Origin of the sequence: Pseudomonas canadensis, assembly GCF_000503215.1 — a bacterium.
GTDB classification, from domain to species: Bacteria; Pseudomonadota; Gammaproteobacteria; order Pseudomonadales; family Pseudomonadaceae; genus Aquipseudomonas; species Aquipseudomonas canadensis.
On record NZ_AYTD01000001.1, the window covers coordinates 1 to 57,671 of the forward strand.

The window sequence follows — 57,671 nt, forward strand, 5'->3', positions numbered from 1 at the left end:
TGAGAAATTCGAATTTTCGGCGAATGTCGTCTTCACAGTATAACCAGATTGCTTGGGGTTATATGGTCAAGTGAAGAAGCGCATACGGTGGATGCCTTGGCAGTCAGAGGCGATGAAAGACGTGGTAGCCTGCGAAAAGCTTCGGGGAGTCGGCAAACAGACTTTGATCCGGAGATGTCTGAATGGGGGAACCCAGCCATCATAAGATGGTTATCTTGTACTGAATACATAGGTGCAAGAGGCGAACCAGGGGAACTGAAACATCTAAGTACCCTGAGGAAAAGAAATCAACCGAGATTCCCTTAGTAGTGGCGAGCGAACGGGGACTAGCCCTTAAGTGGCTTTGAGATTAGCGGAACGCTCTGGAAAGTGCGGCCATAGTGGGTGATAGCCCTGTACGCGAAAATCTCTTAGTCATGAAATCGAGTAGGACGGAGCACGAGAAACTTTGTCTGAATATGGGGGGACCATCCTCCAAGGCTAAATACTACTGACTGACCGATAGTGAACTAGTACCGTGAGGGAAAGGCGAAAAGAACCCCGGAGAGGGGAGTGAAATAGATCCTGAAACCGTATGCGTACAAGCAGTGGGAGCCCACTTTGTTGGGTGACTGCGTACCTTTTGTATAATGGGTCAGCGACTTATTTTCAGTGGCGAGCTTAACCGAATAGGGGAGGCGTAGCGAAAGCGAGTCTTAATAGGGCGTCTAGTCGCTGGGAATAGACCCGAAACCGGGCGATCTATCCATGGGCAGGTTGAAGGTTGGGTAACACTAACTGGAGGACCGAACCGACTACCGTTGAAAAGTTAGCGGATGACCTGTGGATCGGAGTGAAAGGCTAATCAAGCTCGGAGATAGCTGGTTCTCCTCGAAAGCTATTTAGGTAGCGCCTCATGTATCACTGTAGGGGGTAGAGCACTGTTTCGGCTAGGGGGTCATCCCGACTTACCAAACCGATGCAAACTCCGAATACCTACAAGTGCCGAGCATGGGAGACACACGGCGGGTGCTAACGTCCGTCGTGAAAAGGGAAACAACCCAGACCGTCAGCTAAGGTCCCAAAGTTATGGTTAAGTGGGAAACGATGTGGGAAGGCTTAGACAGCTAGGAGGTTGGCTTAGAAGCAGCCACCCTTTAAAGAAAGCGTAATAGCTCACTAGTCGAGTCGGCCTGCGCGGAAGATGTAACGGGGCTCAAACCATACACCGAAGCTACGGGTATCACGTAAGTGATGCGGTAGAGGAGCGTTCTGTAAGCCTGTGAAGGTGAGTTGAGAAGCTTGCTGGAGGTATCAGAAGTGCGAATGCTGACATGAGTAACGACAATGGGTGTGAAAAACACCCACGCCGAAAGACCAAGGTTTCCTGCGCAACGTTAATCGACGCAGGGTTAGTCGGTCCCTAAGGCGAGGCTGAAAAGCGTAGTCGATGGAAAACAGGTTAATATTCCTGTACTTCTGGTTATTGCGATGGAGGGACGGAGAAGGCTAGGCCAGCTTGGCGTTGGTTGTCCAAGTTTAAGGTGGTAGGCTGGAATCTTAGGTAAATCCGGGATTCTAAGGCCGAGAGCTGATGACGAGTTAACTTTTAGTTAACGAAGTGGTTGATGCCATGCTTCCAAGAAAAGCTTCTAAGCTTCAGGTAACCAGGAACCGTACCCCAAACCGACACAGGTGGTTGGGTAGAGAATACCAAGGCGCTTGAGAGAACTCGGGTGAAGGAACTAGGCAAAATGGCACCGTAACTTCGGGAGAAGGTGCGCCGGTGAGGGTGAAGGACTTGCTCCGTAAGCTCATGCCGGTCGAAGATACCAGGCCGCTGCGACTGTTTATTAAAAACACAGCACTCTGCAAACACGAAAGTGGACGTATAGGGTGTGACGCCTGCCCGGTGCCGGAAGGTTAATTGATGGGGTTAGCTAACGCGAAGCTCTTGATCGAAGCCCCGGTAAACGGCGGCCGTAACTATAACGGTCCTAAGGTAGCGAAATTCCTTGTCGGGTAAGTTCCGACCTGCACGAATGGCGTAACGATGGCGGCGCTGTCTCCACCCGAGACTCAGTGAAATTGAAATCGCTGTGAAGATGCAGTGTATCCGCGGCTAGACGGAAAGACCCCGTGAACCTTTACTATAGCTTTGCACTGGACTTTGAATTTGCTTGTGTAGGATAGGTGGGAGGCTTTGAAGCGTGGACGCCAGTCTGCGTGGAGCCAACCTTGAAATACCACCCTGGCAACTTTGAGGTTCTAACTCAGGTCCGTTATCCGGATCGAGGACAGTGTATGGTGGGTAGTTTGACTGGGGCGGTCTCCTCCTAAAGAGTAACGGAGGAGTACGAAGGTGCGCTCAGACCGGTCGGAAATCGGTCGTAGAGTATAAAGGCAAAAGCGCGCTTGACTGCGAGACAGACACGTCGAGCAGGTACGAAAGTAGGTCTTAGTGATCCGGTGGTTCTGTATGGAAGGGCCATCGCTCAACGGATAAAAGGTACTCCGGGGATAACAGGCTGATACCGCCCAAGAGTTCATATCGACGGCGGTGTTTGGCACCTCGATGTCGGCTCATCACATCCTGGGGCTGAAGCCGGTCCCAAGGGTATGGCTGTTCGCCATTTAAAGTGGTACGCGAGCTGGGTTTAGAACGTCGTGAGACAGTTCGGTCCCTATCTGCCGTGGACGTTTGAGATTTGAGAGGGGCTGCTCCTAGTACGAGAGGACCGGAGTGGACGAACCTCTGGTGTTCCGGTTGTCACGCCAGTGGCATTGCCGGGTAGCTATGTTCGGAATAGATAACCGCTGAAAGCATCTAAGCGGGAAACTAGCCTCAAGATGAGATCTCACTGGAACCTTGAGTTCCCTGAAGGGCCGTCGAAGACTACGACGTTGATAGGTTGGGTGTGTAAGCGCTGTGAGGCGTTGAGCTAACCAATACTAATTGCCCGTGAGGCTTGACCATATAACACCCAAGCAATTTGACTACTCTAACGAGCATCAGATTGCGGTGTGTGAAGACGAAAATGAACCGAAAGTTCGACGCTCACAAAACACCGAAAGCTGTCACATACCCAATTTGCTGAAGCGAGGCATAAGCCACGACTCAGTACCCGAATTTCTTGACGACCATAGAGCATTGGAACCACCTGATCCCATCCCGAACTCAGTAGTGAAACGATGCATCGCCGATGGTAGTGTGGGGTTTCCCCATGTGAGAGTAGGTCATCGTCAAGATTAAATTCCAAAACCCCTGTTTGCTAACGCAAACAGGGGTTTTGTTTATGTAGAAGTCCATGAATTTCATCGGCACGTCGCTAGCGCAACGGTCCGATACACAGAATTTCTTGACGACCATAGAGCATTGGAACCACCTGATCCCATCCCGAACTCAGCAGTGAAACGATGCATCGCCGATGGTAGTGTGGGGTTTCCCCATGTGAGAGTAGGTCATCGTCAAGATTGAATTCCGAAACCCCTGTTTGCTAACGCAGACAGGGGTTTTGTCGTTTAGGACTATTAAGTCACTGCGCTTCGTAATCTCCTCGCAAATGCCTACCGCTGGTCGGTTTCCTACATAAAAAAAGGAAACACCTCATAAATTCCTAAGATTTGCCAAGCCTTGGCCGAAAGCCTGACGAGCCATGCGTGCACCGAAATAGAGCGGCCCGAGAGTCCGCCTATACCGCTACATGGAATGTTCCACTCGGCACGCTCACCCCCCTTTGGCAAAAGAAGTCGATGAAATGAATCTCAAGTTCAGTCATAAAATTCTGTTGGCCGCGTCAGGCGTCGTGGTTCTGGCCTTCGCGTTATTCACCCTCTACAACGACTACCTGCAACGCAGCACCATCAAGCAGAACCTGGAGTCGTCCATTCAGCAATCCGGTGAGCTCACTGCTAGCAGCGTGCAAAACTGGCTTAGTGGGCGAATACTGGTACTCGAAAGTCTGGCGCAAAACGTAGCCCATCAGGGCAATGGCGCAGACCTTCCGGGATTGGTCGATCAACCCGCCTTCACTGCCAACTTCCAGTTCACCTATGTCGGTCAAACCAACGGCGTATTCACGCAGCGCCCCGACGCGAAGATGCCCGATGGCTACGACCCACGCCAGCGCCCCTGGTACAAACAAGCTGTGGCTGCTGACAAAACTATGCTGACTCCGCCTTACATGGCGGCGGTAGGCGGGCAGATCGTGACTATCGCTTTGCCGGTGAAAAAGAATGGTGAGCTACTGGGTGTCGTTGGTGGTGACCTGAGCCTGCAAACCCTGGTGAAGATCATCAACTCGGTGGACTTCGGTGGTATCGGTCATGCGTTCCTGGTCAGCGGCGATGGTCAGGTCATCGTCAGTCCCGACCAAGATCAGGTGATGAAGAACCTCAAGGACATCTACCCTGGCACTCAGGTGCGTATCGAGAAGGTCAGTCAGGAAGTGATCCTTAATGGCCAGGAACGTATCTTGTCGTTCACGCCTGTGAGCGGCCTGCCAGGTGCGGATTGGTATATCGGTCTTTCGATCGATAAAGGCAAGGCCTACGCACCGTTGGGTAAATTTCGTACCTCAGCGCTGATAGCCATGTTGATTGCCGTGGTGGCGATTGCAGTACTCTTGAGCCTGCTGATCCAAGTTTTGCTGCGTCCTCTGACCACCATGGGCGTTGCCATGCAGGATATTGCCCAGGGCGAAGGCGACCTGACCCGTCGTTTGGATGTCACCAGTAAAGACGAGTTTGGTGAGGTAGGGAGCGCGTTCAACCAGTTCGTAGAGCGTATCCACGCCTCCATCTCCGAGGTGTCTTCTGCAACACGCCAAGTGCATGATTTGTCCCAGCGTGTCATGGCATCTTCCAACGCCTCGATCATCGGCTCCGACGAACAGAGCGCGCGCACCAACAGTGTGGCTGCCGCGATCAACGAATTGGGTGCCGCTACTCAGGAAATCGCACGTAACGCTGCCGACGCTTCGCAGCATGCCAGCGGTGCCAGCGAACAGGCTGATGATGGACGCAAAGTGGTAGAGCAAACCATCCTGGCAATGTCGGAACTGTCGCAAAAGATCAGCCTGTCTTGCACCCAGATCGAGACCCTGAACGCTAGCACCGACAACATTGGTCATATCCTTGATGTGATCAAAGGCATCTCCCAGCAGACCAACCTGCTCGCGCTCAACGCTGCGATCGAGGCTGCCCGTGCCGGAGAAGCGGGTCGTGGGTTTGCCGTGGTCGCTGATGAAGTGCGCAACCTGGCACACCGTACGCAGGAGTCCGCCGAGGAGATCCACAAGATGATCACCTCACTGCAGGTGGGGTCGCGTGAAGCGGTTACCACCATGAACGCCAGCCAGGCCTCCAGCGAAGAAAGTGTCGAGGTGGCCAACCAGGCCGGTGAGCGGCTTATCAGCGTGACGCAGCGGATCGTTGAAATCGATGGCATGAACCAATCCGTCGCTGCCGCCACCGAAGAGCAGACGGCTGTGGTGGAAACACTCAATGTCGACATCAACCAGATCAACCTGCTGAACCAGCAAGGCGTGACCAATCTCAACGAAACGTTGAAGGATTGTGACGCGTTGTCTCAACAGGCCAGCCGTTTGAAACAACTGGTCGACAGCTTCAAAATCTGAGTCTGAATGAACAGGAGCGAATGTCTCGCTCCTGTTCTTCAACCAAGCATCTGGCGCACATTCCCCAGTGCGCTTTCGGCGAACTCTCGCACAAACTGCTCAAACCCCGCCTGCGCCATTTCTATCGGCTCGCCGATCAGTGTCCATGTTGCCCTGGAGCGGCTTGAGCCAAGTGCTTCAACGTGCATCGCTGCCCACAAACGCGCCAGGCCCAACGTGTTGTAAATCGTGGTCCAGGTCATACACATGGCCTGTTCGTCCCGACTGTTGAGTTGTTCCACGACACAATGACCATTGTGGAAGAATTTGGTGCGTAAAGCGCCCACGCCCTCACCTGTCATTTCGATGTGGGATAGGGCGGGAATGAAGGCATCAAAGCCTGCAAAGTGACCCACCACGCTCCACAGTCGGGTGGCCTCGCAGTCGACCACGACAGAGGTCACCACAGGCGTTCCACGTGGGTTGTGAATCAATGTATCGGGTTGCAGCGGTTTCATGGGGATGTCCTGAAGCGGTTCAAAGAAAGCCTATGGTTTTGAGGTGGTCGCAGCCCTTGCGTAGCAGCGACGGGGTCTTTTCGGGGTAGTGGGCACCCATTTCTTCCACGACCTTACGCGCGTTGGCGCAATGGATCATTGAAGTGTCGCCAATGTCTTCACCTAGCTCATCCAGATAAAAGCCCAATACACCAAACAGTGCGTTTTCGCGGCTGACGGTGCGTAAGGCCTGCTGCCAGTGCGCGACACTGACCCGGTCGAATACGTAGCCCGCCTGGTTGAACGCATCAAGATACTGAGCCCAGCTCAAAGGCTGCGGGTTATGCAGGTTGAATACGTATCGCGCAGCTTCAAAACGGCCGCAGTGGAACGCAACGAAGCCAGCAAAAAAATCCACAGGCATCAGGTCGAAATTCACCTCGAAACAAGGCACCACACCCAATTGCAGCGAGCCCTTGAGCATCAGCATCAGACGATTTTGCTGTGGCTGGCAAACACCGCTTCGGGTGTTGAAGCTGATGTTTCCCGGGCGGTGAATGTTCACCCAGGAACCTTGTGTTACCGCGTGCCCCAGCCAGCGCTCGGCGACCCATTTGGACAAGTTGTAGCCATTTTTGATGTAAATGGGAGGGGTCGACGCGGCAGGCGTTTCGAGGACGTGGCCATCCGCGTCGATGTTGCTGCATGCCGACAAGGTCGACACGTAATTGAGCACTTTTTTGCAGTGGGTCTCACACAGGCGCAGACACTCCAGCACGGGGTCTACGTTGTCTTTTACCAACGAGGCATAATCCATCACGTGATTGACCTGCGCTGCGTTGTGCACAACCACACCGTAGTTGCGTGCAAGGTGTTCATACGTATCGTCAGCCAAACCCAGGCGTGGCTGGCTGATATCCGCGGCATAGACCTGCACCCGGCTCAAGTCCAAGTGTTCAAGACGGTGCTCGCGCAATGCCTCGGTGAATCGCGCAGCTGCCGGTTGGTCTGGATGCTCTCGCACCAGACATGCAACGTGCTTGGCACCCTTTGCCAGCAGCGCTTCGACAATATGCACACCAATAAAGCTGTTGGCGCCTGTCACGATGACTCTGCCGCGATCACCGGCGCTTTGCTCAGGCAATACCTGAATAACGTTTTCACGCTGTGCATCCCGTACCGCAAGACCGGAAGACGTGTCGGGCAGCGCACCATTCTCAATCAACAGCGCGAGGGTACGGATCGTCGGTGTTTCAAAAAATCGGTTCAAAGGCAGGCTGCGGCCAAATTGCTTTCGAATGCGCAGCAACAGCGTCGACAGCAATATGGAGTGGCCGCCAAGATTGAAGAAGCTGTCATCAATCGACAGCGCTTCCATGGGCAACCGCAGCAACTCACGCCATAACGCCACCAGTTGCATTTGAAGGGGCGTTTGCGCAGTCTGCCCAGCGCCCGTCAACGTCGGTTGGGCCGGTAATGCGAGTAAGACCGCGCGATCGATTTTGCCGTTACTTGAGCAAGGCAGGCTGGGTAGTTCGGTCCACACGCCAGGCTGCAAATAGTCTGGCAGCCACTGTTGTGCATGCTGCTTCAGGTCGCTCAGAGTGGCACCAGGTTCTGGTTGGGCGACGACACTGCGAATCCTGTATTTATCATCAATCACCACCGCCAGTTGGCGATACAGTCGACTGGCGCGCAGACACTGTTCGATTTCCTGAGGCTCGACCCGAATTCCGCGAATTTTCACCTGCGAGTCCCGCCGTCCGCCCAACTCGATACCTTCGGCAGTCCATTTCGCGAGGTCGCCACTACGATAGGCGCGCACGGTCTGGCCACCCGGCAGGGCTAGCTTTATGAAGGGGGAGACGGGCAACTGCACGGCATTCAAATACCCCAGGCTTACTCCCGGGCCGACGATGTAGAGTTCGCCTATTACCTGTTCATCCACGGGTTGCAGCTCATCGTCGAGGATCAACACCTGGCTGTTGGCGATGGGGCGGCCCACGTTGCGATTGCTGTCCCCGACCTGCAGCGTTCGATGGGTGACCAGTACCGTCGCCTCGGTGGGGCCGTAGAGATTGTGAAGGTGGCATTGACCCGCCAAACGCTCGATCACGTAGGGCTCGCAGGCGTCGCCACCGGTGAACAGATGCATCAAACCCAGGGGTTGATCCAGCGGCAGGATGCTGAGCAGCGCCGGAGGTAGGAACGCGTGGCTGATGTGTTGTTGGCGGATCAACTCGACCAATTGCAGCGGATCGCGCCGTTGCGTTTCGCTGGGGACGATCAATTGTGCGCCGGCGATCAGGGTGGGAAAAATATCCATCAGTGATGCATCGAAATTCACTGAGGCAAACTGCAACACGCGACTCTGTTCGCTCAGCGCCATTTGGCTACCAAACCAGGCGGTGAAGTGGGCGAGGTTGGCCTGGCTGAGCAGCACACCCTTGGGCCGTCCCGTGGAGCCCGAAGTGAAGAGCGCCATGCACGGTGATTCAAGCTCCGTGGCATGCTGCGAGGGGCTTGCTGTGTGTGGTATGCCAAAAGTGCTCACATCCAGTGAAACGAAATGCTCACGCAACGGGTGGGCGCCGCCATCCAGCAAAACGCGGGCCCCTGCGCTGTCCAGCATGGCCTGCTGGCGCTGTGGCGGGTCACTCGGTGCCAATGGCAGGTACACTGCGCCGCAGCCGAGCACTGCGAGAATGCTGGCGTACAATTCGACGGACTTCTCCAGGCAAACACCGACCACGGCTGGGCGCTCAATGCCCTCCAGTAACGGTTCCAGCTGTTGCTGGATGGCCAGGGTCTGAGCCTGCAGTTGCCGGTAAGTTGTCACGTTGCCCGCAATGTACAGTGCGGGTCGCTCGGCGAAGGCAAGAAGGCTGGCCTGCAATCGTTCGATCATGGGTACTTGAGCCGCCTGCAACAGCGCTGGGTCTGCCGTACGATTGAACCGATGCTCAAACGCCAGCACGTCCAGCCGCAGGAGGTCTTGCTCAGGCCAGGCATTGGCATGTGCCTCTGGCGGCAAATACTCAGGGTCACGTGCGAAGCTGCTGACCTGCAACGCTACCCATTCCGCCAGCACCTGCGTTGCTTGCAAACGCAATCGCTGGCCATTTCCGCTGGGCTCTGCTGCCAGCTCCAGTACAGCTAGCAGGTGTCGGTTGCGGTCATACCCGCGCAATTGCAGTGCAGGCAGCCCGTGTTCGGTCAGAGGGCCGATGCCCAGGCGCAGGCTGATATGGGCGACTTCTGCCAAGTGCTTTGGCAATGACTGGCTCCCGTCTTCGACCACCAAGTCGACGGCTTCTTCACCGGACCTATGGCCGTATTGCTCCAGGGCTTGCTTTACGCGGTCCAGGGCTTGGCTGACACCGACCCATCCAATGGTCAGGCATCTCATGCTGCTCTCCCGGCCAGTTGTAAATAGTCGCTCAGGGCGTGTGCCACGCTTGGCGTCTGCAACAAACCGCTATGGTGCAGAAAACTCGTGATGTTGCCGATCATCGGGTGTTGTCGGGTGATGGGGAAATCCAGTGCGTCTATTTCTTCCCTTAGTGCCTGGCGGAGGCTGGCGCTGACGTTCAGGTGTTCGATCAGTTGCAGGTCAAAGGATTTCTGCAGGTCGTTGGTCAGGTAGTGGGCCAGAAATGTTGGCAGGACGTGGGCGATGATGTCGCGATCTTCCGGGCTCGCCGCCTCCCAGTACAGGCGAACCAGGCGTGTCCAGAATTGGGCATGACGTCCTTCGTCAAAGAGATGATCGGCCATCATGCCGCGGATCGACGACTTGACGCTGTCGTCCTTGGCGAAAGCTGCCACGTCATGAGTCACGGTGTTCTCGGCGATGGCCACACCAATCAACCCGACGGCATCACGCAGGTGCGAAGGCGCCAGCGCCTGGGCTGCGGGCAGGGCACGGCTGAGTTCGATTTGCGCGGGCAGGTCGAGTGGTTGTATGCCGGTCATTGCCACGGCCTGTTGCAGAAAGTCCAGCGCGACCAGAGCGTGATAATCCTCGTCCACCACGATGGTCATTGCATCGTAGCGACAGGCGAGGGGGAAGGGCACGGCGAAGCGGTTCTTGGCGATGCGGCGGGCGACGTCATCGACGATTTCGGTTTCGAAAATCACCACGTCATTGATGAATTTGTAGAAGCTTTGTACCAGTACAAAATCGCGCCATTGCGAACAGTGATCGAGAAACGTCGCGCCCAATACCAGGGGTTGACGGCTCAGTGGATAGATCAGGTTTTCGTCGTTCTCCAATACGCGCCGAGGCCGTGTACGAATGGTTGCACGGCGCTCCCAGTCGTCTGCGATGGAGCGGTAGTCAGCGCTATTCATGAGTGCACCGCCTGCAACGAGGCCCGTACGGTGTCCCAGAACGCTATGCGGTTTTCCACGGCATCGAGAGCCGCTTCATTGGCTTGTTCCTTGTGGTTCACGTCGTTGCCGATCAGGTGTTGGAGCAACTGTTGCGCCCCGGGCTCATGGCCCTGGGTGTCCAGTTCGATGTGACGGTTCATATAATGGACCAGGACGGGAGCCTGTCGATTGATGACTTCGCTACCCTGCAACAAGCGTTCAAACATTGCTGGGATGACGCTTTCACGGCCATGTAGGAACGCCGCTGCTACAGAATGGGTAGGGGCGTTCAAGGCGATGAGCAGGGTGCTTTCGACAAAGCGGGACACGCCCGGTGGCACATCGATCTGCTGCAACGCTGCCCGAGCCTCGAGGCCTCGACGTTGTAGCGTGATAAAGGTGTCGATGGCGGCGGTGCTGGCGCCCACTTCGATCATCGCCTCCCGGTACAGCTCGAAATGGCTGCAATAACCTCCCTCGGGACGCTCATCCGACTCTTCGCCCAGCACGATCTCGTTGATAAGGCGTGTGGCATGTGGGTCAGTCGGCGGAAGCCAGGGTAGTCGCGTGCAAGTCAGATCTTGTTGCAGGCGTTTGGTAAGGGTCATGAAGTCCCATACTGCAAATACGTGGCTTTCCATAAAAAGTTGTAACTTGCTAAGTGAAGTTATTTCTTCAAATAACAGGTGGTTGCATAATTGTTGTTTCTTTTGTTGAAGCAAAGTTGGGTGCATGGTTGATGCCTATAAGTTGTTGCAACTGCTCGTGGAGCAGTGATGGCTCTTGCAGCCGGAAGAAGACAGCTAACGTTTAACCAGGCACAAGACGGGGGGCGCCATACACTTGAGCTGGCAAGGTCAATTTAAGTATTTGACTATCAGTGAGCGATAATAAGCTGATTAAGTGATGGGGTGAGGTTATAAGTGTATGAGATGTTTTTTCGAAAAGTTACATGTGGTGGGCGAATTGTTTTATAACGGTGGGAAGTTTCCGGAGTGGAAGTAGACTTAATCTAATAAGGCTTATAAGTTGGAAGTGTCAGCGCGGAGCTCACCCCGGATGGGAGAAACCCCGCAATGTCTGTGGGTCAAAGCGAAGTGCTGGGAAAACTATCTGTCGGGCGCGCCGAGGCCATTGAGATAAGTGGCGATGACCTCCATGCCACGCGTCAGGTGATTGCGCAGTGTCAGGATGCTTTCTTCGATCTTTTTCTGCGCCACCAGGTTCAGCAATTCGCGGTGATCTTCCTGGGAGGTCTCGCCCAGTCCCATTGCCTCAAGGTTGAAGCGTAAAAAACGTTCCTCTTCATTCAATCCGTGCTCGACCAGCTTGAGCAATCGCTGATTGGGTGCCTTGCCATACAGGACCATGTGAAACAGGCGGTTCAGGCGGCCAATCTCGGTATAGTCCTTTTCCTGTTCCAGGGCAGTTATATAGGCCTCTGCCTCGGCAATATCGGCGGCGGTTAGCAATGGGGTCGACAAGCGCAGCGCTTCGGACTCCAGCAGCATGCGCAGGGCGTAGGTCTCAGCCGAATTGTCTTCGATCAATGGCGCAACCACTGCACCCTTGTGCGTCACCACATGCAGCAATGACTGTGCTTCAAGCTGTCGCAAGGCCTCGCGCACCGGCATGCGGCTGACCCCAAACAGGCTGGCCAACTCTTGCTGGCGCATGGCAGTCCCACACGGCAATCGACCATCGAGAATGGCGTTACGCAAGGTTTCTTCAATCACGGAACGAGCAAGATGGGCGGGAATAGGACCGCTGATCTTGATGCTGTTCAAAGGGTTCGGCTTCTGCGTCACGGCTACGCTATCCTACTACTTGAATGGGCATGGCTAATTGGATCCAATGAACACTAGAGACTGCCTACCAGCTTGTCAAACGGGCAAGGTTTTCGGCTTGTAAGCGGCTAAACATGGGGCTCTTGGTGCTCACACAGTATTTTTGCAACGTCTTACAGTCATGCTCTGAACTGAACGCTTCGCGTTGCGGATTTATTTCAGAGTGAGTGCCGGCAATGGGCATTCACCGGCACATTCCAGTCTATAGATATTCACTAACGGTATTTAAAGTGCTGGTCTTATATCTATAAAGTCACGCTCCTGTCTGACCGGGAGTGAATTCATGTCCGCCGCCTCTACTGTTTCAACAGCGACCCTTACCGCCCAAGCCTTCGAGATTCGCCCGCTTCCCGGCAGCGTGGGGGCCGAGATCATAGGCCTGGATCTGACCCGACCGATCGATGACCATGACTTTGCGCGGATTCATCGCGCGCACCTCGATCATCATGTCGTGGTCTTTCGTGACCAACGTATCACTCCCGAGCAACAAATTGCCTTTAGCCGTCGCTTCGGCGTGCTGCAGATCCATGTACTCAAACAATTCCTGTTGGCTAACCATCCGGAAATCCTGATCGTCTCCAATATCATCGAAAACGGCCAATCCATCGGCCTGGGGGATGCGGGAAAATTCTGGCATTCGGACCTGTCCTATAAAGAACTACCAAGCCTGGGTTCAATGCTGCATGCCCAGGAGCTGCCCTCTGAGGGCGGCGACACCTTATTCGCCGACATGCATAAAGCCTGGGACCAGTTGCCGGAACATCTGCGCAACGCTGTTGAAGGCCGCAGGGCGGCGCACTCCTACACCGCGCGCTACAGCGAAACCAAATTCGAAGGCAACTGGCGCCCCACGTTGACCCCTGAGCAGCTCGCCCAGGTTGCGGAAGTCGTACACCCGGTCGTGCGCACCCACCCGGAAAACGGCCGCAAAGCGCTGTTCGTCAGTGAGGGTTTCACCACACGTATCCTCGGTCTGCCCGAAGACGAAAGCCGTGATCTGCTCGGCCAGCTTTATGCACACAGCGTACTGCCGCAAAACATCTATCGTCACCAATGGCAGCCCCACGACCTGGTGTTCTGGGATAACCGCTCGCTGATTCACCTGGCCGCCGGCTGCCCCAGCCATCTGCGCCGCAAGCTGTACCGCACCACCATCCAGGGCGACGCGCCTTTTTGAAAGGGCTTGCACTCCTTCCCCCAATCGCACGAGAGTTGAAATGAACGCGCGCTTGCCAGGCCACGCGGCCAGCAACTTGAACGCTGTCGAACCGCTGCTGGCGGTAGACCATGTAAGCCTTGAATACCGCACCCCCGAACGCGTGGTGCGGGCCACTCACCAAGTGAGTTTCGAGATCGACCCTGCCGACCGCTTCGTGTTGCTCGGCCCCTCGGGCTGCGGCAAATCCACCTTGCTCAAGTCCATCGCCGGGTTTATCAAGCCCTGCGAAGGCGAGATCCGCCTGTTGGGGCAAAAGGTCGAACAACCGGGCCCGGACCGCATCGTGGTGTTTCAGGAATTCGACCAGTTGCCACCGTGGAAAACCGTCAAACAGAACGTGATGTTCCCATTGCTGGCTTCGAAAACCTTGAAGCGCGCCGAGGCCGAAGAGCGCGCGCTGCACTACCTCGACAAAGTCGGCCTCACGGCGTTTGCCGATGCCTATCCCCACACGCTTTCCGGCGGGATGAAGGCCCGTGTCGCCATCGCCCGTGCGTTGGCCATGCAGCCGAAAATCCTGTTGATGGACGAACCCTTCGCTGCCCTCGATGCCCTGACCCGACGCAAAATGCAGGAAGAACTGTTGCTGCTTTGGGAGGAGGTGCGCTTCACCCTGTTGTTCGTCACCCACTCCATCGAAGAAGCGCTGGTGGTGGGCAATCGCATCCTGTTGCTCTCGCCTCATCCAGGGCGCGTGCGTGCCGAAATCCACAGCCATCAATACGACCTGCACAGCCTCGGGGGTGTGGAATTCCAGGCGTCGGCGCGGCGGATTCATCGCTTGCTGTTCGATGAAGCGCCCGAGGCCGAACGTGAGTTGGGTTTCGCTGATATCCGCATCGCGTATTAAGGGGAACATCCATGCGCCAGGAATATGAAATTACCCTAGAACCGCTGCTCAGCGTCCCTGTCGAGCGCGAACTGCCCCTGCGCCAACGGCTGTGGCAACAAGGCTGGCTGCGCAAAGGCCTGATCCTGATCGTGCTCGCGATCCTCTGGGAAGCCGTCGCGCGCTACCAGAACAACGACCTGTTGTTGCCGAGCTTCCTGCAAACCTTTCACGCGCTGTACGACGGCCTGCTCAGCGGCGAATTGCTGAGCAAGGTGAGCATTTCACTGGTGGTGCTGATCAAGGGTTACCTGATCGGCATCGTGCTGGCGTTTGCCCTGACCACCTTGGCGGTGTCGACCCAATTGGGCCGCGATCTGCTGAGCACCTTGACCTCGATGTTCAACCCGCTGCCGGCCATCGCGTTGTTGCCGCTGGCGCTGCTGTGGTTTGGCCTGGGGCAGAACAGCCTGATCTTTGTACTGGTGCATTCAGTGTTGTGGGCGCTGGCGCTCAACACGTATTCCGGGTTCCTCGGCGTGTCCGAAACCCTGCGCATGGCCGGGCGTAATTATGGCCTCAAGGGCATGCGTTTTGTGCTGTTTATCTTGATCCCGGCGGCACTGCCGTCGATCCTCGCAGGCCTCAAGATCGGGTGGGCATTTGCCTGGCGCACGCTGATTGCCGCCGAGTTGGTGTTCGGTGCCACCAGTGGCAAGGGCGGCCTGGGTTGGTACATCTTCCAGAACCGTAACGAGTTGTACACAGACAAGGTGTTTGCCGGACTGGCGGTGGTGATCCTGATCGGACTGCTCGTGGAAAACCTGGTATTTGACACCTTTGAGCGCCTGACCGTGAAGCGTTGGGGTATGCAGCGCTAAACAGGAATGATTGCTCTTTGTCCGCCGTGAACCCGATAATGCTGACGGAATCTGACGCCCCCTTGGCGTCAGGCGTACCCGGTAAAAGGATTTACGACGATGCGGTTTTTTGTTTTGGCAGCGGCCTTGTTACTGTCGACCTCGGTCTTCGCGGAGTTTGTGCCCGAGGTGGTCAGCATGCCCAAGCCGCTTTATCCCAGTCACCTGACCTTCACCCAAGGGCATGCGCGCATCAGCTTGAATATTCACAACGACGGTACGGTCAGTGATGTCAAAGCGCTCAGCGCCACCAAGCCGGCGTTTGGTGAGGCTGCCGTGGCTGCGGCTACACTCTGGCGCTTCAAGCCGTGGACGGTCAGTGCCGATCGGCCGGCGGTGCTCGACGCGCAGAACGATATGATTTTCACGCCCGAACCGCCTAAGAAGGAAGCGACTCAGCTTACCTTCACCCAAACCACTTACCAATCCTGCAGTGCACTGACGGAAGAAGTCAGCCAGTTCCGTCGTGAGCATCCCAGCCGGCCGTTGATTGCGATGAAGAGTTTTGCCATTACCCGGGTGGCGGTGATGTTCCCGGCGTTGAGCGGCAAAAGCGATTACAACGAAGGCCTGACGCGCGCCGACGAACTGGAAAACTCCCTGCCGGACATCGTGCGCAAATGCCAGGCTCATCCCAAGGCCGCCTACGCGGATTACCTGCCGCGCAATTTGAAGCGTTACCTGTAAAGCCTGCTACGATTGCGCCCAGTTCACTCTCGATGGGTCACGAGTGCTTGGCATGCAACTACCGGATATGAACCTGCTGGTCGCCCTCGACGCCTTGCTCGACGAGGGGAGTGTAGTGGGCGCCGCACGCCGCATGAACCTCAGCCCGGCGGCCATGAGTCGCACCCTCACGCGTATCCGCGAAGCCGTCGGCGACCCGATCCTGGTGCGCGCCGGTCGCGGCCTGGTGCCAACGCCTAAAGCCCTGCAGTTGCAAGGCCAGGTGCGCAACGTGGTGGAGCAGGCGGCGCTGCTGTTCCGTTCGGCGGACCAAGTGGATTTGAGTACATTGCGCCGTCGCTTCAGCGTGCGCGCCAATGACTTTTTCATCGGCGTGTATGGCGGTCGCCTGTTCGACACCATGGAGCGCATGGCGCCATTGTGCGAGCTGTGCTTCGTGCCCGAAGGCGACACCGATGACGAAGCCCTGCGTGAAGGCCGGTTGGATTTACGCGTGAGCAACACCCTGCCGGTCACCCCCGAAGTGAAGGTGCAGAACCTGTTCTCCACCACTTTTGTCGGCTTGGCGCGGGAAGATCATCCGTTGTTCGACGAAGAAATCACCGCTGCACGTTTTGCCAGCTATTCCCACATCAGCATCTCGCGGCGCGGCATTGCCCGTGGGCCTATCGACACCGCGTTGAACGCCCAGGGCCTGGAGCGCCGTGTCGCGATGATCGCCCCCGGTTTTCACGGCGCGATGTTCATGCTGCCCGATTCCGACCTGCTGCTGCCGGTGCCCAAGGAAGCGCTGTTGAGCGCCAATCGCCTGAAGCTGCCCCTGCGGTCGTTCGCCCTGCCAATCTCGTTGCCAACACTGGTTCTCGCCCAATCCTGGCACCCGCGCTTCGATAAAGACCCCGCTCACAAATGGCTGCGCGAAACCATGCGCGAGAGTTGCCACGCCACCTGGCTCGAAGCGCAGCCCACCTGACACCCCAAGACCTCTGTAGCAGCCGGCAAGCCGGCTCCTACACGCGTTAAGGATTGCGTCTGGCGCAGTTATATCCTGCCAATAAGTAACTTTTTGTCATGTGTGTGCCTGATTAAACTGCTCGGGTATTTAACATTCCGAGTTACCTGTTCATGACCTCCCTCGCTGCCCCCACCCTTGCGGCCGCAGCCAAACCTACTGCCATGACCCCACCCGTATTCGGCCCGCGCATCATCATCGGGCTGGTCGGCGTGTTGCTGGCGGTGCTGGTCTCCGGCCTCAACGAGATGGTCACCAAAGTGGCCCTCGCGGATATCCGTGGTGCGCTGTACATCGGTTTTGACGAAGGCACCTGGCTGGTCGCGGCTTACACCGCGACTTCCGTGGCGGCCATGGCGTTTGCGCCCTGGTGTTCGGTGACCTTTTCGCTACGTCGCTTCACGCTGTGCGCCATCGGCCTGTTCACTGTGCTGGGCATCTTGTGCCCGTTTGCGCCGAGCTACGAAAGCCTGCTGGTGCTGCGCACCGTACAAGGCCTGGCCGGCGGCGCGCTGCCGCCGATGCTGATGACCGTGGCCCTGCGTTTCCTGCCGGCCAACGTCAAGCTGTACGGCTTGGCCGGCTATGCGCTCACGGCCACCTTCGGCCCGAGCCTGGGCACGCCGCTGGCGGCGCTGTGGACCGAGTATGTCGGCTGGCAGTGGGCATTCTGGCAGATCGTCGCGCCGTGCCTGCTGGCCATGGTCGCCGTGGCCTACGGGCTGCCACAGGATCCATTACGCCTAGAGCGCTTCAAGCAGTTCAACTGGCGCGGCCTGTTGCTGGGCTTCCCGGCGATCTGCATGCTAGTTATCGGCATTCTGCAAGGCAACCGGCTGGACTGGTTCGAGTCGGGCCTGATCACCTTCCTGCTGTGTGGCGGCAGCCTATTGCTGGTGCTGTTCATGGTGAATGAATGGTCGCAGCCGATACCGTTCTTTAAATTGCAGATGCTTGGCCTGCGCAACCTGTCGTTCGCGTTGATTGTGCTGGCGGGCGTGCTGATGGTGCTGACCTCGGTGATCATCATCCCCTCAAGTTTCCTCGCCCAGGTCCAGGGTTACCGCCCGCTGCAAACCGCGCCGGTGATGCTGCTGATGGCGATCCCTCAGTTGATCGCGCTGCCGCTGGTGGCAACGCTGTGCAACCTGCGCTGGGTCGATTGCCGCTGGGTGCTGGGGATCGGCCTGGGCATGCTGGTGCTGTGTTGCGTGGGCAGTGCGCACCTGACATCGGAGTGGATCCGCGACGATTTCTACGGCCTGTACCTGCTGCAGATCTTCGGGCAACCGATGGCCGTGTTGCCGCTGCTGATGCTTTCCACCGGCAGCATCCAGCCCATGGACGGGCCGTTCGCGTCCGCCTGGTTCAACACCATCAAAGGCCTGGCCGCCGTGATAGCTACCGGCGTAATCGACACCTTGACCACCCAACGCCTGCACTTTCACTCGACCATGTTGGTCGACCGCCTGGGCAATTCGCCCCTGGCCGACGGTGAAGCGCCGGGCCTGGCGCACCGCCTGCACGAGCAGGCCGTGGTGCTGACTTCTTCGGATCTGTACTACGTCATGGCTGCGGTCGCGGTGGCGTTGATCCTGCTGATTTTCTGGATGCCCACGCGGATCTTTCCGCCTCGCGCACCGACTTGATAGAAAGGACTGTTCATGAAACGCAAAGACAAAATCGCCGTCTCCATCATCGCCGTATTTGCCGTCGGCGTGTTGGTGTACCTGGTCGCGCCGGGCGTGCTGGGCAACAAGCACCAGACCACCAACGACGCCTTCGTCGCTGCTGACTTCACCCTGGTGGCGCCGCGCGTGGCCGGCTTTATCAAAGAGGTGCTGGTGGAAGACAACCAGCGCGTCAAGGCCGGGCAACTGCTGGCACTGATCGACGACCGCGACTTCCGCGCCGCCGCGCAGGCGGCCGACGCCGATACCTTGGTGGCCCAGGCCCAACTGAAAAACGCCACGGCGACCCTGGAGCGGCAAAGTTCGGTCATCGCCCAGGCCCAGGCCACCGTCGCGGCAGATCGCGCCGAAATGGCCTTCGCCGAGCACGAGTTGAACCGCTACAACCACCTCGCCGGAGTCGGCGCCGGCACCGTGCAGAACGCTCAGCAAGCCAAGACCCGCATCGACCAGGCCACCGCGCGCCTGGCGAATGCCACAGCCGTGCTGGCGGCGGAACGCAAGCAAGTGGAAATCCTCACCGCCCAGCGCGATGCCGCCGAGGGTGGGCTCAAACGCGCCCAAGCCGCGTTGGAACTGGCCAGTTTTCAACTGTCGTACACGCGCATCGTCGCGCCGGTGGATGGCATGGTCGGTGAGCGTGCAGTGCGGGTGGGCGCCTATGTGACGCCGGGCAGCAAGATCCTCGCGGTCGTGCCGTTGGAGGAGGCCTACGTGGTGGCCAACTTCCAGGAAACCCAGCTCTCCCATATGCACGCCGGCCAAGCCGTGCAGGTGCGCGTCGACAGCCTCGACGGTGAGTTGCTCAACGGTCATCTGGAGAGCCTCGCGCCCGCGACGGGCGTGACATTTGCCTCGGTCAAACCCGACAACGCCACTGGCAACTTCACCAAGGTGGTGCAGCGCATTCCGGTGAAAATCGTCCTCGAACCCAACCAGGCGCACACCGAGCGCCTGCGGGTCGGCATGTCGGTGGAAGCCAGCGTCGACACCTCGCCGGCCGCGCAGCAGCGTGAGGTGGCCCAGCAATGAAGCGAGTTGCCTGGCTCACCTTGAGTCTCATCAGCCTGAGCGCCTGCACGGTCGGCCCGGACTTCCACACGCCCCAGAGCCCGCAAGTGACCCAATGGAGCGAACCCCAGGGCCGCCTGGCCGCCAGCCGTGCGGTCAACGACCCATTGCAGGAACGCTGGTGGGACGTGTTCCACGATGCGCAACTCTCGGCGCTTACACGCCGCGCGCTCACCGATAACCTCGACCTGAAACTCGCCAGCAGCCGCCTGCAACAAAGCCGCGCCGTGCGCCAGGTGACCACCGCCGAGCGCTATCCGAACGTCAATGCCAACGGTGATTACCTGCGCCAACGCAACAGCGGCAAAGGCTTGAGCGACCCGTCCGGCAACAATGGCCGTTCGGCGTTCAACCAGTGGGACATGGGCTTCTCGGCGTCCTGGGAGCTGGACTTCTGGGGCCGCGTCAAACGCGAAACCGAAGCCGCCGACGCCACCCTGCAAGTCGCCGAAAACGACCGCCGTGCCGTGCTGTTATCGGTACTCGCCGAGACCGCCCAGGACTATATCCAACTGCGCGGCGTACAGAACACCCGCGCCGTCACCGAGCAGAACCTCGACGTCGCCCGCCGCAGCCTCAAGCTGTCACAGTTGCGCCTGGCTGACGGTGTGGCCACGGACCTGGACGTAGCGGAAGCCGCCGCTCAAGTCGCTGCCATCGAGGCACGGTTGCCAGATTTGCAACAGCGCCAAGACCAACTCATCAACGCCCTCAGCCTGTTGATGGGCGAGCCGCCGCAAGCCTTGCACGCGCAGTTGTCCAAAGACGCCGCCGTGCCGCAAACCCAACGCCAAGTTGCGATTGGCCTGCCTTCGGAGCTGGCTGAGCGCCGTCCGGATATCCGCCAGGCCGAGGCGCGCTTGCACGCCGCTACCGCGAGCATCGGTGTCGCCAAGGGCGACTTCTACCCGCGCATTACCTTGTCCGGCAGCCTCGGCTCCCAGGCCATGCAGCTCTCGGATTTCGGTTCCTGGGGATCCCGCGCCTTTGCTTTCGGCCCGCAATTCAGCTTGCCGCTGTTCAACGGCGGACGGTTGCAAGGCATGTTGAATCTGCGTGAAGCCCAGCAACAGGAAGCAGCGCTGGCGTACCAGCAAACCGTGCTGCGTGCCTGGCATGAGATCGATGACCAACTGACCCGCTATAACGCCAGCCAACTGCGCCGCGACAGCCTTGCCGAAGCCGTGCGCCAGAACCAGATTGCCCTGCGCACCGCGCAACAGCAGTATGTTGAAGGCGTGGTGGATTTCGTCAACGTGCTCACCGTGCAAAGCGCGCTACTGGCCACGCAGGAGCAGTGGGTGGAAAGCTCGACGGGCGTGTCGCTGGCGATGGTTGGGTTGTACAAGGCGTTGGGCGGAGGCTGGGAATCGGTGTATCCGCTGCAAACCGCCGGGCGCTAAGTACAAAGAGTTTTTGTCAGTCGCTAAATAAACTGTAATGATAATTGCTCTCAATAGTGTATCTGAGCTTTTTCATGGACAGCGCGACTGACGGCCAGCAACAGCTTCACCTCCTGTACCGCGACCATCACGGCTGGCTGCAAGGCTGGCTGCGCAAACGCCTGGGCGATCGCGAGCACGCGGCTGACGTGGCGCAGGACACCTTCCTGCGTCTGTTGGTGTCCGGGCGCTTCCCCGGCGACAAGGAAAGCCGCAGCTACTTGGCGCAGATTGCCCGCAACCTGGTGATCGACCAGTGGCGGCGCCTGCGCATCGAGCGCGCTTACCTGGAAAGCATCGCCCACCTGCCCGAGCCGGAGTCGCCGTCCCTGGAAACCCGTGCACTGATCCTTGAAACCCTGATGCAGATCGACGCCATGCTCGACCGCATGCCCGATAACGTGCGCCAGGCGTTTTTGCTGTCGCAGTTCGAAGGCCTGAGTTATGTACAGGTCGCGGAGCGCTTGAGCGTTTCCGTCAGCTCGGTGCAGAAGTACATGACCCGCGCCATCGTCGCCTGCTACCAAGTGGCCTACGCCGAATGAGACAGGACGCACCCATCGCCCCGGCGATTGTCGAGCAGGCCAGCGAATGGCTGATGCTGCAATGGGGCGGCGACCTGCAAGGCGAACAACGCCAGGCCTTTGCCCGCTGGCAGGCCGCCGACCCGGAGCATCGCCGTGCCTGGCAGCGTTTGCAGCAGCTGCAGCAAACCCTCGGCAGCGTGCCCGCCGACAGCGCCCGCGCGGTGTTGCGCGACACACCGGACACGCAGCGCCGCGCTGCGCTCAAGCTGCTCGGCGTGCTGTTGGTGGCCGGTGGCAGCGGCTACTTGGTGCAACGCAGCGAACCTTGGCACGCCGCTTTCGCCGAATACCGCACCCGCACCGGCGAGATTCGCCACGTTACCCTCAGCGATGGCACGCGCCTGGACCTCAACAGCGACAGCGCAGTCGACCTGCGTTTCAGCGCCAACGAGCGGCGTATCCGCCTCATCCGAGGCGAAATCCTTTTGACCAGCGGCCACGACCCCGTCCGCCCATTGATCGTTGAAACCCCAGTTGGCGACGTGCAGGCGCTGGGCACCCGTTTTGCGGTGCGCGAACTGCCCGATGGCAGCCGTGTCGACCTGTACGAAGGCCGCGTTCGCGTGACGCCGTTACAGGGCGCAGCCGTGCAGATGAACGCCGGTGACAGCCTGTGGTTCAACCAACGCCAAAGCTCGGCGTTGGCAGCGGTGAGCGCCAATGCCAGCAGTTGGACCGAGCACCGTCTGATCGCCGAGCGCCAGCCGTTGGGCGAGTTCGTGGCGCAACTGAGTCGTTACCGTCCGGGGCTGCTGCGGTGTGATCAAGCGGTGGCGGGGCTGCTGTTGACGGGCGTGTTTCCGCTCAACGATACCGACGCCATCCTCGCCGCGCTGGAGCGCTCGTTGCCGGTACAGGTGCAAGCGGTCACGCGCTACTGGGTGACGATCAAGGCACGGGCCTGAAAATTTTTTCACCTGCGCTTGTCGGTTTTTGCGTCCCGTTCGGGATACCTCTTGAAAGCCAATCAAGAAGCGATCTCACGGGGAGTCCTGCAATGCCGCACCACCCAATCCAACCCTTGGCCCGCGCCCTGCGCCGTGGCTTGTTTGTCAGCCTGTTGGCGACGGTGCCGATGGTGCCGATGGTGCCGACGCTGGTCCATGCCGAAGAAAGTACCGAGGCGCTGCGCAGCTACAACATCCCGGCCGGTAGCCTCGACCAGGCACTGAACCGCTTTGCCAGCGCGTCGGGCATTTTGCTGTCGGTTGACGCGACGCTGACCGAAGGCAAGCGCAGTGCGGGCCTGCAAGGGCGCTATGGGGTCGGATCGGGTCTGGAGCGGCTGCTGGCGGGCAGCGGCCTGATGGCGATGCAATCCCAGGGCGGTTGGTCGTTGCAGGCGGCTTCCAATGGCGGGCCTTTGCAACTGGGCGCCACCCAGATCAGCGGCCAGCAAGCCCAGGAAAATGCCTGGGGTCCGGTGGACGGTATTGTCGCCACGCGCAGTGCATCGGGCAGCAAGACCGATTCGGCACTGGTAGAAATTCCCCAGACCATCAACGTGATCACCGCCGCCGAGATCAAGGCGCGCGGCGCGCAAAGCGTCACCCAGGCGTTGCTCTACACCCCGGGCATGAGCGCGGGTGGTTTCGCCGATCGGGTGAAGCTGTTCGATGAGCCGACCTCTCGCGGCTTCTCGCCTACGCCCCTGTACCTCGACGGTCTGCACTTGCCTTATGGCGGCGGCAGTACCGGTGGCGCGTTGCAGATCGAGCCGTATTCCCTGGAACGCATCGAAGTGCTCAAGGGCCCGGCCTCCGTGCTGTACGGGCAGAACCAGCCCGGCGGCATCGTCAACATGGTCAGCAAGCGCCCCAGCGAAACGCCGATCCACCAAGTGGTACTGGAAGCGGGCACCTACGAGCACAAAAGCGCGGCCATCGACCTGAGCGGTCCACTGGATGAGCAAGGGCAATTTCTGTATCGCCTGACCGGCCTGGCCAATGACGGCCAGGACGAAATCAACTACGTCGAAAACAAACGCCAGTTCATCGCGCCGAGCCTCACCTGGCGGCCGAACGATGACACCAGCGTGACGGTGTTCGCGCAGTACCAGAAAGACAAAGGCGTGCCCGAAGCCCAGGGTTTACCGGCGTCCGGCACGCTGTGGGCCAACCCCAATGGCAAGATCAAGCGCGACCTGTTCATCGGCGAGCCTGGCGTCAACCAGTACAACCGCGAGCAATACGCACTGGGTTACGAGATTTCCCATCGCCTGAATGACACGTGGACCCTCAAGCAAAACGCACGTTATGCCGAGGTCGACGACCGCTACACCGCGCCGTTGCACGGCTACCGTTTCGTCGCCAACCCGGCCACTGGCGTACAGGATCAACGCTACCTGCAACGCTTCGGTGTGGACTGGGCGCAGAACAACAAAGTGTTTGGCGTGGACAGCATTGCCCAGGCGGAATTTGATACCGGTGCCTTCTCTCATACGATGATCTTCGGCCTGGACTACTACCATTCCAACTCGCTGTTCCACGGCTTGTACGACCGCAACCCGCCGATCATCGACCTGTTCAAGCCGGTCTACGGCCAGCGCCTGAATTTCGGCCAACCGTACCGCTGGGACCGCACCATCACCCAGACCGGCCTGTACGTGCAGGACCAGATCAAGTGGGACAAATGGGCATTGGTACTGGGCGGGCGCTACGACTGGGCTAACGTCGTCAATAAAGAGCCCCTGACCGACACCCGCTTCGCCAGCAAAGACCAGGCCTTCACGGGGCGTGCGGGCCTGGTATACCTGTTCGATAATGGCGTGGCGCCGTTTGTCAGCTACACGGAATCCTTCCTGCCACTGGCCGGCACGGACGCCAACCAGAAGCCATTCGAGCCGTCTACCGGCAACCAATACGAGGTCGGTGTGAAGTACCAACCGCCTGGGCAGAAGAGTTTCGTGCAGGTCTCGGTCTACCAACTGGACCAGGAAAATGTGCTCACCACCCACCCGGTCGACACCACCTTCAGCACCCAAAGCGGTGCCATGCGTTCACGCGGCGTGGAAGTGGAAGCCAAGGCCGTCCTCAGCGATGCCTGGGATATCGTCGCGTCGGCTTCGCGCAACGACATCAAATACACCAAGGACAACGATGGCCGCGAGGGTCGCCACCCGGCCGGCATCTCGCCGCTCACCGCGTCGATGTGGGTCAACTACAGCGTGCTCGGCGACACACCGCTGGCCGGTCTCGGCGCAGGCTTGGGCGTGCGTTACGCTCGCCAGAGCCTGGGTGACTACTACGAAGGCGCCTTTTCCGTGCCTTCCTACAGCGTCTACGACGCCAGCCTGAGCTATGACCTGAGTCGATCGCCGTTGAAACTCAAGGGCGTGAAACTGGCGATGAACGTGCAGAACCTCACCAACAAGACCTACGTGTCGCAGTGCACCAGTAACCTGGATTGCTATTACGGCGAAGGGCGCACGGTGGTGTCGAGCCTGACCTACGACTGGTAATTCCCCACCTACTGTAGGAGCGAGCTTGCTCGCGAAAAACGCATGGACGACGCGCGGCTACCTGATAGCGCTGCGTTATCTTTGACGTCTTTCGCGAGCAAGCTCGCTCCTACAGGCCACGGTGAACCCTCATGGGTTTTGCAAGAACACCACGTACCCCCGAAACCACTCGTTCCCCTGCAAATACCCTGGTGCCTCCCACGTTCCACCCTGAATCAAGCCAATCTTGAACGGCAACCCCAACCGATTCATCCGCGGCAAATACGCCGCGTAATCCGGGATGCTGTGCCGCCCCTGATACGTTTGTACCACCACTTCATCCACCACCCCTTTGAGTTGAGCGATGGCCGCCGGATCAGCGTTGCTGCTCCAGTCCATCAAGCCGGTGATGCTCAGGCGCAGGTCGGCGGGCAGGCGCTGGCGCAGGTCGCGCAGGAAGTCGGCGTATTCATGCAGGTACTGAGTGCGGGCATCGAAGTCGATCTGGATGCCCACCACCGGATTGCCTGCGTCGCGCCAGCGTTGCACCTGGCCGAACAGTTGGCGGTAGACCTGCTCGGGCCAGTGCAGGGTGTGGGCGCGGTAGACGATCCAGATGTCGCCTTCGGTAAGGCGCGGCACGCTGATGCCTTGGGCAATCATCTGCACGCCGCGCTGGGGCGCGCGGCGCGTGGAGTTGATCTGGCCCTGGAGGATGTACAGGGTTTTTGCCTGCTTGAGCACCGGCTGTGGTGTAACCCCGCTCCACAGCCAGAAGGCGTCATAGTCACGGGCGTCGACGGCGCCGAAGGCCGGAATTGCCAGCAACAGCAAGCCGAGCCACAGGTGTTTCACCAGTAGTACTGCAGCGATTTGCCCCACTGGGTGTCGGCGTAGCTGGTTTTCAGCTGGCGGAACCAAGCCTTGCGCACGGCCGGTTCCACATCGACGCCGCCGCAACTGTTGTAGCCCGAGGGCCCGTAGCAGTTGATGGCGCGGAACAGGGCGTAGGCCTTGTCATTCTTGGGTGCCTTGGCGTTGCCGATCACCTGTTTGTAGCCGTCCAGGCGCGAGAAGGTTTCACCCTTGAAGTCCGATGCACTGCTGCCCAGGCTGCCGGCGGCGCGCGCCTGTTCCAGTGGCATGCCGTCCAGGCCGTTACGCAGGATGAACTCACCCAGGCAGTTCAGGCCCTGTGGATGTTTGGCATCGCTCTGCAAGGTCGCGGCGATTTGCGTGATGCTCGGACAGGCGTAGCCGGACTCGGCTTTGTCGCCGTTCCACTGGAACAGCCTCAAGGTCTGGCTGGCGCTGTAGACGTAGCCCAGGCTGGTGCCCAGTTTATCTTCCGGGGCGGAGGCTGGCAGTTGCTTGAGGTCGTCGGCGAAGGTGGCGTACTGACCGCGCAGCAGGTCTTTGTAGAGCAGCACGAATTGCGCAGTCTGGCGTTCCAGCGGATCGCTGGCCTGGGCGATCTGCTGGCGCAGCAACTCGGGACCGGCGACGTTGCGCAGCAGGATGTAACGCACCTGCTTGGCGCTGATCGGCGAGTCGGCGGCAAACACCTTGGCCAACTGGCCGCTGCGTTCGTAGTTCATGGCCAACGCCAGCTCAAGCTGATCGCGTTGCAACGGCAACTTCGCCAGCGGCAGCAGTTGCAGCCAGAGCGCTTCGGCGCCTTTCCAATCTTGCTTGGCTTCCAGGGCCAGGGCACGCAGGGTTTGTTGGCTGAAGGCGAAGTAATTCAGGCTCGACGGCACGCTCTGGGGCAATTGTTTCAGCGCGGCGTCCGGCTGATGCTCGGTATACAGCGCAGACACTGCGAGCAAGTAGTCATACAGCTCCGGCGCGCTGGAAAACGCAGCTTTCTGCTTTTCCAGGTCGGTGCGGGAGAGGGCAGGCTGGTTGCCACCGCGCATCACCATCAGGTCGCTGACAAACTGGATCATCGGCGTGCTGACGGTTTCGCTATTGACCATCAACAGCTTGAGGTCGGCTTCCTCCACCAGATCATCTACCGACACATTGCGCTGCGCGTCCGTTGCCTCGGTCATCGACCAGGCGTAGGCCTCGGCGAGTTTGGTGTTATCACCGGCCAACCAATAAACACGGCGCAGCAGGCCACGGGCGGAGGCCAGGTAGTCGCCCTGTGGGTAAGTTTTCAGGTAACCGAGAAAGCCTTCCTCGGCATGGCTCAGGGCGGACTTATCCACATGCTCGAGTTGCGGCATGCCGTACTCGTCAAAGGCTTCAGCCTGGGCCTGGTTCAAAGACGTGCGCGCAGTCATATACAGCGCGGTTTCCTTCAGCCAAGGCACGTGGCTGGCGCTGGCGGCGGCAAAACCGCGCTCAGCGTCACCGAAGCGACCGCTGTAGAAGTCGGCGGCGGCTTGCAGGTAGGTACGGAGCAGTTGGCCGTCGTTCGACTGGATCTGCTGGGCGTCCACCACCTGGCCTTCCCACGAACAGGCTGTGAGCAGTTGCAGGCGCGCTTTTATCAGCAGCTCACGCTCAGCAGCCGGCATGTCGGCCTTGATCACCTGGCTGATGAACGCCGTGGCGCTGTCATCATCGTTGCTGCGGCAACGGCTGCCCTCGCCAGTCAGGAACGCTTCGCCTGCGGTCTTGTACTCGTCGCGCTGGATGCCCAGGGGCTTGAGCAGGGTGTCGAGTTCGGCGGTGCGTGAATTGTCCGGCTTGTTGTCGGGCTCATCGTTTGTCGCGGGGATAGGCGCCAGGCGATAGACCGGGAACGGCACCGGGCCGAAGCCCTGAGACAGATCATCTTCGCTCAGAGCATTGGGCGTGAGCGGTTCGGCCTTTTTGTCCGCCAGCAGCAGGCGCAGGTTGACGCGACTGTCGTTGCCGGGGCTGAGGAAGGGCAGGTTACTGCAGGAATCGAGGCTGTCACGCGAGACGCGCCAATCGGGGTAGCACGAGTCGTCAGAGCTGGCCTGGGCCTGTTGGGTGATGCCGGCAAGCAGTGCCAGTGCCAGGGGTGACAGAAAACCGATGCGCATGACGTGTCCTTGATCCTGAGTCCTTGGAGGGCGGCAATAATAGCGTGTTCCTACGGTTGCTTCGGAGAAGCCCTGCACAAATTACTGATTTGTCCGATTCCAGCAGCCAGCCTGGATCTTTTGTCCTAGAGTGGCGGTGTTTGCGCTTGGGCAATCGGGGGAATCGAGGTGCGTCGGTCTGTGGTAGAGCAAAACGAAAAGGTCGGGACGTTACCCGCACTCAACCGCCTCAGTTGGGAAGGCGCCGGCTGGATCAGCCGCCTCTGGTGGGTGCCGATCCTGACGCTGGCCATGGCCCTGCGTTTTTACAACCTGACGTCGGCGGCGATTTGGGGCGACGAGGGCTCTAGCCTGCTGCTCAGCGAATACGCCCTGGGCGACCTGTGGTTCCACGCGGCACACGATGTGCACCCGCCACTGTATTTCTTCCTGCTGCGCGGTTGGATCGAACTGTTCGGCGACAGCATCTGGTCGATTCGCGGCATGAGTGCCATTCCCGGCGTGGTCGTCGTGGGCTTGGGCATCTGGCTGACGCGGCAACTGTCCACCCGCCGTGCGGCGGTGCTGGCGGGGATACTGCTGGCGCTGTTGCCGACGGCGGTGCGCTACAGCCAGGAAGTGCGCATGTATTCGCTGCTGGGTGTATGGCTGCTGGGCGCCACGCTGGCGCTGGTTTACTGGGTACGCCAGCCTGAGCGCACGCGGTATCTGGCGGTGTATGTCGTATTGATGACGGCCGGTTTCTACACCCATTACTTCACTGCGCTATGCGTGTTGGTGCATTGGGCTTACCTGGGCATGCTGAGTGTCACGATGCCGCGCGACCAACGCCTGATCACGCGCCCGGCGTGGTGGTTGGCCAACGCCACGATTGTGCTGTTGTATCTGCCTTGGCTGCCGAATCTGCTGGACTTGGTGCAGCATGTCGAACAGCTCAAGGTGGGCGGTGATATTGGCTGGGAAGAGCCGGTAAGCCTGTTCTCCCTGCCGTCGATGGTCTGGCAATTCGTACTGCAGGATGAAGGTGTCGGTTTCTGGTCGCCACTGTTCTGGCTGTTCCCGTTGCTGCTGGTGGCTGTCGTCGTTGCCACCGCTTGGCGCGACCGCGACCGCTATCGGCCGGCCGGCCTGTTGGCGCTGTTTTTCCTGTTGCCACTGCTGTTGGTCTACGGGGTGTCGTTTATTTCCCCAGTGTTTATCGAGCGTTACCTGACGGTGTACGCCCTGGGCTTGCCGATCCTGCTGGCGATGGCCATCGATCGCCTGCCATCACGGTTTTCATTGCTGGGGGCAGCACTGTTCGTGCTGTTTGTCGGCGTGGAACTGGTGGGCTTGAAGAACAACTTCACCGTGGACGAACACGACCAATTCAACGTGCCGGTGGAGTTCGTCAACCGCAACTATCAGGAAGACGACCGCATCGTCCTCAGCGACATGATGTGGTACCTCAGCTACGTGTATTACGACCAGACCGACGCCCAGTTGCAGCTCTACACCCCGCCCAAACCCGACGGCACGCCCACCCGGCCGAATGCCTATGGCTTCGGTACCCTGGTGGACCAGGACGGCGGACGCATCTACCTCGACCACCTGTCGGCACTGCCCGCCGAAACCCGTCGCGTGTGGCTGATCAGCAGCAACGAAGCGCCGGACGATTTCGCCCCGCTGCCTGAGGGCTGGCGCGAACTCAGTCGCCAGGATGGCGGCGGCGCCAGGGCGCGCTTGTTCGTGTTGTGTAATGTCCCGTCGGCGCAACCCGAGGGCTGCCGCTAGACTGGGTGAATGCTTTTTTCTACCAGGAGCCCATCATGGAATCGCCCGTGCATAGCTTGCCGTCACTGTTCAAACAGCTGGGTCTGCCGGATGACCCGGTGAGTATCGAAAAGTTTGTGGCGGTGCATTCGCCGCTCAAGCCGGAGCTGAAACTGGCGGATGCGTTTTTCTGGACGGACAGCCAGAAGGCGTTTTTGCGCGAGGAGATTCTGGAGGATGCGGATTGGGCGGAAGTGGTGGATGAGTTGAATCTCATGTTGCGGGGTGGGCGAGGGGGGTAAAAAAACCTAGGGTTTTACCGCGTTAGTGAGCTTTTTCTGACGCACGCGCCTGTCTCCCCACGCTAAGACCCGGACGGGCCAAGCCCCGATCTAAATGTGGGAGTTGGCTTGCCTGCGATAGCGGAGTGTCAGTCGACATATACCTCGAGTGGCCCACCGCAATCGCAGGCAAGCCAGCTCCCACAGAGTTTTGCGGTGTTAGTAAATTCTGTACCGACGCACCGACCACCACCCATCCGCTAAATTGTTTCAAAACTTGACGCATCTGGATCCATCCACCATATTGATAGTTAGCAAACTAACTGTATGCGAACTATCCAGTGCCTCAATCCCTCGAACAACTCCAGATGAACCTCAGCAGCAGCATGGTGGTGGGCGCCCGTAACTGGCGCAAAATCTGCCAGACCACGCTGGTGAGCTACGGCATCTCCGAAGCCTGCGCCGTGCCGTTGTTGATGATCGGCCGCTTGGGCGACGGCGTGCACCAGGTCAAAGTGGCCCAGGCATCGGGGATGGAAAGCCCGTCGCTGGTGCGCTTGCTCGACCGGCTGTGTACCGACGGCTATGTGTGCCGCACCGAAGACGTTCACGACCGCCGCGCCAAGGCCCTGAGCCTCACCGAGCGTGGCCGCGAGCTGGTGCAAGCGGTGGAGGTGCAATTGGTGCGGCTGCGCAAGGAAGTGCTGGCAGACATGACCCCAGGTGATATGGAGGCCGCGCTGCGAGTGCTGCGCGCTTTCGAGGCAGCGTCGCTTTGAACGGATTTTTTACCGGTTTCCCGCCTGCCCGTGATTGGTTCTACGGGGTACGCACCTTCGCGGCGTCGATGATTGCCTTGTACATCGCCATGCTCATGCAAATGCCGCGTCCGTATTGGGCGATGGCGACGGTGTATATCGTCTCCAGCCCGTTTGTCGGCCCTACCAGTTCCAAAGCGCTGTACCGCGCCATCGGCACCTTCATGGGGGCGGCGGCGGCCGTTCTTTTTGTGCCGATGTTCGTGCAGTCGCCCTACATGCTGGTGGTGGTGATTGCCTTGTGGACGGGCACCCTGCTGTTCCTCTCCATGCACCTGCGCACGGCCAACAACTACGCCCTGATGCTCGCCGGCTACACTTTGCCGTTGATCGCCCTGCCGGTGGTGGATAACCCCCTGGCGGTGTGGGATGTGGCAGAGGCGCGTACCGAAGAAATCTTCCTCGGTATCGCAGTGGCAGCAGTGGTGGGCGCAATGTTCTGGCCGCGCCGGCTGATGCCGGTGTTTGATGGTTCGGTGGCCAAGTGGTTTGCCGACGCTCAGGTCTACAGCCAGCGGTTCCTCACACGCAATGTAGAGCCCGACGAAATCAGCACGCTGCGCGGCGGTATGGTCGCCACCTTCAACACCCTCGAATTGATGATCGGCCAGTTGCCCCACGAAGGCGCGCGGCCGCAGACGGTGCGCAACACCAAGGAATTGCGCGGGCGCATGATCCACCTGCTGCCGGTGATCGATGCCCTGGATGATGCGGTGTACGCGATTGAACACCGCGCCCCGGAATTCGCAGATCAGCTCACACCGTTGCTGGAGGCCGCCAACGCCTGGCTGGAAAGCACCACCGAAACAGCCCCGCTTGAACGCTGGCGCGTGCTGCGCGACCAGGTCGACGCCGCTCAACCCCAGGGCGAAGCGCTAGATGACCGGCACACGCTGCTGTTCTCCAATGCGCTCTATCGTCTCGCAGAGTGGATCGACCTGTGGCAAGACTGCCGCAGCCTGCAAGCTGCCATCCAGTGCGAGAGCCAGGACACCTGGCGCGCCGTGTACCGTCACTGGCGCCTGGGCCGGCTCACGCCGTTCCTCGACCGTGGGTTGATGTTCTACTCGGCGTTCTCCACCGTCACCGCGATCATCGTCGCCTCGGTGCTGTGGATCCTGCTCGGCTGGACCGACGGCGGCAGCGCGGTGATCCTGGCCGCTGTCGCCTGCAGCTTTTTCGCCTCGATGGATGACCCGGCGCCACAGATCTATCGGTTCTTTTTCTGGACCGCCATGTCAGTGCTGTTTGCCAGCCTCTATCTGTTCCTGGTGCTGCCCAACCTGCACGACTTCCCGATGCTGGTGCTGGCGTTTGCCGTGCCGTTTATCTGCATCGGCACGCTCACCGTGCAGCCGCGTTTCTACCTGGGCATGCTGCTGACGTTGGTGAACACCTCGTCGTTCATCAGCATCCAGGGCGCCTATGACGCCGATTTCCTCAACTTCGCCAACGTCAACCTGGCGGGGCCGGTGGGCTTGCTGTTTGCCTTTGTGTGGACGCTGATCGCGCGGCCCTTCGGCGCTGAATTGGCGGCCAAGCGCCTGACCCGTTTCAGCTGGCGCGACATCGTCAGCCTCACCGAGCCCGCGACCCTGGCCGAACACCGGCACATGGCCGCGCAGATGCTAGACCGCCTGATGCAACACCTGCCGCGCCTGGCCCTGATCAACCAGGACACCGGCACCGCCCTGCGCGATTTGCGCGTGGCGCTGAACCTGCTCGACCTGCTGGCCTATTCGCCGCGCATCCTCGGGGTGCCACGGGTGTTGCTCAACCAGGTGGTGGAAGGCGTGGGCGGCTATTTCAAGGCGTGCCTCAAGGCCGGTGAACGCTTGCCCGCGCCCAGCGGTCTGCTGATGACCCTGGACCGCACGCGCCGAGCCCTCAACGGCCAAGGCCTGCAAGACGAAGACGACACCCGCCTGCATCTTTTGCATGCGCTGGCGGGCTTGCGCCTGTCACTGCTGCCGGGCGTGGAATTTATTGGCGGCACCGAGATGGAAGCGCCGCTGCCTGATGGAGCGCCTTTATGATCGGTGATCTGGATATCAGCGGGGTGTTCCTGCCTACGCTGCTGGTGCTGATGGGCATTACGTATGTGTTGTTCCTGGTGGTGCACGGGTTGTTGACCCGGCTCCACTTCTATCGCCTGGTCTGGCACCGGGCATTGTTCAATGTGGGGCTCTACGCGCTGTTGCTAGGCGCGGTGGACTCACTCAGTCGATACCTGATGACATGAAAAAACCTTTTTTGACCATCGGCCGTGTAGTCCTCACGCTGTTGATCGTGACGTTTGCGGTCGTCGTGGTGTGGCGCATGGTCATGTACTACATGTTTGCCCCCTGGACCCGTGACGGCCACATCCGTGCCGACATCGTGCAGATTGCTCCGGACGTGTCCGGTTTGATCCAGCGTGTGGACGTGCACGACAACCAGCTGGTGACCAAGGGCCAAGTGCTCTTCGCCGTCGACCAGGACCGCTTCAAGCTGGCCCTGCGCCAAGCCCAGGCCGCCGTGGCCGACCGCCAGGAAACCCTGGCGCAGGCTCAGCGCGAGTACAAGCGTAACCGTGGTCTCGGCAACCTGGTGCCCAGCGAGCAACTGGAAGAAAGCCAGTCCCGCGTCGCCCGTGCCCAGTCGGCCCTGGCCGAAGCCCAGGTGACGGTGGATTCCGCCCAGCTCAACCTCGACCGCTCGGTGATCCGCAGCCCCGTGGACGGTTACGTCAACGACCGTGCGCCGCGCACCCAGGAATTCGTCACCGCCGGGCGTCCGGTGTTGTCGGTGGTCGACAGCAATTCTTTCCATATCGATGGTTATTTCGAAGAGACCAAGCTCGACGGCATCCACGTCGGCATGGCGGTGGACATCCGTGTGATCGGTGACAACGCCCGCCTGCGCGGCCATGTGCAAAGCATCGTTGCCGGTATCGAAGACCGCGACCGCAGCAGTGGCTCCAACCTGCTGCCCAACGTCAACCCGGCGTTCAGCTGGGTGCGCCTGGCCCAGCGGATTCCGGTGCGCATCGCCTTTGATGATGTGCCGGCGGACTTCCGCATGATCGCCGGGCGTACGGCCACCGTCTCGATCATCGGCGATAAGGTTAAAGACGGAGACCAGCCATGAAGCAGCTGTTGGCCACCGCCGCGCTGGGCGTGTTGCTGTCGGCCTGCCAGGCGGTGGGCCCGGATTACTCGCTGCCGGATAAAGCCGCGGTCAATCGTGGCGACCTGCAAGGGCAAATCGCCGGTGAGGGCAACAACGTGGTGTCGACGCCGGTACCGGCCGACTGGTGGAAGTTGTACAAAGACCCCCGCCTGGATGAGCTGGTGCGCCAGGCCATGGCGTCGAACACTGACTTGCGCGTGGCGGCTGCGAACTTGCAGCGTGCGCGCTATCAGACCCAACAAGCTGAATCCGCAGGCGGCTGGAGCCTCGGCGCCAAGGCGGAGGCCCAGCGCCTGCAAGAGTCCGGCGAAGCGTTTTTGCTGGCCGACAAAGTCCCGGTGGGTAACATCGGCAGCGTGGGGATTACCACCTCGTATCAGTTCGATCTGTTCGGCACCTTGCAACGTGGCATCGAAAGCGCCCAGGCCACTGCCGACGCAGCCCAGGCCGCTGCCGATATCGCGCGCATCACCCTGGTGGCCGATGTCGTGCGCTCCTACACCCAAGTGTGTGCAGCGAACGAAGAATTGGCGATCGCCAACGAGTCCCTAGACCTGCAAGCCCAAAGCACCCAGTTGACCCAGCGCTTGCGCGACGCCGGGCGCGGTGATGAAACCCAGGTGACGCGCTCGCAAACCCAATACAAATCCTTGCGTGCCGATATGCCGCGCTACGAAGCGGCGCGCCAGGCCGGTTTGTTCCGCCTGTCGATGTTGCTGGCCAAGCCGGTGGACCAACTGCCCGGGGGCGCCGGCACCTGCGCCGAATTGCCCCATATCGCCCAGCTGTTGCCGGTAGGCGACGGCGCCACGCTGCTCAAGCGCCGTCCCGATGTGCGCCAGGCCGAACGTCAACTGGCCGCTGCTACCGCGCGTATCGGCGTGGCCACTGGCGCGCTTTACCCGGATATCAGCATCGGCGCTACGGTGGGCACTGTTGGCCTGCTCGAAAACCTTGGTCAGCCTGCGACCAACCGTTGGGGCTTTGGCCCGATGATCAGTTGGACTGTCCCGACCAACGGCGCCCGCGCGCGCGTCCACGAGGCCGAGGCCGCCACCCAGGGCGCCCTGGCGCATTTTGACGGGGTGGTGCTCAACGCCATCCGTGAAACCCAGACCGGCCTTGCGCAGTACACCGCGCAACTGCAACGCCGCGACGCGTTGGCCGAAGCCGGCGAGTCGGCCAAGGAAGCGGCAGCGCAGACCCATCGCTTCTTCCAGGCCGGCCGCGCATCGTTCCTTGCCGACCTGCAAGCCACCCGCACCTATACCGATGTGCGAGCGCAACTGGCAGCGGCCAACACCCAAGTTGCCATGAGCCAGATCGATCTGTTCCTGGCCTTGGGCGGCGGCTGGGAAAGCGGACGAACGCAACCCGCGCCGGCCAGCAAACCCTGAGCAAATAGCTATGCTTTGACTGGCGGGCTCCCGTGATGGCCCGCCGGTCAACGTTCGCGTTTGCTCATGGGGATTCCAATAATGAAAAACCCTTATGCTCCCGCTTTCTGGTGCGTGTGTTTTGCACTGGTGTTGTTGTCGGCTACCTATTTCTACGGCGTCATGCTGGCTCACCAACTCGACAAGGCGATGGTGTTTCTCGACAGCGCCTGCCTGGTGATCGGCACCCTGTCCATCGGCGTCGTGGCGTGGGCCTCCTACCAGAATCAACGGGTGAAGAAAAAACTCCTCGAACAAGGCAAGACCCGCGTGGCGATCTGGGACACCAAGGTCGCGTTGCGCCGGGTCGAGACCGTGTTCGACCGCTACTTCTGGGGCAGCTACTGGCAACCGGGGCGCACCTTCCAGGAAGTCATGGGCGACCTGACCGGCACGCCCCTGGAAAAAAGCCTCGAAGTCCTGAAGAAACAGTGCGTGGCCCTCGATCAACAGGTCGCGGACGGTAGGCACTGGCTGAATAACGCGCGGGAATTGTCCGACGTGGCCACGCAAATGGCGCGCGAGCGCTACCAACTGGACTTCTGCGACCCCAAGGCCGACACCCCTGGCAATGCCGTGATACACCGCGAGTTTGAGGTGCTGGTGTACACCTGGACGGCGCGCCTGAAGAGTTTCGACCACCAGTTGGATGAAATTGAACTGGAGTATTCGTGAACTAGTACCGAACTGATCCCTCTGAAAAGCTGGGCCGTTCGCGGCCGCCAGTGCTAATCTTCCCCCGTTTTCGGCGGGCTTGAGCCAATCCCCCACGGGGTTCAAGGAAGACAGCCCACTTCTCACAGGATTTGATCAGGTCACTTCATGAATAAGCCAGCCGTTGTTCTTTTGGGTTTCGTTGTCGCCGTCGGCGTCGTCAGTGCAGGCGGTGCCTGGTACACCGGTAAGCAACTGGAGCCCGTGCTGCAAACGGCGGTGCAGGACGCCAACAAGGAGCTGCAACGTTCCATGGCCGGTGTCGACGGTACCGTTAACCTGGAGCTGGTGTCCCTGGACCGTGGCCTGTTCAGCAGCACCGCGCACTACCGCCTCAAGGGGCAAGGCTCGTTCTTCGGCGAGCAGAACCCGAACCCCGAGCTGCTGTTTGTCGATCATATCGAACACGGTCCGCTGCCCTTCTCGCGTCTGGTGTCGCTGAAGTGGCTCCCGGTCATGGCCACCAGTCATTTCGAACTGGAGAAGAACGCCACCACCGAAAAATGGTTCGCCGCTGCCAAAGACGTGTCGCCGCTCAAAGGCGTGGCCAATATCGGCTACAGCCGTTCGGTCACCGGCAACCTCGAATTGCTGCCGTTGGAGTTCAAGGACGAGACCTCCTCGGTGAACTTCTCGGGTCTGAACCTGGACTTTGACAGCACCGCCGAGGGCAAGAAGGTCAAGGTGGATGGCTACATGAACAGCCTCAAGCTGGACGTAGTCGATGCCAATGGCGCGCCGTTCAACGCCGAGTTCGCTGGCCTGACCGTGGCCAGCAACCTGGAAAAATCCACCTTCGGCTTCTACACCGGGCAGAACACCGTTGAGCTGACCGATACCAAGCTCACGTTCGGCCCGCAGAAAGCGGTGATGACCCTCAAGGGCTTTGAGCAGAAAGACACCAGCGAAGTCAAAGACAACAACATGTCCGGCCGCGTCGACTACAAGATCGACGAGATCGGCTATCAGGGCAAACCGGTCGGCTCTGCCGCCATGGCCGTGAGCTTGAAAAACATCGACGTGCCGTCGGGCCTGGTGCTGACCAAGCTGTATCAGGACAAGATGCAGCCGGTGCAAGCCGCTGCCGCCGCCGGTCAACCGGTGCCTGAGCTGCAACTGACCGAAGCCGAGCAAGCCCTGGCCGAAGCCAATGTCAACCAGTTGCTCGCCGCCAAGCCGCACCTGGCATTGGAAAACCTGTCCCTGAAAACCACCCACGGTGAAAGCAAGTTCAACCTGGTGGTAGACCTGGCCAAGCCTACGTCCATGGAACTGCCGCCGGTTGAACTGGGCAAGCAGATGGTTGCGCTGCTGGACGCCAACCTGACCCTGTCCAAGCCGATGATTGCCGACGTTGCCGCTCTGCAAGCGCAGGTCGGTGGCGTGACCGACCCTAAAGCCATCGAGCAGCAATCCCAGATGGCCAGCGAAATGGTCAGCAGTATGGCGGTAGGCACACAGCTGGCAACCCTGGTCGGCAGCGACGTGGTGTCCAAGCTGCATTACGCCAACAATGAAGTGACCTTCAACGGCCAGAAAATGACCGTCGAGCAATTCATCGGTTTCGTGATGTCCAAAGCCGGTGCGGTTGGCGGCGCGCAGTAAAGATTTCGCCATCGCCCAGAAATAATTAATGGGGGAGCGGGGTTGTCCGCGATAAGGGTCAAAAGGTCGGCGCTCATGTCGATTAGCCACCCTTCATTGCAGGCAACCCAGCTCCCCCATTGGCTTTTCAGATTCGTAGGGCAATTCTGAACAATTGTTATGAATTGTCCTTTTTCATACAGGTGTCGGGGATAGTTCATACAGGAAAGCTAGGTCGGGTCACGAGACGCCGACACCCTGATGCAAACCGCTCAGGACCACCTATCGTTACAGCTTTCCGTGTGTAAGGAAGCTCACGATATGCTGCGAACACTCCCACTCAGTGCCTCAGGCCGGTTACGGCTGCTCATCGGGGTAACCTTGTGCAGCCAGTTGCTGATGCCCACCTTCGCCATGGCCGACCCGGCCTATGACGCCCTGATCATCCAGGCGCGCAATGGCAACTTCACACCCGCCCTGACTCAGTTGCGTCAATTGCCTGCCGAGCGCCAGACGCCAGGCCAGATCAGCGATCACCTGGTGATCGCCGGTTGGGCCGGCCAGGATGCCGAAGTGCTCAAGGTATACGAGGCACAGGGGCAGAATCGCAACTTGACCGCCCAGGCGCTGGCTACGGTCGCGCGGACTTATCGCAATCAGAAGCAGTGGGCACAGGCCGAGGCGGTTTACCGCAAGGCACTGCTGCGTGAGCCGAACAATGTCGACCTGCAACTGGGCCTGGCCCTTACCCAGGCTGACGGCGGCAAAGCCAGCGAAGCGGTGCAACGCGCTCGCGCGCTGGTGGCCGCCAAGCCGGATGATCCGAATCGTCGTATGGCACTGGGTTATGCGCTGACGCGCGCGGGCTTGCAGTACGACGCGCTGTTTGAATTCGACCAGGCGTTTACCCGCGCCGGTGACAAGCCGGAAGTGGCTCGCGAATACGTTGCCGCCTTGCAAAAAGCACGTCTGCCCGAGCCTGCGTTGCGCCTGTCGGCTCAGCGCCCTGGTCTTGTCGATCCGGTGACCCAGCGTCGCCTCGAAGGTGACCTGGCCGCTGAGCGCGTGCGCATGGCCGAGTTCGCCACGCGTACCGAGAAAGAGCGTTATGTGATTGCTGATCGCGCCTTGCAGGGGTACGACCAGCTCCTTGCCCGTTGGACCCCGGACCCTACGGCCAAAGACGATGTGGTGCGTTGGCGCATCGACCGCCTGGGTGCGCTCAAGGCGCGGGCGCGCACTGCCGAGGTGATCCGCGAGTACCAAACCCTCCAGGCCGAGGGTGTGCAGCTGCCCACCTATGCGGTGCGTTGGGTAGCCGCGTCCTACCTCGACCAGCGCCTGCCGGAAAAGGCTGCGCCGTTGTATCGCCAAGCGCTGAGCGCTCCCGATGCGGACGTGGGCGACCGCGTTGAAGACAGCACCGCCTTGTTCTACGCCTTGCTCGAAAACGACCAAGTGGATGAAGCGCGGGCGGTCGCCAAGAACTTGGCCGACAGCCAGAAACCCCGGGTTGAACTCAAGGGATTGCCCATCGGCAACCCTAACGATGAGTGGATGGACGCCCAACAACTGGCCGCTCAGGCCGGCACCTATGGTTCCGACCTGCCGTCCAGCGAAAAGGCCCTGGAAGAACTGGTCGGCAAGGCGCCTGGCAGCATCGGCCTGCGCCTGGCGCAAGCCGAGATGTACCGCGCCCGCGACTGGCCACGGCGCGCCGAGCAATCGCTCAAGGAAACTGAAGCGCAAAGCCCGCGTGACATCGGCCTGGAGATGTCCCAAGGCTTCACGGCCCTGGACCTGCAGGAGTGGCGTCAACTCGACATCCTCACCGACGACGTGGTCGCCCGTAACCCCGACAACCGGCAGGTGCAGCGCCTCAAACGCCTGCGCGATGTACATGATATGGCCGAGCTGCGCGTCGAGGCCTACACCGGCAAAAGCTTCGGCGGCGGCAACAACGGCGACGCCGGTGCCGTCTCGGGTAGCCGTGACTGGGGCATTGAAAGCCGTATCTACACGCCGCCTATCGACGAAGACTGGCGCCTGTTCGCCGGTGCCGGTTATGCCACCGCCGACTTTGAGGAAGGCACCGGCCATCACCGCTGGCAAGTGGTCGGCGTAGAGCGTCGGACCCGCGACATGACGATTGAAGCCGAGGTTTCCAACCACTCCTACGGCGATGGCTCCAAACAAGGCGCTGCTGTGTCGATTGCCCGCGACATCAACGACAACTGGCAATACGGCGGTAGCCTCGGCTACCTCCTGTCCACCACGCCATTGCGGGCATTGAATGACGGAATTACGGCCAACGGTGGCAGCGGTTTCATCCGCTGGCGCGCCAATGAAAGCCGCGAGTGGAAGCTGACCCTCAGCCCCTCCCATTTCAGTGACGGCAACGATCGTTTCGAGGCCTTGCTCAGCGGCCGAGAAGGCCTTTACAGCTCGCCGAAAGTGCAAGTGGACCTGGGCCTGGAAGTCGGCGCCAGCCGCAACAGCAAGGAAGACACGGTCTACTTCAACCCGAAGTCAGACTTCACCGTGTTGCCTGTCCTCAACATCAACCATGTGCTCTATCACCGCTACGAGACCCAGTGGAGTCAGCAGTTCCAGGTCGGTGCGGGTACGTATAGCCAGCAGGATTATTCCACGGGTGGCATCGGTCTGGTGGGCTACGGCCAACGCTATCGCTGGAACGATGTCCTGGAAGCCGGCGCCAACCTGAGCCTGATCAGCCGACCTTACGACGGCGATCGCGAACGCGATCTGCGTCTGCTCGTCGACCTCACTTACCGTTTCTAGAAGAGCCTGACCATGACCGTCCTCAGCCGTTGCTTGTTGATTCTGGGCGTAATGCTGGCCAGTGCCTGTGCCCAGCAACCCGCGCCTTTCACTCCACCCGCCGAGCGGCCGACACCGGCCAACGAAGCGCCGTGGCCGAAAAACCATTTCCTGGGCATTGCCTACCACGACGTCGAGGATCGCGACCCCGATCAGGCGGTGGTGGCGGTGCGCACCGAGCGTTTGATCGAACAGTTGGCCTGGCTGCGCGAGAACGGCTACAAGGCGGTCAGCGTCGATCAGATCCTGGCGGCTCGCAACGGTGGGCCTGAGTTGCCACCCAAAGCGATCATGCTCAGTTTCGACGATGGCTATTCCAGCTTCTATACCCGCGTAATGCCGATCCTGCGCGCCTACCGTTGGCCAGCGTTGCTGGCGCCGGTAGGCTATTGGATCGACACGCCGATGAACCAGCCAGTGGACTTCGCAGGCCAGCCACGGCCGCGTGGCGAGTTCCTCACCTGGCAGCAGATCCGCGAAGTGTCTCAATCGGGCCTGGTGGAAATCGCTGCGCACACCGACAACAACCACAAAGGCATCCTGGCCAACCCTCAGGGCAACCTGGAGCCGGCGGCGACCTCGCTGCGTTTTGATCCGGCCACTGGGCGTTATGAAAGCCAGGCGCAGTTCGATGCGCGGATGCGTGCTGACGTTGCCGCGATCTCCAACAAGATCCAAAAGGTCACCGGCAAGAAACCGCGGGTGTGGGTATGGCCTTACGGTGCCGCCAAAGGCACCTCGCTGGCGATCATTGGCGAGCAGGGCTACCAGATGGCCCTGACCCTGGAAGATGGCCTCGACAGCTCCAGTGACCTGATGAACAGCCCACGCTTCCTGGTGGCCTCCGACCCGGACGGCGAGCATTTCGCCAACAGCATGGTCGCGGTACAAACCAAGGCGCCGATGCGCGTGTTGCATGTGGACCTGGATAACGTCTACGACCCGGACCCGGCTCAACAGGCACGCAACCTCGACCAGTTGGTACAGCGCGTGGTGGACATGGGCGCCGGCACCGTGTTCCTGCAAGCCTTCGCCGATCCCAAGGGTGATGGCCTGGTGCATTCGGTGTACTTCCCCAACCGCCACTTGCCGGTACGCGCCGACCTGTTTAACCGCGTCTCCTGGCAGTTGCACACCCGTGCCCATGCTGCGGTGTACGCCTGGATGCCGGTACTCAGTTTTGCCCTCGACCCCAAGCTGCCACGCGTAACGCGCTGGGACCCTGAAACTGGCAAGGTCGGCCTCGATCCAGACCAGTACAAACGCCTGTCGCCGTTTGACCCGCAGGTGCGCAAGATCATCGGTGAGATCTACGAGGACCTGGCGCGCAACAACGCGATCGACGGTGTGCTGTACCACGATGATGCGGTGTTCAACGATTTCGAAGATGCCAGCCCCGCCGCGCTCAAGGCCTATGCCGCTGCTGGCCTGCCGAACACCGTTGAGGCGCTGCGTGCCGATCCGGCCGTGATGCAACGCTGGACTCGTTTCAAGAGCCGCTACCTGATCGACTTCACCAAGGAGCTGACCGCCAAGGTCCGCGCCATCGGTGGGCCGCAGATACAGACCGCGCGCAATATCTTCGCCGAGCCGATGCTCAACCCCGGCAGCGAAGCCTGGTTTGCGCAGAACCTTGATGATTTCCTACAGACCTACGACTGGACCGCGCCCATGGCCATGCCGCTGATGGAAGGCCAGGAGTACAGCAACTCCAACGCCTGGCTGGAGAAGCTGGTCGCCACGGTCAAGGCGCGCCCCGGCGCCATGGAACGCACGGTGTTCGAACTGCAAGCCAAAGACTGGCGCACCAAGGCCGCCCCGGACATCGACGCCAAACAGATGGCTGAATGGATGGGTGTACTCAAGCGCCAGGGTGTCACGAGTTTTGGCTACTACCCGGACAACTTCCTGGAAAACTCCCCGGACCTGAAGACGGTGCGTCCGGCCATTTCCAACCAATGGAACCCTTGACCATGTTCGACAGACTCTTGGCTTTATTCGTGCTGGCATTGGTATTGGGTGTGCCCCTGGGCCTGATCTTCCTGGTCACCGGGCAGTTCCTGATGGACTTCGTGTTTTTCTACCCGCTGTTCATGTCGGCGTTGTGGATCGCAGGCGGCCTGTATTTCTGGCTGCACTGGGAGCGCCATTGGCCGTGGGAAGAGGACACACCGGCACCTACCTTGGCCGGTAACCCGCTGATCTCGATCATCATCCCTTGCTACAACGAAGGGGATAACGCCGCCGATACCATCCATGCGGCACTGGGTCAGTTGTACCCGAACATCGAAGTGATCGCGGTGAATGACGGCTCCAAGGACAACACCGCCGCGGTACTCGACGCCCTGGCGCTGGAGAACCCGCGCCTGCGTGTGTTGCACTTGGCGCAGAACCAGGGCAAGGCAGTGGCCTTGCGCATGGGCGCCGTGGCGGCGCGTAGCGAGTACCTGGTGTGCATCGACGGCGACGCGTTGCTGGATAAAAACGCGGCAGCCTATATGGTAGCGCCGATGCTGGATAACCCCCGCCTTGGCGCAGTGACCGGCAACCCGCGCATCCGTACGCGCTCGACCTTGATCGGCCGCGTGCAAGTCGGCGAATTCTCTTCGATCATCGGTTTGATCAAGCGCACGCAACGAGTGTTCGGGCGGATCTTCACGGTATCGGGTGTGGTGGTCGCGTTCCGTAAAAAGGCGCTGGACCGCATCGACTACTGGAGCACCGACATGATCACCGAGGACATCGATGTCAGTTGGAAGCTGCAGCTTGATCACTGGAGCATCTTCTACGAGCCCCGCGCCCTGTGCTGGATCCTGATGCCCGAAACCGTCGGCGGCCTGTGGAAACAACGCCTGCGCTGGGCCCAGGGTGGCGCTGAGGTGCTGTTCAAGAATATCCGTGGCATCTGGCAATGGCGTCATCGCTACCTGTGGCCGCTGTTGTTCGAATACTGCCTGTCCACCGGTTGGGCGTTCACCTTCCTGTTGTCGGTGATCTTCTGGGGCGTGGGTAAATTCATCCCGCTGCCGCAAGCGATTGCGGTCGACTCCCTGATGCCACCGGCGTTTACCGGGCTGGTTTTGGCGATGGTGTGCCTGCTGCAGTTCGCCGTCAGCATCATCATCGACCGCCGCTACGAGAAGGACCTGTGGAAAACCCTGTTCTGGACCGTGTGGTACCCGATGGTGTTCTGGCTGGTCAGTTTGTTCACCACCCTGGTCAGTTTTCCCAAGGTGCTGTTCAACCAGCATCAGAAGCGTGCGCGCTGGGTCAGCCCGGATCGCGGCATCAAACCCACTGAAGAGGAGGCGTGATCATGAAATTGGTCAGAACTCGCCAACGTACGGTGATGTGGATCATCGATGTGTTGTTGACCTTGATGGCCTGGGCAGGCCTGATTTGGTTGCTGGCACGTGGGATCAGCTCGATGCTGGAGACCCATGATGGCCCGCGTATCGATGCGCCGATTTTTGCCGCGCTCAACACCCTGCAGATCTACCTGTGGATTGCGCTGTTCAACGCTGTGATCCTGATCAGCTGGGCGCGCTACCAGCAGCGCCGAGGCCGCAAGTTCGCCCAGCGTCGCGCCGAGGCCAAGGCGCTGACCGACAAGAACCTGAGCGAGAGCTTCAGCCTGGCTGAAGGGGATCTGGAGCAGTTGCGTAAGCCTGGGGTGCTGGTGATCCATAACGACGAGGAGGGGGGTGTGGCGGAAGTGAAGTCCCATGTCTCCCGCGATGTCGAGAAGCCGGGGCTGACCCTGGTGCCTCCCAAGGATCAGAGCAAAGACGCCAGTTAAGGCGAACGCTGGAGGATCGTTCCCATGCAAGGTGGGAACGATTCGGTTTAATCCCGACAAATGGGATCCAATTCACAAAAATGCCGCGAACTTTTCTGCTTTTTCCGATACTAACCTAACTCGGCAAGAAGTTGATGGCCAATTAATGGCAATCTATAAGTTCTCCGATGAATCGCTATCAAGAGTGCTGCCGCCTGTCGGAATAAAAATTCCATGGCCCGTCAGCTTTTCTCTTTGATAATTTTTAGTTGTTATAAATCAATATGTTGCATGACTAATTAGTACTAATGTCCAACTAGCTCGGCTTTTTGAGTTGTCGGAAGTTAGGTGTTAGTTTGCCGCCCCTTGATTTTCGATGGATCGAATATGTCTTCGTTATTGCCACGGACTCGGTTACTGCTATGCACTTTCATGCTCGCTTATTTGGGCCTGAACAGTGCCATGGCCGCCCCCACGCCCGGGGATCAGGACCTGATCCGCGATCGGCAGAACCGCCTGCTTGAAGAGCAGCGCCGGCGTCTCGAAGAACTCAAGGACCTGCCCGGTAAAGAAGCCAGGCCCCAGGCCCCGGCGACGCCTGCCGACACACGTTGCTTCCCGATCAAAGACATCGAACTCAAGGGCGCTGACAGTCTGTCTGCCGAAGACCGCGCACGCCTGCTCAAACCCTACACGGGCCAATGCCTGGGCGTGTCGCAGCTCAACGAACTGCTCAGGGTCATTACCGACTACTACATCGAAAAAGGCCGCGTTACCAGCCGTGCCTATCTGCCGCAGCAAGACCTTTCCAGCGGTCACCTGCAAGTGTTGGTGGTGGAAGGCAAGCTCGAAGGCTTGAAAGGCGCACAAGGCAGTACCGTTACCGACCGTGAGCTGGCGATGGCCTTTCCCGGCAAGGTTGGCGAGGCGCTCAACCTGCGTGAAGTCGAGCAACTGGTCGACCAGCTCAACCGGTTGCCCTCCAAGCAGGCTCAGATGGAGCTGACCCCCGGTACGCAGATCGGCGGCAGTGAAGTGGTGGTCAAGAACACCCCGCAAAAACCCTGGCGCGCCAGTCTGTCGCGCAATAACGATGGGCAGAAAAGTACCGGCGAGCAGCAGTGGGGAGCCGGCCTAGAGTGGGACAGCCCGCTGGGCCTGGCCGATCAACTGGTACTGCGTGGCGGCCACGACGCCGTGAGTGACCACCAGAAAACTTCAAAAAACAGCATGCTCTACTACAACGTGCCGTGGGGCTGGTGGAACTTCAGCTACACCTACAGCGAGAGCGACTACCGCACCTATGGCAGGGTCGACGACTTCAAATTCAAACAGAACGGCGACAACCAGAACCACCAACTGCGCGCTGAACGGGTGATCCACCGTGACGACGTGAGCAAGACATCGGTGAACGTGGGCCTTGCACACCTGCGCACCAACAACTACATCCTCGACACCCGTACAAAGCCAAGCAGCAACCGCCTCAGCGAATTGCAACTGGGCATCAACCACGGGCGGCGTATCGGCAACGCGTTCGTCAACGTCGACCTGGGCATGCAGAACGGCATCGGCTTGTTCGACGCGCAATCTCAAGATGAGCGCGACCCGTTCGGTAATCGCCAACCCAATGCGCGCTACCGCAAATACACCGCCACCGTCAGCTATCTGCAACCGTTCGCCTTGTGGGGCGAGTCGTTCAGTTTTTCCAGCCTGGCCACCGGCCAACGCAGTGAAGACATTTTGTTTAGCCCGCAGCGCATGAGCCTGGGTGGTTCGGCCTCGGTGCGTGGTTTCAAGGATCAGCAGTTGATTGGCGATAGCGGCGGCTACTGGCGCAACGAAGTGCGCTGGGCCCGTGCGGTGACCGTCGACTGGTTGCGCCCGGCTTTTGCTGAATACGGCGCCAGCGTCGGCTACGACCAAGGGGTGATCAGCAATGATCGCTATAACGGCGGTGTACATGGCCGGGTGTCGAGTAACTCCCTGGAGCTGTTCGCCCGCGGCAAGAACCTGAGCACCAGCGTGACCTTTGCGCATTCTTTGGAACGCCCGGCAGTGATGAGCGAGCGCGAAGCGCCGATCTACTTCCGTATGGATTTCTTCCTGTAATTAAACGCCCCGCAGCAACGAGAATCTGAAAATGGATGTTCGCCAACTTGCCTTCCTGGCCCGCCAACCTTCCGCTGCATTGATGCCGCGCAACTCGTTCTTCGGCCTGCCCAAGCGCGGGCTGGTGCTGGTCCTTGCCAACGCGCTGTTCTGGCAGCCGCTGCTGGCCCAGGCTGAGGGGATCGTAGTCAGTGCGCCGGGGACCACCGTTGGCGCGGCGGGCAATGGCGTGCCGGTGGTGAACATCGCGACGCCTAACGGCAGTGGGTTGTCCCACAACCAGTTCAAGGACTACAACGTCGGCCCCAACGGGGTGATTCTCAACAATGCCACGGGTGCCGTGACCAATACCCAGTTGGGCGGCTATATCGTCGGCAACCCCAACCTCAAGGGCGGTGCAGCCAGCGTCATCCTTAACGAAGTCAACGGCGGCAACCCCAGCCAGTTGCGCGGCTTCACCGAAGTGGCGGGGCAATCGGCCAAGGTCATCGTGGCCAACCCCCACGGCATCACCTGCAGCGGTTGTGGTTTCATCAACACGCCAAATGTCACCCTGACCACCGGTAAGCCGGTGCTTGACGCGAACGGCCAGTTGCAGCGCTACCAGGTGGATGGCGGCGCCGTGACCATCGATGGCCAGGGCTTGAACGCGAGCAACGTCGATCGCTTCGAAATCATCACCCGCTCGGCCAAGATCAACGCGCAGATCAACGCACGCGAACTGACCGTGATCGCCGGTCGCAATGACGTGGACGCACGAACACTGAACGCGACTCCGCGCGCCGATGACGGCAGCACCAAGCCAGAGCTGGCGATTGATTCCTCGGCCTTGGGCGGCATGTATGCCGGTGCGATCAAGCTGGTGGGCACCGAAGCCGGTGTGGGGGTGAAGCTTGACGGCACGCTCGCGGCCAGCGGCGGCGATATCCAGATCGATGCCAATGGGCGCCTGAGCATGGCGCAAACGCAGGCCACCGGTAACGTCAAGGTCGCCGCGAAGAACGTCGACCTCACCGACAAGGTGTACGCCACCGGCACTGTGCAGGTGACCAGCGCCCAAGCCCTGATCAACCAGAAGAGTGTGGCTGCCGGCCAACGTATCGAGATCAACGCGGCCACGGTCACCAACCCAGGCATCATCGAAGCGGGTGTCGCGCCCGACAACAGTCGAAACACCACCGGCGACCTGGTGATCAATGCGCAAACCGTCAACACCACTGGCAACTTGCTGGCCAGTCGCGCCCTGGCGATCACTGCCGCGCAAGCGCTGACCAACCAGGGTGCAATCATCCAAGCCAAGAGCGTCAGCGTCAGCAGCGCCAAACTGACCAATCAGGGTGCCAACGCGCGCCTGTTCGGCGAACAAAACCTGGTGATCAACTCCCCGGCCATCGTCAACCTCGGCGGCCTGATCCGCTTCGGTGATGGCCAGGCAGCCACGCTCGACAGCGCGTCCCTGGACAACCGCCAGGGCCGTATCGAAATGGCCGGTGGCAGCTTGGTACTGAGCAGTGCGGACCTGAACAACAGTGGCGGCCAAGTCATCGCCAACGAGCTGACGGTCAACGCCGGCAAGCTGAACAACCAGAATGGCGTGCTGGTGGCCAAGACCGCCACAGTCAATGCCATCGATCTCGACAACAGCCTTAAGGGCCTGATCCAGGCCGACGGTGGCGCGCTCAACCTCACCGCCTCCAACAGCTTCAACAACAACCAGGGTTTTGCCCAGGCCAACACCGACCTCACCGTCAAGACCGGCAACCTCAGCAGCAACGCAGGCGGCGTACTGAGCGCCAACACTGGCAAGCTGACGCTGACCGCTGCGCAACAGCTCAACAACGCCCAGGGCCGCTTGCAAGCCGGGCAGGGCGATGTCGAGCTGCACGCCGCGAACCTGGACAACCAGAGCGGCGTGATCGTCGGTAAGCAACTGCTGCTTGACGTCAAAGCAGGGGACATCGACAACCGCGCCGGCCGCGTACTGGGCGACAAGCTGGACGTGCGCGCCTCCGGCCTGGATAACCGCAACGCCGGCCTGCTGGCCGGTGGCACCGAAGGCGTGAGCTTGCTGCTCAAAGGCCCGGGCCAGTTGCTCAACGCCCAAGGTCGCATTCAAAGCGAAGGCCTCTTGCACCTGCAAGGCGAGCGTCTCGACAACAGCGCCGGTACCCTGCTCGGTAAAACGGTCGAGGTGACCGCGCAAAACCTTAACAACAGCAGCAAAGGCGCGTTGGTCAGCGATGGCGGTGACATCACCTTCAATGTCAGCGACCTGCTGACCAACGTCGACGGCGTGATCGACGCCGGCGAGCGCAGTATTCTGGTCAAGGCCCTCACCACGCTCAACAACGACAGCGGCACCCTGCGCGGCAAGCGCCTGGACATCGCAGCCCAGCATTTGAACAACGACAACGGCCAACTGCTGGCCGGCAACCTGGGCCTGGGCTACAGCGGCCAAAGTGTGACCAACCGTAAAGGCCTGATCCTCAGCGGCGGGGCGCACACCGAACTGAACACCGCAAGCCTGGATAACCAGGGTGGCACCGTGCAAGGCGATACCTTGACTGTCACCGCCGGCACGGCCGACAACGGCAGCGGTGGCCTGATGGCGAGCTTGCTGGGCGACCTGCAACTGACAGTCGAAGCCCTGACCAACCGTGGCGGCAAATTGTTCGGCAAAGAACAAGTCACCGTCAGTGGTGCGACCCTCGACAACAGCGCCAGCGGTCAGATCAGCGGCAACCTGCTCAACCTGACCTCACGCGACACCCTCACCAACCAGGGGGGCCTGATCGAAGCCAACCAAGGCCTGACCCTCGTCGGCGGTAATCTCGACAACAGCGCCGGCGGCCAGGTGCGCGCATTGGGTGGTGCCAACAGCAGCCTCGACTTCAGCGGCCAGGTCAACAACCAGAACGGTACGTTGGAGTTCGCCAGCCAGGCTTTCAGCCTCGACGCCGCGAACCTCAATAACCAGGGCGGCATGTTGCAGCACGCCGGCAGTGGCCTGTTCCATATCAACACTGCCGGACTCACTGGCAGCCAAGGCAACATCCAGGGCATGGGCACCGCTGACTGGGCATTCGGTAAAGTCGAAAGCCTCGGTCGGGTACAACTCAACGAAGTCCTTACCTACAAAAGCGCCCAGGGCCTGACCCTCAAGGCTGGCGACCGCATGGCCAGCGGCAAGGGTTTGATCCTCGACGTCGCCAGCCTCGACAACGGCGGCGAGCTGCTCAGCGATGGTGATTTGAGCATCACCACTGCCGGCGACATCACCAACAGTGGTCGTGTGTCGGCGTTGAAAAATCTCAGCGTGACGGCGAATAACCTCAGCCAGAACGGCGGGCGCCTGGCGGGCAGCCATACTCAACTGAACCTGGGCGGTACGCTGGATAACCTTGGCTTCCTGACCGCACGTCAGCAACTGGATATTGCGGCGGCGCAGATCAATAACCGCGGAACCCTGGGCGCTCAGGGTGCGGTGAACCTGCTGGCGTCGAACGGCATCACCAATGCTGCCGATTCACTGTTGTTCAGTGGCGGCGAAATGATCTTGCGTGGCAACAGCTTCGGCAATACCTACGGTGACGTTTATAGCCAGGGCAACCTCAGCTTTGCCGCCATTAATGGCGGACCTGCTGCCGGCTTCAGCAACCTGTCCGGCACCGTAGAAAGTGCCGGCAATATCAGCATCAATGCGGCGTTTGTGGAAAACGCCAAGGCCGAATTCGAACTCGGGCAAACCCTGCAGGGTGGGCGTGTAGAGTGGCTATGTGGCCAGCATTGCGACGGGCATGATTCGTTCAAGCGCGGCCAAATCAACATCTACCAGACCTACCTCGAATCAGCGATCAAGGATTCGGCACCCGCTCGTCTTGTGGCGGGCAAGGATCTGCTGATCCAGGCAGACATGGTGCAAAACCGCTACAGCCTGCTGGCCGCTAATGGCAACCTGGGCATCGTCGCCAATGACCTGCTCAACCAGGGCGCGGGTACGCGCACGGGTCAAAACACCATCGTCATCGGTACGCCGCGCAGGATCGACCTTGGCTATTGGGACCAGACGGAGTACGTCGAAATTCCGGCGTTCAACGCCGCTGTCGCTGCGGGCAACTTTGACCTGGCGCGCTTCGAAGCACTCAAGGCGCGGTCTTCGGATGCGCGTTTCGCTGAGGTGAGCAACGTCACCACCTGGACCGACAATGCCGGCCCGGGCTATGGCGCCACCCTGCAAGCCGGCGGCACCGTCAACCTCAACGTCGCCCGTACCCTGCAAAACGGCACACTGCACGAAAACACCCTGGCGCAACTCACCGGCACCCTGGGCGATGACCAGACTGGCATCCCTGTCGGTGGCATCAACATCAACCTGAGCAAGCACGCCAACGACGCCAGCGCCCAGGCGCCCGGCAGCGTGCTGCCAGTGGCCGGTGTCGCGCCCGGCGGTGGATTCGTACCCGTGGACTACACGGGCACACCGTTCGCACCGGTCGACCCCACCACTGCGCCCAACTTCCAGCTGCCCAAGGGCGAATACGGTTTGTTCGTTAAAAACGCCGACCCCACCAGCCATTACTTGATCGAAACCAACCCCGAGTTCACCTCGTTAACGGGCTTCTTCAGCTCCGACTACATGCTCGGCAAGCTTGGCTTCAGCGCCGACAACGCCTGGCGTCGCCTCGGTGACGGCCAATACGAAACCCGCCTGATCCGCGACGCGGTGCTCGCCCAGACCGGCCAGCGCTTCCTCGCTGGCGGGCTGTACAGCGACGCCGACCAATTCCGCTACTTGATGGACAACGCCCTCGCGAGCAAAGACGCCCTGCGTCTGAGCCTCGGTGTGACGCTTACCAGCCAGCAGGTCGGCGCCCTGACCCACGACATTGTGTGGATGGAAAACCGCGTGGTCGACGGCCAGACAGTCCTCGTCCCAGTGCTGTACCTGGCCCAGGCCGAATCGCGCAATGTACGCGGCAACAGCCTGATCCAGGGGCGCGACCTCAACCTCGTCACCGGTGGCGACCTGGTCAACGTCGGCACCCTGCGCGCCAGCAACAACCTCTCTGCAGCCAGCACTGGCGGCAGCATCTACACCGGCGGCCTGGTCGAAGCCGGCAACAACCTGAGCCTGCTGGCCGACGACAGTATCCGCAACGCCATGGCCGGCGAAATTCGCGGCAAGCAAGTCAGCCTCGCCACGCTCAAAGGCGACATCACCAACGACACCACCGCCATCCAGGTGCGTGACGGCGCCGGCATGCGCACCCTCACGGACACCAGCGCCGGCACCATCGTCGCCCGCGAAAACCTGGCCATGGACGCCCACCGCGATCTCACCAACCGCGGCGCCCTGGTCGCCGGCAACGACGCCAACCTCGTCGCCGGCCGCGACCTCAGCCTCATTGCCGCCAGCGATACCAGCGTGAAACATGAGTTCAGCGACGGCGGGCACAAGTCCACCATCACCACCGACGTCAAAAACCTTGCCGCCACCGTCACGGCGGGGGGCAACCTGAACATGAAGGCGGGTCAGGATGTAAACATCATCGGCAGCACCGCCACTGCTGGCAAAGATATCAATGTCGACGCCAGGCGCGATTTCAACGTGGCGTCGGTCAGCGATGTGCATAACGTCGAGGGCAAGGAGAAGGACGGCAAGAAACGCATCAAGACTGCAGACGAGCAGACCACTCAAGTGGCGAGCGTACTGACGGCGGGTGGGAACTTTGTCAGCCGGGCGGAGCGTGACACCACGATCGTGGCGAGCAAAATCAGTGCGGGGAATGAGGCTTATTTGTATAGCGCAGATAAGTTGAGTCTGCTGGCGGCTGAGAACAGCACGCACACGCTGTACGACATGAAGAAAAACAGTGGTTGGGGCTCCAAGAAGACCCAACGTGACGAGGTCACCCGCATAACCAACGTCGGCACTGAAATCAAGACTGGCGGCAACCTGATACTCCAAAGTGCAGGCGACCAGACCTATCAGCTTGCCAAGCTGCAAAGTGGTAAGGACATCACCCTGGACAGCGGTGGCACCATCACGTTTGAAGCCGTCAAGGATTTGCATCAAGAGAGCCACGAGAAAACCAACAACAACGCGTTCTGGGTGTCCTCCAAAGGTAAGGGCAACACAGATGAAACCGTGCGCCAGAGCCAGCTGATTGCCCAAGGCAATGTGGCGATCAAAGCCGTCGATGGTTTGAAGATCGACATCAACCAGGTCAACCAGGACACCGTTAGCCAGTCGATTGATGCAATGGTCAAGGCCGACCCGCAATTAGCCTGGCTCAAGGATGCCGAAAAGCGCGGTGATGTGGACTGGAGGCAGGTCAAGGAAATCCATGACAGCTTTAAATACAGCAACTCAGGCCTGGGTCCGGCTTCGCAGATCATTATCGCGATTGTGATGGCGGCCGTGGTTGGCCCCCTGGCAGCAGGTGCCATGGGCACCGCGACGGGCGGCATGGTCGCCGCCGGAACAATTTCCGCAGAAACGGCGGCCGGCATATCCGCTGCGGCCGGCGCCGTTGCAGCAGGCGCCGCGACAAATGCAACGGTCAGCGTTATCAATAACCGTGGCAACTTGGGCGCTGTGTTCAAGGACGTGACCTCTTCGGATGCGATGAAGGGGTACGTGATTTCCGGTGCTACTGCGGGCCTGACGGCTAGTTACTTCGACGGTTGGACCGGCACAGAGACCAACTACTCAACCGGTAACATCACTTCCCCGCCGTTGAATACATGGACCGGAGTCGGCCAGTTCGCGGCCAGTCAGACCTTGCAAAACGGCACGTCAATGCTGGTTGGCAAGGCATTGGGGCAGGGCGGCAGTGGCAGCGAGGCGTTGAAAAGTGCGCTGTTCAATACGTTGGCGGCGGTGAGTTTCAATGCGGTAGGCGACTACACCAAAGGGCGTTTGACCGATGGTTACCCGCCGAAAATCATTGTGCACGCAATGGTCGGGGGCTTGCTTGCGGAGGCGACGGGGGGCGATTTTAAAACGGGAGCGCTGGCCGCCGGGGTCAATGAAGCGGTGGTTGGCCATTTGAACGCCTTGGTTAAAGGTGACAAAACCCTGCTGTCCATGAGCTCACAAGTGGTAGGCGTTCTCGCGGCAGCTACACAGAAAGATGCTGACGCCAAATCCCTGGAGAAGGGAGGTTGGGTGGCGAAAAATGCCACGCAGTACAACCATTCGCTCCACGAAATGCAGACCGTTGCACTCGATGAGCTACGTCGACGCGACCCAGAAAATAAGGCGAGATATGACGCAGCGGCATGTGCATTGACCCATTGCAGTGCATCTGTTCCTCCGGATGACAAGAATTACAAAGCCCTTGTTGAGTTGGAAAATCAGGGGCAGGGGTATACCGAGGAAATTGCATTACTCAAAAGTACAGGGCAGTTCAATTACACCTTCAAGGATCGAGTAGACGACGCCCTTAGCGCGAATGATGAGCTACTTACGAATCTCGGGCACGTCACAAGCGCGGTGGGTGGCGCGGGTGCCGGCACCGCTTCTTACATTGGTATGGTCGGATCCTCGCCGGCCTGTGTGACCATTGTTGGTTGCGCTGCTCCGTTCACCCTGGGTGCTTTCGGAACGGTCGCGTTTGCAGGTGCCGCCAATTCATACGATCAGATCGGTGCACCTTACATCTCTACGGAGGGGGACCGAGTTCTAGCTTCGCTCCACCCAGAGCAATATCCTGGAGAGGCGAGTCCCCTTGGCGATCTTAGCTACAGGGCTGCTGAATCGCTGGCGGAGTTGGCAGCGGCGCATTATGGGGGTAAGGCGTTATCAGGGGAGCTTTCATCAGTTATTAAAGGCAGTTCCTCTCCGTCAAAGGTTGTCGACACTACAAGAGGGCAGCCTTCGATTGGTGCAACGGCAGACAACGAAGCCGGGGGTTACTCTTACTATGATCAATTTAAGGCTGGCGACGGGGGATGGGCTTGGCCGAAGGATCTTGGTTTTGCGGGTGCGCGCGAGCAGGGCATACTGCCAATTGGCACAAAGTTGGATCGTTATGGTTCACCGAAGGGTTCTTTCCTGTCACCTCAAGGCGTGCCCTTTGAGCAGAGAGCCTTGGCTCCGGGCTCAAGATCTACGGATTATTATCAATACGAAGTTGTAAAGCCGCTTCCTGTTGTAAGAGGTGAGATTGCCCCGGCGTTTGGTGAGCCAGGGGGTGGCATTCAAATTTTGCCCGACTTTGCTGAAAGATATAATGTTGAAAGATTGATTCAAGAAGGTTATCTGAGGAGAACAAATTAATATGGCTTCTGGGTTGGATGATCTGCAACGTTCAGTCGGGTTGATAGGCGAGAAACTAGGAGCGCCGAAGTCGTTGCTGTTGGTCAGAGACCGCTCCCCTGAGGACGGAAGCCCCCACGTTGAGTTTAAAGATGATGGGTTTGATTATGTTTCTTCAGAAAGAGGATGTGAGGTCTTCAGGAAACATGCGGGCTCCTTGGATGAGCTGCTTTTTTTGATAATAAGTGGTGTGGCTTTTGAGATGGCCGTTGAGTATGAGCTTCATCATCGAGTTGCTGGAAGGGATTCCAGAAGAGTGATGTTTGAAAAGTATATTTCAGATCTTAATAAAATTAATCCAGAGTGGGCAAGAAAGGCGTCGGATGAACTTGATGCGGTACTGCTCTCCAACCCGTTTGTAGATAGTTGATGATAAGTGTCGTCTGCAAATCGAAGCGGAGAAAGAACGTGAAAATTAGTAAATGGCTGCTAACAGTATTATTGTCGGCCTTGGGGGGGTGCGCACCTTCCCATTCCAATTGGGAAAATGGAATGAATCTCTGGGTAGGTACTCATTTTGATTCCCATCTTTACAAGGACTGCACGCGAGGCTGTGGCGACTCATATTGGTCGCCTGTAAATAAGAACAAGACGTTTGATAAGGTTGTTGATGAAAGCGGAGGCAAACGGTATTACATAACTTGGATTAGAGATTGTCGATATTCGGTTTTTGTCGCTGCGGATCGGCTAATAAAGTCATGGAGATACGAAACGTCTAACGTAAAAGGATGTTATGTCTTTTAACTGCTGTCTTCAGCGCAGAGGAAGAATACAGATGTATTTAGTAATTACTTGCCGATCAGCGCCAAGCCTAAATAAATCCGTCCCCATTTTCGCTATATAGGTGGCTCGTCAGAAATTCTTGGAAGCAGTCTGGGTGCCTACGGTTCTGAAGTTATTAACGGCGTTATAACCACTGCTGGAGATAAGAAGTGATCAAGCCGAGATCAAGGGTGCAGGCATTTATATTGTTATTGATTTATGTGTTTTTGTTATTTCTGTTGATGGGGGTGATTGCAAAATTTTTGGGGGCGCTGATTAATTATTCAAAGAGTGATGTATGGCGCTTTGGTTGGGCTGATATTGTTGATCTCTTTCCGGGTGTTTTCGCTTACGCACTTCCTGTTGGCGCAGGCATTTTGGTGCAGTCATGGTTGAAAGATCGTAAGAGAAGTAAGTCTGACAGTGGGGAGGGGTAAACGACTGAATGGGGTAATCGTTGTTCTGGTGTTCCTGGCCGGCTGTGCGCTGGGTCTCCAGCAACGATGGAACGACCGTTGAGTCGCCTGTTTACAGTCTTTGCTCGCGCGTGCCCCGTACCTCCAGTTGCTACCTGTTTTAGAAAAAAGTCGGACCACGGGTGTGATGTGATGGCGACGCGGGTAGATCTTGATTTCTGTGCTCAACTACGCATCTTGCCGATACAACCCCGAACCTTTTCGTAGATCCCAATGTCTTTACCCCGCCCAACCACATCTGGTTGGGCTGCATGGACTGCAACGTTTTCAACAGCATTAAGGATTAATGTGAGCCTTTTCCCCCTATTCCCTGCCTCGTCACTGCCTTTCGCGGTGCGAAGGGTTGCACCTGCGCATCCGGCACGCGCGACAAGGGTATGCACTCGGATCCTTTGATCCTTCGCTTGGTACATCTACGGCCGCCGGGCCTATTGGCGGCTTTGATCTGTAGTTCATGGAGTTAGAAATGAAGCGCAAGCAGTTCCAGAAAAGCCTGTTGGCAGCCATGGTCGGCGCAATCAGCACCCAGGTGCTGGCGGTGGATGTCGACCTTGGAGCGGGCAAAACGATGTTCATCAGCGAAACCTACAACGAGTCGTTGGTGCTCACCGGGCAGACCACCCAGGTGGTCGATCAGAACAGCACGGCCGCTGCAGGGCTGGGGGTCGCCAATACCCACATCCAGGGCTCGTTGATCAACCGCGCGGACATTACGCTGAATGCCGATGGCCGTACCATCCGTGGCATTGCGCTGGACCCGATGTACTGGACCGGTCCTCAGAACCTGAGCCCTGGTTCTGTCACGGGTAACGTAGAGCAGGCCGGTATCATTTCGATGAACAATGGCGGCGACGAAGGCATGGAGATCGGCAAGACGGTCATTGGCGGCAGTGTGATCAACTCCGGCACCATCCGTTCGACGCCGCCTTCGACACCGGCACCATTTCCCTCCTTCATCGGTGGGGGCGAGGGTATTTACCTGCATGGCACCACCATCGCCGGGGATGTTTCCAACACTGGCCTGATCGACATGGCGGGTGAAGGCGCGATCGGCATCATACTGGACCGTGACAACAACACCCCGACCACCATCGGCGGCAAGATCCTCAACTCCGGCACCATCAAGGCGACAGGCGAAGGCGCCTGGGGCATCGAAGTTGAAACCGATACCAGCCCGCTGCGAATCGAAAACAGTGGCTTGATCTCGGCCAATGGTTTGGGGGCGCGTGGCATGTTGGTGTACCAGGGCACCTTCGATTACATCCTCAATACCGGCACCATCGAAGGCCTGGGCACCGATGCTGGGGCTTTCGAATTCTCCGGGGCCGACTTCGCGCAAAACAGCGCGGCGGGCTCACGCGGTATCGTCAACCGCGGGATCATCCGTGCGGATG

Annotated in this window: 37 protein-coding genes and 3 rRNA genes (1 of these 40 running past the window's edge); 33 read left to right on the forward strand and 7 right to left on the reverse strand. The window is 59.6% G+C overall.

Going from position 1 to position 57,671, the window contains the following annotated elements:
- The first annotated feature begins 64 nt into the window (after positions 1-64).
- From U367_RS0100005 to U367_RS0100020, 4 genes are all read left to right on the forward strand, one after another.
- Positions 65-2,956: ribosomal RNA gene (locus U367_RS0100005) — 23S ribosomal RNA — on the forward strand.
- 156 nt (positions 2,957-3,112) lie between these two features.
- Positions 3,113-3,228: ribosomal RNA gene (rrf, locus tag U367_RS0100010) — 5S ribosomal RNA — on the forward strand.
- Positions 3,229-3,337: 109 nt separating this feature from the next.
- Positions 3,338-3,453 (forward strand): 5S ribosomal RNA (gene rrf, locus U367_RS0100015).
- 284 nt (positions 3,454-3,737) lie between these two features.
- A complete protein-coding gene (locus tag U367_RS0100020) occupies positions 3,738-5,618 on the forward strand; it encodes a methyl-accepting chemotaxis protein (RefSeq protein ID WP_028615204.1) in 1,881 nt (626 codons plus the stop codon).
- Positions 5,619-5,656: 38 nt separating this feature from the next.
- Here the strand turns inward: U367_RS0100020 and U367_RS0100025 are convergent, their stop codons facing one another.
- From U367_RS0100025 to U367_RS0100045, 5 genes are all read right to left on the reverse strand, one after another.
- A complete protein-coding gene (locus U367_RS0100025) occupies positions 5,657-6,115 on the reverse strand; it encodes an SRPBCC family protein (RefSeq protein ID WP_028615205.1) in 459 nt (152 codons plus the stop codon).
- A 19-nt stretch (positions 6,116-6,134) separates the two neighbouring features.
- Complete coding sequence (locus tag U367_RS0100030; protein WP_028615206.1) at positions 6,135-9,503, reverse strand: amino acid adenylation domain-containing protein; 3,369 nt, start codon at positions 9,501-9,503, stop codon at positions 6,135-6,137.
- The gene (locus tag U367_RS0100035; protein WP_028615207.1) at positions 9,500-10,447 is read right to left on the reverse strand and encodes a diiron oxygenase; all 948 of its coding nucleotides are present in this window, start codon (positions 10,445-10,447) and stop codon (positions 9,500-9,502) included. The genes U367_RS0100030 and U367_RS0100035 overlap by 4 nt, the downstream gene beginning before the upstream one ends.
- The gene (locus U367_RS0100040) at positions 10,444-11,202 is read right to left on the reverse strand and encodes a DUF3050 domain-containing protein (RefSeq protein WP_028615208.1); all 759 of its coding nucleotides are present in this window, start codon (positions 11,200-11,202) and stop codon (positions 10,444-10,446) included. Before U367_RS0100040 ends, U367_RS0100035 begins: the two co-directional genes overlap by 4 nt.
- 375 nt (positions 11,203-11,577) lie before the next feature.
- The gene (locus U367_RS0100045; protein WP_028615209.1) at positions 11,578-12,276 is read right to left on the reverse strand and encodes a GntR family transcriptional regulator; all 699 of its coding nucleotides are present in this window, start codon (positions 12,274-12,276) and stop codon (positions 11,578-11,580) included.
- 322 nt (positions 12,277-12,598) lie between these two features.
- On the opposite strand from U367_RS0100045, the gene U367_RS0100050 reads away from it, so the two are divergent.
- From U367_RS0100050 to U367_RS0100100, 11 genes are all read left to right on the forward strand, one after another.
- Positions 12,599-13,492, forward strand: coding sequence for a TauD/TfdA dioxygenase family protein (locus tag U367_RS0100050; protein WP_028615210.1), 894 nt, complete (start codon positions 12,599-12,601; stop codon positions 13,490-13,492).
- 40 nt (positions 13,493-13,532) lie between these two features.
- Entirely contained in the window at positions 13,533-14,384 is an 852-nt protein-coding gene (locus U367_RS0100055) for an ABC transporter ATP-binding protein (protein WP_028615211.1), read from the forward strand.
- A gap of 11 nt (positions 14,385-14,395) precedes the next feature.
- The gene (locus U367_RS0100060; RefSeq protein ID WP_012721565.1) at positions 14,396-15,244 is read left to right on the forward strand and encodes an ABC transporter permease; all 849 of its coding nucleotides are present in this window, start codon (positions 14,396-14,398) and stop codon (positions 15,242-15,244) included.
- 99 nt (positions 15,245-15,343) lie between these two features.
- On the forward strand, positions 15,344-15,970 hold the full coding sequence (locus U367_RS0100065; RefSeq protein WP_028615212.1) for a TonB family protein: 627 nt from the start codon (positions 15,344-15,346) through the stop codon (positions 15,968-15,970).
- A 52-nt stretch (positions 15,971-16,022) separates the two neighbouring features.
- Positions 16,023-16,943 (forward strand): LysR family transcriptional regulator, encoded by a 921-nt coding sequence (locus U367_RS0100070; RefSeq protein WP_028615213.1) that lies wholly within the window; start codon positions 16,023-16,025, stop codon positions 16,941-16,943.
- Positions 16,944-17,095: 152 nt separating this feature from the next.
- Positions 17,096-18,631, forward strand: coding sequence for an MFS transporter (locus U367_RS0100075; protein WP_028615214.1), 1,536 nt, complete (start codon positions 17,096-17,098; stop codon positions 18,629-18,631).
- A 15-nt stretch (positions 18,632-18,646) separates the two neighbouring features.
- Positions 18,647-19,705, forward strand: coding sequence for an HlyD family secretion protein (locus tag U367_RS0100080; RefSeq protein WP_028615215.1), 1,059 nt, complete (start codon positions 18,647-18,649; stop codon positions 19,703-19,705).
- The gene (locus U367_RS0100085; protein WP_028615216.1) at positions 19,702-21,147 is read left to right on the forward strand and encodes an efflux transporter outer membrane subunit; all 1,446 of its coding nucleotides are present in this window, start codon (positions 19,702-19,704) and stop codon (positions 21,145-21,147) included. The genes U367_RS0100080 and U367_RS0100085 overlap by 4 nt, the downstream gene beginning before the upstream one ends.
- A gap of 74 nt (positions 21,148-21,221) precedes the next feature.
- A complete protein-coding gene (locus U367_RS0100090) occupies positions 21,222-21,731 on the forward strand; it encodes a sigma-70 family RNA polymerase sigma factor (RefSeq protein ID WP_028615217.1) in 510 nt (169 codons plus the stop codon).
- Positions 21,728-22,678, forward strand: a complete 951-nt coding sequence (locus U367_RS0100095) for a FecR domain-containing protein (protein ID WP_028615218.1) — start codon at positions 21,728-21,730, stop codon at positions 22,676-22,678. The genes U367_RS0100090 and U367_RS0100095 overlap by 4 nt, the downstream gene beginning before the upstream one ends.
- A gap of 92 nt (positions 22,679-22,770) precedes the next feature.
- Positions 22,771-25,233 (forward strand): TonB-dependent siderophore receptor, encoded by a 2,463-nt coding sequence (locus U367_RS0100100; RefSeq protein WP_028615219.1) that lies wholly within the window; start codon positions 22,771-22,773, stop codon positions 25,231-25,233.
- A 129-nt stretch (positions 25,234-25,362) separates the two neighbouring features.
- Here the strand turns inward: U367_RS0100100 and U367_RS0100105 are convergent, their stop codons facing one another.
- Together U367_RS0100105 and U367_RS0100110 are read right to left on the reverse strand one after the other, a co-directional pair.
- A complete protein-coding gene (locus U367_RS0100105) occupies positions 25,363-26,067 on the reverse strand; it encodes a DUF3142 domain-containing protein (RefSeq protein ID WP_028615220.1) in 705 nt (234 codons plus the stop codon).
- Complete coding sequence (locus tag U367_RS0100110; protein ID WP_028615221.1) at positions 26,064-28,232, reverse strand: hypothetical protein; 2,169 nt, start codon at positions 28,230-28,232, stop codon at positions 26,064-26,066. The genes U367_RS0100105 and U367_RS0100110 overlap by 4 nt, the downstream gene beginning before the upstream one ends.
- A 168-nt stretch (positions 28,233-28,400) precedes the next feature.
- Here U367_RS0100110 and U367_RS0100115 point away from each other — a divergent pair, with 168 nt between their 5' ends.
- The 18 genes from U367_RS0100115 to U367_RS0100200 form a co-directional block, all read left to right on the forward strand.
- Positions 28,401-30,005: a glycosyltransferase family 39 protein gene (locus U367_RS0100115; RefSeq protein ID WP_028615222.1), complete on the forward strand. Its 1,605-nt coding sequence runs from the start codon at positions 28,401-28,403 to the stop codon at positions 30,003-30,005.
- Positions 30,006-30,040: 35 nt separating this feature from the next.
- Complete coding sequence (locus U367_RS0100120; RefSeq protein ID WP_028615223.1) at positions 30,041-30,286, forward strand: DUF2789 domain-containing protein; 246 nt, start codon at positions 30,041-30,043, stop codon at positions 30,284-30,286.
- A 347-nt stretch (positions 30,287-30,633) separates the two neighbouring features.
- Positions 30,634-31,044 carry a MarR family winged helix-turn-helix transcriptional regulator gene (locus tag U367_RS0100125; protein ID WP_028615224.1) on the forward strand — a complete coding sequence of 137 codons (411 nt, stop codon included), beginning with the start codon at positions 30,634-30,636 and terminating at the stop codon, positions 31,042-31,044.
- Entirely contained in the window at positions 31,041-33,119 is a 2,079-nt protein-coding gene (locus U367_RS0100130) for an FUSC family protein (RefSeq protein WP_028615225.1), read from the forward strand. The genes U367_RS0100125 and U367_RS0100130 overlap by 4 nt, the downstream gene beginning before the upstream one ends.
- The gene (locus U367_RS0100135) at positions 33,116-33,325 is read left to right on the forward strand and encodes a DUF1656 domain-containing protein (protein ID WP_010214247.1); all 210 of its coding nucleotides are present in this window, start codon (positions 33,116-33,118) and stop codon (positions 33,323-33,325) included. The genes U367_RS0100130 and U367_RS0100135 overlap by 4 nt, the downstream gene beginning before the upstream one ends.
- Positions 33,322-34,212: an efflux RND transporter periplasmic adaptor subunit gene (locus U367_RS0100140; RefSeq protein WP_028615226.1), complete on the forward strand. Its 891-nt coding sequence runs from the start codon at positions 33,322-33,324 to the stop codon at positions 34,210-34,212. Before U367_RS0100135 ends, U367_RS0100140 begins: the two co-directional genes overlap by 4 nt.
- On the forward strand, positions 34,209-35,651 hold the full coding sequence (locus U367_RS0100145; RefSeq protein WP_028615227.1) for an efflux transporter outer membrane subunit: 1,443 nt from the start codon (positions 34,209-34,211) through the stop codon (positions 35,649-35,651). The genes U367_RS0100140 and U367_RS0100145 overlap by 4 nt, the downstream gene beginning before the upstream one ends.
- Before the next feature lie 81 nt (positions 35,652-35,732).
- Complete coding sequence (locus U367_RS0100150) at positions 35,733-36,365, forward strand: hypothetical protein (protein ID WP_028615228.1); 633 nt, start codon at positions 35,733-35,735, stop codon at positions 36,363-36,365.
- Positions 36,366-36,512: 147 nt separating this feature from the next.
- Positions 36,513-38,009, forward strand: a complete 1,497-nt coding sequence (locus U367_RS0100155) for a YdgA family protein (protein ID WP_028615229.1) — start codon at positions 36,513-36,515, stop codon at positions 38,007-38,009.
- A gap of 300 nt (positions 38,010-38,309) precedes the next feature.
- Positions 38,310-40,790, forward strand: coding sequence for a poly-beta-1,6 N-acetyl-D-glucosamine export porin PgaA (gene pgaA / locus U367_RS0100160; protein ID WP_028615230.1), 2,481 nt, complete (start codon positions 38,310-38,312; stop codon positions 40,788-40,790).
- Positions 40,791-40,802: 12 nt separating this feature from the next.
- On the forward strand, positions 40,803-42,800 hold the full coding sequence (gene pgaB, locus U367_RS0100165) for a poly-beta-1,6-N-acetyl-D-glucosamine N-deacetylase PgaB (RefSeq protein ID WP_028615231.1): 1,998 nt from the start codon (positions 40,803-40,805) through the stop codon (positions 42,798-42,800).
- A gap of 2 nt (positions 42,801-42,802) precedes the next feature.
- Positions 42,803-44,143: a poly-beta-1,6-N-acetyl-D-glucosamine synthase gene (gene pgaC / locus U367_RS0100170; protein ID WP_028615232.1), complete on the forward strand. Its 1,341-nt coding sequence runs from the start codon at positions 42,803-42,805 to the stop codon at positions 44,141-44,143.
- Between the two features lie 2 nt (positions 44,144-44,145).
- Positions 44,146-44,628, forward strand: coding sequence for a poly-beta-1,6-N-acetyl-D-glucosamine biosynthesis protein PgaD (gene pgaD, locus U367_RS0100175; protein WP_028615233.1), 483 nt, complete (start codon positions 44,146-44,148; stop codon positions 44,626-44,628).
- A gap of 366 nt (positions 44,629-44,994) precedes the next feature.
- Positions 44,995-46,716 (forward strand): ShlB/FhaC/HecB family hemolysin secretion/activation protein, encoded by a 1,722-nt coding sequence (locus tag U367_RS0100180; protein WP_032864021.1) that lies wholly within the window; start codon positions 44,995-44,997, stop codon positions 46,714-46,716.
- 31 nt (positions 46,717-46,747) lie between these two features.
- The gene (locus U367_RS01000000129810) at positions 46,748-55,000 is read left to right on the forward strand and encodes a two-partner secretion domain-containing protein (protein WP_084651037.1); all 8,253 of its coding nucleotides are present in this window, start codon (positions 46,748-46,750) and stop codon (positions 54,998-55,000) included.
- Between the two features lies 1 nt (position 55,001).
- Positions 55,002-55,409, forward strand: a complete 408-nt coding sequence (locus U367_RS0100190; protein ID WP_028615235.1) for an Imm63 family immunity protein — start codon at positions 55,002-55,004, stop codon at positions 55,407-55,409.
- A gap of 562 nt (positions 55,410-55,971) precedes the next feature.
- Entirely contained in the window at positions 55,972-56,238 is a 267-nt protein-coding gene (locus U367_RS0100195) for a hypothetical protein (RefSeq protein ID WP_028615236.1), read from the forward strand.
- A gap of 505 nt (positions 56,239-56,743) precedes the next feature.
- Positions 56,744-57,671, forward strand: the beginning of a protein-coding gene (locus U367_RS0100200; protein WP_028615237.1) for an autotransporter family protein. It continues 1,661 nt past the right edge of the window; only the first 928 of its 2,589 coding nucleotides appear in the window; its start codon is at positions 56,744-56,746; its stop codon lies beyond the right edge, outside the window.

Bases quoted from the DNA above. Each gene is read 5' to 3' on its own strand.
- U367_RS0100020 (WP_028615204.1), top strand. From the start codon at position 3,738: ATGAATCTCAAGTTCAGTCATAAAATTCTGTTGGCCGCGTCAGGCGTC.
- U367_RS0100025 (WP_028615205.1), bottom strand. From the start codon at position 6,115: ATGAAACCGCTGCAACCCGATACATTGATTCACAACCCACGTGGAACG.
- U367_RS0100030 (WP_028615206.1), bottom strand. From the start codon at position 9,503: ATGAGATGCCTGACCATTGGATGGGTCGGTGTCAGCCAAGCCCTGGAC.
- U367_RS0100035 (WP_028615207.1), bottom strand. From the start codon at position 10,447: ATGAATAGCGCTGACTACCGCTCCATCGCAGACGACTGGGAGCGCCGT.
- U367_RS0100040 (WP_028615208.1), bottom strand. From the start codon at position 11,202: ATGCACCCAACTTTGCTTCAACAAAAGAAACAACAATTATGCAACCAC.
- U367_RS0100050 (WP_028615210.1), top strand. From the start codon at position 12,599: ATGTCCGCCGCCTCTACTGTTTCAACAGCGACCCTTACCGCCCAAGCC.
- U367_RS0100055 (WP_028615211.1), top strand. From the start codon at position 13,533: ATGAACGCGCGCTTGCCAGGCCACGCGGCCAGCAACTTGAACGCTGTC.
- U367_RS0100060 (WP_012721565.1), top strand. From the start codon at position 14,396: ATGCGCCAGGAATATGAAATTACCCTAGAACCGCTGCTCAGCGTCCCT.
- U367_RS0100065 (WP_028615212.1), top strand. From the start codon at position 15,344: ATGCGGTTTTTTGTTTTGGCAGCGGCCTTGTTACTGTCGACCTCGGTC.
- U367_RS0100070 (WP_028615213.1), top strand. From the start codon at position 16,023: ATGCAACTACCGGATATGAACCTGCTGGTCGCCCTCGACGCCTTGCTC.
- U367_RS0100075 (WP_028615214.1), top strand. From the start codon at position 17,096: ATGACCTCCCTCGCTGCCCCCACCCTTGCGGCCGCAGCCAAACCTACT.
- U367_RS0100080 (WP_028615215.1), top strand. From the start codon at position 18,647: ATGAAACGCAAAGACAAAATCGCCGTCTCCATCATCGCCGTATTTGCC.
- U367_RS0100085 (WP_028615216.1), top strand. From the start codon at position 19,702: ATGAAGCGAGTTGCCTGGCTCACCTTGAGTCTCATCAGCCTGAGCGCC.
- U367_RS0100090 (WP_028615217.1), top strand. From the start codon at position 21,222: ATGGACAGCGCGACTGACGGCCAGCAACAGCTTCACCTCCTGTACCGC.
- U367_RS0100095 (WP_028615218.1), top strand. From the start codon at position 21,728: ATGAGACAGGACGCACCCATCGCCCCGGCGATTGTCGAGCAGGCCAGC.
- U367_RS0100100 (WP_028615219.1), top strand. From the start codon at position 22,771: ATGCCGCACCACCCAATCCAACCCTTGGCCCGCGCCCTGCGCCGTGGC.
- U367_RS0100110 (WP_028615221.1), bottom strand. From the start codon at position 28,232: ATGCGCATCGGTTTTCTGTCACCCCTGGCACTGGCACTGCTTGCCGGC.
- U367_RS0100120 (WP_028615223.1), top strand. From the start codon at position 30,041: ATGGAATCGCCCGTGCATAGCTTGCCGTCACTGTTCAAACAGCTGGGT.
- U367_RS0100125 (WP_028615224.1), top strand. From the start codon at position 30,634: ATGAACCTCAGCAGCAGCATGGTGGTGGGCGCCCGTAACTGGCGCAAA.
- U367_RS0100135 (WP_010214247.1), top strand. From the start codon at position 33,116: ATGATCGGTGATCTGGATATCAGCGGGGTGTTCCTGCCTACGCTGCTG.
- U367_RS0100140 (WP_028615226.1), top strand. From the start codon at position 33,322: ATGAAAAAACCTTTTTTGACCATCGGCCGTGTAGTCCTCACGCTGTTG.
- U367_RS0100145 (WP_028615227.1), top strand. From the start codon at position 34,209: ATGAAGCAGCTGTTGGCCACCGCCGCGCTGGGCGTGTTGCTGTCGGCC.
- U367_RS0100150 (WP_028615228.1), top strand. From the start codon at position 35,733: ATGAAAAACCCTTATGCTCCCGCTTTCTGGTGCGTGTGTTTTGCACTG.
- U367_RS0100155 (WP_028615229.1), top strand. From the start codon at position 36,513: ATGAATAAGCCAGCCGTTGTTCTTTTGGGTTTCGTTGTCGCCGTCGGC.
- pgaA (WP_028615230.1), top strand. From the start codon at position 38,310: ATGCTGCGAACACTCCCACTCAGTGCCTCAGGCCGGTTACGGCTGCTC.
- pgaB (WP_028615231.1), top strand. From the start codon at position 40,803: ATGACCGTCCTCAGCCGTTGCTTGTTGATTCTGGGCGTAATGCTGGCC.
- pgaC (WP_028615232.1), top strand. From the start codon at position 42,803: ATGTTCGACAGACTCTTGGCTTTATTCGTGCTGGCATTGGTATTGGGT.
- pgaD (WP_028615233.1), top strand. From the start codon at position 44,146: ATGAAATTGGTCAGAACTCGCCAACGTACGGTGATGTGGATCATCGAT.
- U367_RS0100180 (WP_032864021.1), top strand. From the start codon at position 44,995: ATGTCTTCGTTATTGCCACGGACTCGGTTACTGCTATGCACTTTCATG.
- U367_RS01000000129810 (WP_084651037.1), top strand. From the start codon at position 46,748: ATGGATGTTCGCCAACTTGCCTTCCTGGCCCGCCAACCTTCCGCTGCA.
- U367_RS0100190 (WP_028615235.1), top strand. From the start codon at position 55,002: ATGGCTTCTGGGTTGGATGATCTGCAACGTTCAGTCGGGTTGATAGGC.